The following is a 57671-nucleotide window of genomic DNA, read 5'->3' as shown; positions in this document are numbered from 1 at the left end:
TCCAACATTATTTCCACTAAAAAATAAATACGGAAATAGTGAAACTAACATTAAACAAACTGTAATAACCCTAGTTAGCCAATATTCCAAATACGAGTACGTTTCTTTCAAATCAGTCGCCTGATAATTTCTAACTTGAAAAATACCAATGACAACCCATAGGTTTCCAATTGCATAAGCCAAACTAAAATTATCAGCATCACTTGCAGAAGTATAACGAGAGACAATAATCAAATACAATATTGAGACTGCAGCTGCTGCTATATTTCCTGCAAAATTCCAAAAATAAATACTCCTATTTACTTTATTGTTCATTTTCATTCTCACTTCTTAATAAAGCAATCGTTTGTGACAATTTCTTAATCTGTACTGATTGTTTTGATACAGTACGAGTTAATGAAAAAATTAAAAATATTAATAAAAATGTACTTAATAAAAAAATAAAGTTACTTAGCGTTTGAATACCAAGAAATAAAGATATTGCTCCAATCAAATTAGGAAACCAAATGACTGGCAACGATAGCAAACAAAGAATGAGCCAAGAAATGACATTTCTCAGTTCAACGACTTTCTTTGCAACTAGGCGTAGAATATAAACGATAAAAATAATTACAATAAGGGTTAACCAAATATTTAACATGTTATTTCTTATATCCTCCACCAATTCTAGCCAATAGCATTGCCATTGTCACTTTGATCATATAGTAAACAGACTTACTGAATGTAATCGATGATTCTCCGTGTTCTCGCTCGTTCATCAAGACCGGTACTTCTGCAACGGAATAACCTGAGGTTAAGAGGGACACAATCGTCTCTGGTTCTGGATAATCACTTGGATATTGTTTAGCAAATTCTTCAATCACTTTTCGATCGGCCACCCGCAATCCTGATGTAGGATCTGTTACCTTTTGACCGGTTAAAATCTTAATTAATTTTTCAAAAAATGAAATTCCAATCCGTCGCGCGAAGGAGGATTGGAAACCTTGATTTTCAATGAAACGAGAGCCAATCACCATGTTCACATTCTTCTCTTGAAGGACTTGCAGCATCTTTCTGATAAATTCAGGATTATGCTGACCATCTCCATCCACTTGAACAGCATATTGATAGCCATTTTTAACTGCATATTGATAACCAGTCTGAACAGCACCACCAATTCCTAAATTAATCGGTAAATCGATAACGTTAAAGTTGTTATTGCGACAAATTTCAAGTGTATGATCTGTAGAACAATCATTGATAATGACATAATCAAATTCAGGTGTATGTTCTTCAATCATCTTGATTGTTTTTTCAATATTTCCACTCTCATTATAAGCAGGAATAATGATCAGTAATTCTGAATTTCTCAATCCTATGTTTTCCCTTCTAAGCATATCACTTCATTATACAATAATCAGTGCATATTTTCTACTTTATACTGTCCCCTCCCCCTTTTCATGGTATAATAGAGTGAATCGATGACGGAAGGACACCTTATGTTAAAGCTGGGAATTATTGGTACGAGTTGGATTTCACATGAATTTATTACAGCTGCTCATCAGACGGGCCACTATCACTTGCAGGCTGTGTATTCGAGAAAGATGAAGACGGCTCAAGAGTTTTGTGAGCCTTATGGGGCGATCTCTTGCTACACGGATTTCATCGACTTCTTAGACAGTGAGCTGGATGTGGTCTACATTGCTAGCCCCAATTCCCTTCATTTCGCTCAGGCCAAGCTTGCTATTCTAGCCAAGAAGCATGTCATCATTGAAAAACCGGCTGTGACCAAACCTTCTGAATGGAAGGAACTGGTCAAGCTCGCTAATGAGCACCAGGTCTATCTCTTTGAAGCTGCCAGAAATTATCAAGAAGCAGCCTTTCAAGTAGTTAAAAACTTCCTCTCTAACCAGGAAATACTGGGCGCCAACTTCACCTTTGCCAAATATTCTTCTAAATTGCCGGCCCTTCTTGCAGGTGAGATGCCCAATATTTTCTCAGATGTCTATGCAGGTGGAGCCTTGATGGATCTGGGAGTCTACTGCCTCTACTTGGCGATCGGCTTCTTTGGAGCTCCAATCTCCAGCCACTACACCGCTCAGCAATTACCCAATTCGGTTGATCTCTATGGTCAAGGTGTCTTGATTTATCCAGATTTTCAGGTTGCCATTCAGGCGGGGAAAAATATCACCAGCCATCTACCTGCTGAAATCTACACCAAGACTGGAACACTAACTCTCAATGCTGTGGCAGCCATTAACCAGGCCCAATTTGTCAGCCATTCTGGTGAAGTCATCGACCTTCCGATCCAGTCCTGCCCACACCAAATGCAAGAAGAGGCGGAAGCCTTTGCCCTTGCCATCGCTCATCAAAAGCCAGCTGCTTATCTTGAATGGTTACAAACAGCTGCGCAGGTCCATGAAACCCTCTACCAGATGCGTCAAAGCGCTGGAATACAATTTAAGGATGAAAAAGAATGAAAGAACAATTTCCACAAAGCTGGAAAGACCAGTTAGAAACACTTGGATTTGATACCTTCACTGACATTCAGGAGCAAATCTTCGCCCCTATCTATGAAGGAGGAAATGTCCTCGGCATCAGTCCCACTGGTACGGGAAAGACCCTGGCCTATCTCTTTCCGAGCTTACTCAAAGTCAAACCGAAGAAGGCCCAACAGCTCTTGATCTTGGCCCCAAATACAGAATTGGCTGGACAAATTTTTGATGTCACCAAACAATGGGCAGAGCCTCTCTGTCTCCAGACACAACTCTTCCTTTCAGGATCCAGTCAAAAACGGCAAATCGAACGCCTCAAAAAAGGACCCGAAATCCTGGTTGGGACGCCTGGTCGGATCTTTGAACTGATCAAGCTGAAAAAGATCAAAATGATGAATGTGGAAACCATCATTTTAGATGAATTCGACCAATTACTGAGCGATTCTCAGTACCACTTCGTCGACAAGATCAGCCACTATGCTCCCCGTGACCACCAATATATCTACATGAGCGCCACAGCCAAGGTCGATCCAGACCAGCTAGAAGAAAATACTCTTCGCATTTCGGTTGATGGAGTTTCTTTGGACAATATCCAACATTTTTATATGCAAGTGGATAAGCGGGATAAGGTCGAATTGCTCCGCAAACTCGCCTACGTCGAAGATTTTCGTGGTCTGGCTTTTTTCAACAGCCTATCTGATCTGGGTAGTGCTGAAGAAAAACTACAATACCGGGGTGTCGAAGCCGTATCGCTCGCCAGTGATGTCAATGTCAAATACCGCAAGGTCATTCTGGAACGCTTCAAAGACCATCAGCTGACCCTCTTGCTTGCCACCGATTTGGTCGCTCGTGGAATCGACATTGAACATCTTGAGTGTGTGATTAACTACGATATTCCTCGTGATGTAGAGACCTATACCCACCGTGCCGGTCGTACAGGACGAATGGGGCGTGATGGCTATGTGATTACCTTTATCACCCACCCAGAAGAACTCAAATCCATAAAAAAATACGCTTCTGTCCGTGAACTGGTTTTAAAAAATTCCGAACTCTTTTTAAATGAATAAGAAAATCCTCTGCTAGTGAATGAACTGCAGAGGATTTTTATGTTAATTTCCATTGTAATAAATGCGATGACTTTCAAGTTGATAATCCAACAATTCATCCACCGTTACAAAGGTATAGCCTTGTGATTTGAGGTAGTCAAGGACGGTCGGTAGAGCGTCAATCGTGGTTTGATGGATATCATGCATGAGGATAATCGAACCCGGTTTGACTTCTTTTTTCACTTCATTGAGAATAGCCGTCGTATTATGTGTCTTCCAATCTAGGCTATCTACATCCCACATGATGAAGGATTGGTCGACACCGTATTGGATAGCGTTATTGATGGCCCCATACGGAGGACGGGTAATCTTGGTCTGCACACCTGTCGCTTTTTGAATAGCTTCTTGGGTATCCAAGATCTCTTTTTTGGCATTATCCAAGCTCAATTTTGGCAATTGAGGGTGATCCCAGGTATGGTTCCCGATTTGATGACCTTCTTTGCGGACTTGCTTAGCAATATCCGGATTCGCACTGACATTTTTTCCGACCATAAAGAAGGTAGCTTTGGCATTGTATTTCTTTAAGATGGCCAGCGCCTGAGGAGTCGTGGTTGGATCTGGTCCATCATCAAAGGTCAGGGCAATCATCTTACGGTGGCGTTCTTCAATATAGGATTCATAAGAAGCTAGATCATCAGGAAGCAAGCGCTCTGTATCAATCACGTCGTAGAATTTAGACAAGGGAACAGTGAAGGTATCGTCTCCTTTAACCTTGGTTGGAAATGGAATGGTGAAATTTCCTTTTTCATATTGGAATTCCCATTGGCTCAAATCCAACTCTGAGAAGTGGGCAACCATTTGATCAATGCTTTCCTCGTCCAGCTGACGAAAGGCTAGATTCCCCCGTAATTCCTCCAAAAAGATCTGTTTGGCTCCATCTGGATCCGCAAAAACCTGGCTGAGGGTCAAAGGGTTACTATCATCATCCAAGTAAAAGAGGGGCAACTTCACCGTCTCATCTTTGATGAATTTCCCTTTTTTGTACTGGTATTCAGCCCGTTTGATTTGGATAGGGTGATAACCAACAAAAGGCGCTTCTGCTTCTTCACTATGGTAGAAGGTCAAATGCATTGGCTCCTTGGTTTTCTCATCCGATCCTAGACGCTGAAGGTCTTCTTGGATCTTCTCTTTCACAATCTCAACAGGCTGTCCATCTTTGGTAGGATAATAAGCCGTCACATAAGAAGTTCCTAAAATCCCTTCCTGAACTTGAACATCTTTCCCTTTGTCAGAGCTTTTCTCTAATTGGGTGACCTTGGCAAACTGATCCTGATAGGCTTTTTGTTCACGAAGCCTTTGAATCTTTTGATACCCGATATACAAAAGACTCAGAAAAAGGAGATTTATAATGATTAATAAAATAGTTTTCGTGTGTTTGAATCTCATAACTTTATTATAGCAAATTTCTCTCGAAAAAACATTCCTTTTTTGAAAATGGTTTCATAAAAAAGAGAGAGTGGGACAGAAATCGGTAATTCGTTAGAATTCGATTTCGTCGTCCCACCTCCGCACAGTTGAGTAGGGCTGTAAAAGCTGATGAAATCAGCGTAGTAGAGCCCGCTCAACCACTGCGTCTTGCTCGACAATCCAAAAATAATTGAGAGGCTAGGACTTTTGTCCCAGCCCCCTAATTTTTAATCCCTCTTATTTTTCGCGAATGACTTCTACTTTATACCCATCCGGATCTACAACGAAATAGTAATTCGGTTGCGTTCCTGGAAGACCTTTTGGTTCCGTCACTTCATAGCCTTTAGCCTTGTGTTCAGCATTCAAACCTTCTAGATCAGGAGTACTCAAGGCAACGTGAGCATAGCCATCTCCGATGACATATGGACCATGATCATAATTGTAAGTCAATTCCAGCTCATAGTCATCTCCAGGCAAGGCCAAATAAACAATCGTGAACTTGTAGTCTGGGAAATCTTTCCGACGTTTTTCTTCAAAACCAAAAGCATCTTGGTAAAAAGCGATTGATTTTTCTAAGTTTTCCACACGAAGGCAAGTGTGCAACATTTTTGAACTCATAGGTTTTCCTCTTTTCTATCTTTTAAAGATTATGAACGATTTTTTTTACGACTTTCCGTCTTAATGGATAATTTCACTTCAAAGATAGTCCCTTTTGGTTTATTATCTTTGACTTGAATAGTCCCTTTAAAGGCTTCTACGATCTGCTTAGCGAGGGATAATCCCAAGCCAAATCCACCTTTTTGACGAGTTCTGGCCTTGTCGACCCGGTAAAAACGATCAAAGATCCGTTTCTTATCCTCATCTCGAATCCCTGGACCATTATCCAGCACTCTCAAAAGAAGATTTTTATCCTTCAATTGAACTTCAAACTGGATCTCACCATCTTCATCGGTATACTTCAAGGCATTGTCATAGAGAATGGTCATCAATTGCTTGAGGAGCGTTCGATCAGAACAAATGACTTTGTCCACCTGATTGTCTCCTCGGAAGATTTTGCCATTTTCTTCTGCAATGATCTCAAAATTCGAGAAGGTCTGATCGAAAAAGCTTGGTTCGATATCTTCCATCTCTGGCTTCAAGCCGTCATCTCTTCGGGCAATATTGAGAAGGTTGGTAGTCAAAAGCTTCATATTTCGAACTTCATCCAAGCTGGATGCAATATTCTCACTCGATTCCATAATGGTCGCTTCAGGCTTTCTAAAAAGCGTTTCGAGGCGATTTTGCAGAACTGCTAAAGGCGTCCGCAACTCATGGGAAGCATTTTCCACGAAAGCCTTTTGCTTTTGCATACTCTCAAGAAGGGGCTTGACGCTGAGACGTGCTAAGAAGAGGCTAGCGAATAAGGAGATTCCCCAGAAGCAGATCATGATGAGGGCGATTTGACTTTCGTGCTCTTCACTGGTCTGCTCTAGCTGACTGATATTGGTCATGACAACCGCATACTTGATATCACTATCACTTTCATCATCAGATAAACTCAACTCTGCCATATAGGCCCGGTAACTTTCTTTTTTCCCATAGCTATTTGTAATTTGAAGCTGGGAAACCTTGTTGAGGAGCTTTCGACCAAACGTCACCGTTTTGAAGTTTAAAAACCCATTACCGGTTGTCAAGTTTTCATATTTTTTATTGAGCAAAACAACAGTGGTATTGGATGTGACATCCCCTTTAGGTTCTGATTTATCATGATCTGGGATCATCATCTCATGATCATTATCATCTCCTTTGGTATTTGACTGTCGCTGGTCTCGATAAGCAATCGCTACAAGCGAGTAGGGATCCTGACTGAGAGTCTTGAGGTTCTCATCAACAGTTGTATAAAGACTCGAGCGCATGACCTGAATGATAATCAAGGTCATGGCCGAGAATATCAAGGTAAAGAGCCCAAAATATCGGATGAAGTAGGAAAAATCATCTTCTCCGACGGTTTTCTTAATTCTGGTTAGCATCTTTTAAGATATACCCCACACTGCGCAATGTTTGCAAGCTCTCAACGAAATCGGTACCTTTTAATTTTTTACGGATTTTTGAAACATAGACCTCAACAACAGAGATGGTCGTATCACTGTCAAAGCCCCAAAGGCGATCGAAAATCTGTGTTTTTGGAAGGATGACATTTTGGTTTTGAAGGAAGTAGACCAGAAGATCAAATTCCTTCCCAAGAAGTTCCACTTCTTTCCCATCCACATAAGTCGAATTGGTAGATAAATTGACCTTCAAATTGCCATAATTAAGGGTGTTTTCATTGACCTTTCCTGAGCGCTTCAAGAGAGCTTGAATCCGCATCTTAAGCTCTTCTAGGTAGAAAGGCTTGGTGAGGTAATCGTCTGCTCCCAGCTCAAAGCCGTGCCCCTTGTCATCCAGACTTTCTTTAGCTGTCATGATCAAAACAGGGGTTGTCACGCCTTTTTCACGCAATTCTTTCAAGACATGGAAACCGTCCTTTTCAGGAAGCATGAGGTCCAGTAAAATCAAATCATAGATCCCGCTTTCTGCTTCATAAAGACCTTCTTCTCCGTCAAAGACCTGCATGACGTCCGCAAAATCATCTAAAAAATCAAATACTGAATTTGATAAACCAAGGTCATCTTCGACCAATAGAATTTTAATCATTGTCGTATCCTCTTCTCTTTCGTGAGCGAGTCTTTCTAATCTATTCTTAACCATTATAACACGACTTGCCTTCATTTCCTATACTTTAGAACCTGGTTTTATGATCAAATTCAGCCTGCCTGAGGAAGGCTTATTCTATGAATTTGTCGTGTTTTCTTTGTTACTTTGACTATCACTCGTCTTGTTTTTATTTTTTGAATTCTTCTTGTTGGACTTTTTAGAGGAACCCTGGTTCCCTTCTTGTCCGCCAGATTGGTTCATGCCGTTATCTGGACCATTCCCTTGTGGGCCACCATTGCCTTCCTGTGGCATCTGACCAGGTCCGCCACCTTGTGGGCCGCCTTGTCCTTGGCCACCATTTTGCTGGTTTCCTTGTGAAGCATGGCCATTTTGGCTATTTTGTTGCTGATTAGATCCTTGGTTCTGACCCGTTTGGACTGGTTGAGAAAATTGTTGGTTATTGGAGGATTGAGAGGCGATGACACCGACACCAAAGCCGCTTCCAGCACCAACTAACAATCCACCAACTGCTGCCATGCCAATCCACCACTTAGGACTTCGTTTTAGGACAACCATTTTTTCTTTGGATTCTTGCGTTTCGACTACTTGTTTTGTTTCTTTTTGATTCATCTTTTTACCTTTTATCTTTTTGTACAAGCACTTGTCTTTTAAAAATTTAAAGGGAGCTCGATCCTTTAGTAAAGCGATTATACTTCAGGAGTCTTAAGCCTGCCTAAATTTTTACTTAAAAAATCCTAAAACAAGTGTGGGCTATTGACAGGTTGAGCCCCTTATTGTAGAATAGTTACCATAAAATAAATACGAGGTTAACTGTTATGAAGAAAATCTTTCCCTTAGTTCTCATCTCCATTGGAGTGGCCATGATCTCCGTCCTATCTCAATTCACCATTCCCTTTGGTCCAATTCCTTTGACCCTGCAGACACTCATGATCGGGATCATCGGGACCATCTATAAACCCAGCCATGCCTTTGTCACAGTCTGTCTCTACCTACTTTTAGGCTTCTTAGGTTTTCCAGTATTTGCCGGCGGTGCTGGTGGCGCTTCGCATTTCCTTGGTCCTACTGCTGGTTTCCTCCTCTTCTTCCCATTCCGAGCATGGATCACGTCTCTGTTCACGAGTGCTAAATCCAGCCTTGTCACTATCTTTTTGGCCAATCTCCTCAGTAGTGCTCTCCTCTTTGTGTCAGGAGCTATCGGCTTTATGCTGGTCACGCATACCGATCTCCAAAAAGCATTTACTTTGGTCGTTGCTCCCTTTATCCTTGCTGACCTCATCAAACTGGTCATCATCACGATCACCAGCAAGGCAATTTTTGCCAGCCTCAAACACCACTGGTATTTCAAATAAGATACAAAGTCCACTAAAAAATCGATACAGAAATTTCTGTATCGATTTTTTTAAATCTATTTTGTCGCAAGGATAGCGGCTTCTACTGCTGCTTTCTCCCGCTCGATAAGATCAATACGAGCTGCAATTTCTTTAATTCCCATGCTGATGTTTCGGCTGATAGCCATATCAGACAATTGTGGTTCAAAGAAGGCTTTGAATTCTGCTAAGCGCTCTGCTGTTTTGAAGGTATTGGCTGGGTAGATGACAAACTTGTCAAAGCTCATGTCTCCGCCAAGGGCTGCTTTGACCCATTCCCAATTTTCACGCGCCCAAGTCCAGGCAGATTCTTGAGTGAACTCATGATGTAAGAAGGTGAAATACCAACTCATTGCTAAGTCTTGTGGTTTCACAACATCCTTGTTCTTCCACTCTGTCAAAATCTTTTCAACTGTGTCTGCATCGGTTGTATAAGCCAGAGCTGTAGACAATTGACGCTTGAAGTTACCATCTGTCGCTTGAGCATAAGTGTTCAAGTACAAATCAGTCAATTCTTTGCTTTCATGGTGTTTGATTTGGTTAATCAAGATTTGCAAACGAATAGCGGCTGGAAGCTTGCTGATATCCTCTGCATGGGCTGCATAGATTTCACTTGCTTTAGCGCTTGCTTTGGCATCGTCTCCCTTGATCATATTTGAAATAACCAATTGACGGACCATTTCATCTTCATCGGCTTCTCCGGCTTTTGGTTCAAAACCAAGGCGTTCAAAGTTGAATTGGTTGAAGGTTACGAGCAATTTCTTATAAGCTGCTTCTACTTCAGTTCCTTCATCCACAAAGAGGCTGAGACCTTGAAGGATTGATGAAACTGCTGATACAACCAAATAAGAACTTTCTTGGGTCAATTTCTCGATAACTGGTAAGAGGCTTGCATAAGAGATGACACCACTTTCTGCCAAGAGACGGCGTTCTTGAAGGATTTGTTGCTTGCTCAAGTTATCCAAGGAAGCCATGTTGTCTACAATCGCATCCAAGAGTTCTCCTTGGTAATCGGTAATGTAGTGGGCTGTATTTTCCGTATTGAAACGAAGCGGTTCACTATTTGCAGCAGCAAGGGCAGCATAACCTGGAATTTCAAGCGTTTCTGTTTCAAGTGTATCTGGAATACCAGACCAGTTGCTGTTCAATGGCACAACCCATTGACGGCCTTGGTCTTCATGTTCCCCAATGAAGAATTGTTTTTGAGTGATCTTCAAGGTATCATTTTCCACCACTGCTGTAAGGACTGGATAACCAGGTTGTTCCAACCAAGAATCCATGAAGGCTGCTACATCACGGCCAGATGCATCACCTAGAGCATTCCAAAGGTCACGACCGATGGTATTGCCGTATTGGTGCTTTTCAAAGTAAGCTTTGAGTCCTTTACGGAAAGCATCATCCCCTAACCAGCGGCGAAGCATATGCATGAGACGGCTACCTTTAGCGTAGACGATGGCTGGGTCAAAAAGAGTATTGATTTCATCAGGGTGTTTGACTTCCACATGGACAGATTGAACCCCATCAGTTGCATCGCGTTTCAAGGCCAATGGAACACCTGTTGTTTGGAAGTCTTCAAAGATATTCCAGCTTGGTTCGATGGCATTGACAGATACATATTCCATCATGTTGGCAAAACTTTCGTTCAACCAGAGGTCATCCCACCACTTCATGGTTACCAGGTTACCAAACCATTGGTGAGCCAATTCGTGAGCAACTACAAGAGCAACTTGTTGACGGCTAACTGCAGTTGAGTTTTCATCTACGAGGAGATAGACTTCACGGTAAGTCACCAAGCCCCAGTTTTCCATGGCTCCAGCTGAGAAGTCAGGAAGCGCTACATGAAGGGATTGAGGAATTGGATACTTCACGCCATAATAGTCTTCATAAAATTCGATGACTCGTACAGCGACATCAAGAGAAAATTCTAAGTTTTTCAACGGATGGGCCTTGGTTGAATAGATACCTACGAGAGTGCCATTTTTTGTGTTGGCCGTGATCCCTTGAAGATCTCCAGCAGCAAAGGCAAGGAGGTAAGAAGACATCCGTGGAGTCGTAGCAAATTTCCAAATGCCTGTTTCTTTGCGGTTCTCCACATCGATTTCAGGCATATTTGAAAGGGCAATTTCACCTTCTTCTTGGTCAAATTTCAAAGAAAGATCAAACGTTGCTTTGGCTTCAGGCTCGTCCACACTTGGAAAGGCTTCACGCGCAAAATGGCTCTCAAACTGAGTTGAGAGGACTTCCTTCTTCACACCATCAATACTGTAGTAAGATGGGTAAATCCCTGTCATATTGTCTGTGATCTTACCAGAATAGGTCAGGGTAACTGTCACTTGACCTGTGCTTTCCAATTCAACATAAACTGCTTCATTGGCATCATCAACCGTAAATGGACGAGCTTGACCTGCTACCTCTACTGTTTCAATGGTCAAATCCTTTTGGTGAAGCGAGATCTTGTCCGCCTTGGCTTGACCTGTGATCACCACACGACCGCTAAAGGTCTTAGTTTTACGACTTAAATCCAAAAACACTTCATAATGTTCTGGAACGAATGTTTCTACAAAATGTGCAACTGCTTGCATAATTTCCTCCTTTAAATGTTTCACGCTTTTCCAATCAAAAGCCCTAATAAAACTATTTTATCACAAAGTTAAGATAAAAGAAAAGACAAGCATTAGAATGCCCGTCTGATATCGAAAAGACTCCATGATCTTACATTTCGATAATTTTACCTGTTTCGAAGTAAACCACCCATTCACAGATGTTTTTTGCATAATCTCCGATGCGTTCCAAGAAGTTGATCACTTGGAAATAATCCCGTCCGGTCACGATGGACTCTGGATTTTTCCGAATTTCTTCTGTTGCTAATTCTTGGATGCTATCGAAGTAATGGTTGATGACTTCGTCTCGTGAAGCAACTTCATAGGCCAAATCCACATCGCCTTTGAGGTAAACATCTAGTGTCGCTTCGACAAAATCTTTGACTTCACGGCCCATCTTGCTGATCTCTTCCTCAACAGATTGAATACGGACTTCCCCTTTCATGCGAATGGTTGCCTTGGCAATTGATACTGCGTGGTCACCCATCCGCTCTAAGTCAGAGACCGCTTTTAAGACAGTCATCACGACACGAAGGTCTTGTGAAACGGGCTGTTGAAGGGCAATAATCTCAAAGGATTTACGCTCTAATTTCACTTCGTAGTCGTTGATCTCCGCATCATCTTCGATGACCTGGCGGGCCAATTCACGGTCATGGGTCACGAAAGCACGGACCGTACGGTTGATCTGACTCAACACTTCATTTCCCATTGCATAAAACTGGTTATGCAACTTCTCTAAATCTTCTTCAAATTGAACTCGTAACATTTTATTTTCTTCCTATCCAAATTTACCAGAGACATAGTCTTCTGTTTCTTTCTTAGCTGGGTTCAAGAACATTTCATTGGTGTCATTGTACTCAATCAAATCCCCATCCAAGAAAAAGGCTGTTTTATCGGAAATCCGACTTGCTTGTTGCATGGAACGTGTCACCAAGAGCATGGTGTAGCGGTCTTTTAGTCCATACAAGGTTTCTTCAATCTTGCCAGCTGAAATTGGATCCAGCGCTGAAGTTGGCTCATCCAAAAGAATAATCTTTGGACTGGTCGCAAGGACCCGCGCCACACAGACCCGCTGTTGCTGACCACCAGAAAGTCCGATAGCTGAATCATGCAAGCGATCCTTGACTTCATCCCAGATGGATGCGCGTTTCAAAGAGGTTTCAACTGCTTCGTCCAAGACAGCCTTGTCCTTGACACCATTAATCATCAAGCCATAGGTCACATTATCATAAATGGACATTGGGAAAGGATTGGGCTGTTGGAAGACCATTCCGATTTCCTTACGCAATTCGACCGTATCGGTCCGTGGTCCGTAGATATTATGTCCATTGTAGAGGATGGTTCCTGTAGTGGTGACCTCATGGTTGAGGTCGCCCATGCGGTTAATGGCTTTTAAAAGGGTAGATTTCCCTGATCCTGAAGGACCAATCAAGGCTGTGATCTCCTTTGGAGCAAAGTCCAAGGAGACGCTATTTAGCGCCTTCTTTTTATTGTAATAAACCGACAAGTCCTTGACTTGCAAAATTGGTTCTGTCATTCTATTTTCCTTTTTGTTGTCATTTTACTTTATCCAAAGTGACCCGATACATAATCGTTGGTCGATTGCAATTTCGCATTTTGGAAAATATTCGAAGTCTTATCGTACTCGATGAGGTTTCCTAGGTAGAAGAAACCGGTATAATCGCTAGCACGGGCTGCTTGTTGCATGCTGTGGGTCACGATGACAATGGTATAATTCTTCTTCAACTCAAGCATGGTTTCTTCTAATTGCGCTGTTGCGATCGGATCAAGCGCTGAAGCTGGCTCATCCATGAGTAAGATATCTGGCTTCACAGAGATGGCCCGCGCGATACAGAGCCGTTGCTGTTGGCCACCTGAAAGTGTCAAGGCTGATTTATGAAGATCATCCTTGACCTGATCCCATAGAGCTGCCTGTTTCAAAGAAGTTTCGACCAATTCGTCCAAGATCTTCTTGTCTTTCACCCCAGCGCGTTCATGCGGGAAGGTGATGTTTTTATAAATCGATTTGGCAAAAGGATTGGGCCGTTGGAAAACCATCCCAATGTGCTTGCGCATTTCATAAACATTGATATCTGGACGATTAACATCGATTCCTTCATACCAAATTTCACCCGTTACACGCGCAATATCGATGGTATCATTCATCCGGTTCAAACTACGGAGGTAGGTTGATTTCCCAGATCCTGAAGGACCGATCAAGGCTGTAATCTTATTCTTTTCAAACTGCATGTCGACGCCTTTAATGGACTCGTTCGTTCCATAATAGACATGCAAATCTTTGGTCGATAGAACCACCTTTTCTTCAGGAAAAGTAATGATGTGTCTCTCATCCCAATTGTATTTTGACATTTCTTCTCCTTTAAGCAGATGTTAGTTTTTTATGGAGGTAACTTCCGAGTTTGCGAGCTCCAAAGTTAAAGATCAAGATAAAGATCAAAAGAACTGCGGCAGAACCAGCTGAGACTTCGATCGAGTCTGGAATAGTCCCTTCACTGTTGACCTTCCAGATATGGACAGCCAAGGTTTCAGCCTGACGGAAGATCGAAATCGGGCTGGTCACACTAAAGATATTCCAGTTTGACCAATCAAGGGCTGGAGCCGATTGACCTGCAGTATAGATCAAGGCAGCAGCTTCCCCAAAGATCCGTCCTGAGGCCAAGACGACCCCGGTGATAATACTTGGAAGAGCTTCTGGTACCACAACATGAATCACAGTTTCCCAGCGAGACAAGCCCAGTGCTAGACCTGCTTCGCGCTGCGTATGGTGAACGTGCTGCAAGCTATCTTCGATATTGCGGGTCATCTGTGGCAGGTTAAAGACGGTCAAGGCCAAGGCCCCTGAAATGATCGAAAATCCGTATTTGAACTGGACAACGAAGACCAGGTAACCAAAGAGACCTACAACGACAGATGGCAAAGAAGACAAGATCTCAATACAGGTACGAACCAAATTGGTCAAGCGACCTTTTTTAGCGTACTCAGAGAGGTAAATCCCAGCTCCAAGAGAAAGTGGGAAGGAAATCACCAAGGTAATGACCAAGAGGAAGAAGGAATTATACAATTGAATTCCGATCCCTCCTCCTGCTTGGTAAGAAGAAGATTTCCCAGTCAAGAAGTGCCAAGATACATGGGGCAAGCCACGGACCAAGATATAAAGGATCAATGAGGCAAGAATCGCAACGATGATCCCGGAAATAGCATACAGCACTCCTGTCGCAATTTTATCCATTCGTTTAGCGTGCATAGTTCTTCTTACCTCTTTCTTTCGTAATCAGTTTAATCACACTGTTAAAGGCAAGACTCATGAGGAGCAATACCAAGGCGAGTGACCAAAGAACATTGTTATTGACCGTACCCATGACGGTATTTCCGATTCCCATGGTCAAAATAGAGGTGAGGGTGGAAGCTGGTGTAGTGAGCGAGGTTGGTACCACTGCCGAGTTTCCGACCACCATCTGGATAGCCAAGGCTTCCCCGAAGGCACGCGCCATACCAAAGACAACCGCTGTAAAGATTCCTGAGCGGGCTGCCTTGAGCGTGACATGCCAAATGGTTTGCCAGCGTGTCGCACCCATAGCCATACTAGCTTCCCGGTAATGACGGGGCACAGCTCGGAGGCTATCGGTCGTCATAAAGGTAACAGTTGGCAGGATCATAACAAAGAGGACAAAGACCCCTGAGAGGATCCCAAAACCAGTCCCTCCAAAGAGACTACGCGTAAATGGGACGACCACTTGAAGGCCAATGAATCCGTAAACAACTGAAGGAATCCCCACTAAGAGCTCAATGGCTGGTTGCAAGAAACGAGCTCCTTTGGGGGAGACTTCTGTCATGAAAACTGCTGCACCAATGGCAAACGGCGTTGCCAAGAGGGCAGAAAGCAAGGTTACAATAAAGGAACCTAGAATCATTGGTAGGGCTCCGAATTCCTTTGCAGCAGGATTCCAAGTACTCCCAAATAGAAAACTAAAGATATTGACTTTATTGACAAAGAAAGTCGATAAACCTTTTTGGGCCACGAAAATCAAAATCATGGCAACGACGACAACAATCAAACTCATACATAAAAAAGTAATGGTTTTCCCAAATTTTTCTAGGCGGGAGTTTTTTGATTTCGTCAGCATTTTTTTTGCTACTTCGTTCATTTTTTACCTAATTCTTTTATTTTTTTGACACATTCCCTTTTAAATCACGGGTGACTTTCATGTCATTGATCGGGATATAACCCATCTTACCAACAACCTTTTGCTGAACCTCATCGGTCATCATGTAGTCAATGAATTTTTTAGACAACTCATTGGGTTTTCCTTTGGTATACATGTGTTCGTAGGACCAGATTGGCCAGTTATTGTTGACAACATTGGCTTTGGTTGGTTGATAGCCATTAAGCTTCATGGTTTTGACACTGCTATCCAAATAGGTAAAGGCTAGATAAGAGATGGCTCCTGGCGTTTGAGAAACGATGTTTTTCACCATTCCATTAGAGTCTTGCTCTTGAGCCTGCTTGGGTTGTTTGCCATCCATGATAATGGCATCAAAGACAGCTCGGCTACCAGAACCAACCGCCCGGTTCACAATCGTGATTTCAAGATCTGGACCTCCCAATTGCTTCCAGTTGGTATATTCACCCGTAAAGATCTTTCGCAATTGCTCCGTTGTCAAATTGTCGATTGAGATATTTTTATTGGCAATGATGGCTGTTCCTGCTACGGCTACCTGATGGTCGACCAGACTAGAGGCATCGATCCCAGATTTTTCCTCTGCAAAGAGGTCACTATTTCCGATGTCCACAGCGCCTGATTGAACTTGTGAAAGTCCTGTACCAGAACCTCCTCCTTGTACATTTACAATCTTACCAGGATGTTCTTCAATGTAGCGATCTACTACTCCTTCAACCAAGGGTTGTAAGGCAGTCGATCCGACAGCAGTGATGGATTCTCCGCGATTGATCCAAGAAGCACAAGCAGATAAACTTCCTGCTAATGCGATCGTCGCTAGTCCTAGGATCAGCTTTTTAGACTTTTTCAAATCATGTCTCCTTGATATTTCACTATTTCACTTATGATTTTGACAAGTTTTTTCAAAAAAACCTGTACTCCCACTATATCATAGAACGAGTTCTTTGCCCAGCATTTTACCTAAAACGAAGCCCCTTTGGATAGAAATTTTTCAGGGTCTGTCCGGTCACTTTGGCAAAGCCCAAACCATTGCCTTCGACAAGGACCTGGTACCATCCATTTGGATGCGTTTCCTTCAATTGAACCGTCTCTCCCGCCACATAATGAACAAAGTCTTCAGGCGTGATCGAAACGGTCTCTTTTACCTCACTCGGTTTCAGAGCAAGGCCCAAGGCAAAACTAGGTTCAAATCGATTTTTCTTGAAGGTCCCTAGGTGCAAACCATTTCGGGCGATTTTTACTTTTCGCAAATCTGGTAAATCAAGCGGAACCAAGTAGAGTTCGTCACCAAAGGTTTCGAGGACACCTTCTAGAGTGATCTTCAAGTGTTTCTTAGAAAACTCCTGCCACCATTTCTTTTGCTCCGCAGATAATTGGTCCTTTTTGGAAGGGATTTTGGCAGGACGATTCTCTCCTAGATAACGGAACTTAGCAACAAATTGTCCCTCCCCTTTAAAGAGATGAGGATACATGCGCGCCGTTTCTGGATGGTCAATGCCTTCTGCCATACCATTGATCTTCTCGATCGTTTCCAATTCTAGATCAAAATTATCTAAGAGCCAGGATACGATCTCTTCATTTTCCTCAGGAGCCCAGGTACAGGTTGAATAAACCAAGGAACCACCTGGAACCAACATCTTGAGAGCATCCTCTAGAATTTCTCTTTGAAGAAGACTACACTCTCGAGGATAATCGATGGACCAATAGTCCATGGCATCTGGTTGCTTACGGAACATCCCCTCACCTGAACACGGGGCGTCTAGTACAATCAGATCAAAAAAGCCTGAGAAAACTTTGGCCAGACGATCGGCAGACTCATTGGTCACCAATACATTTCGGGCACCGAAACGTTCGACATTCTCTACGAGAATTTTCGAGCGTCCCTTGTGGATTTCATTGGAGACCAAGAGTCCTTGATTGTCCAAATAAGACAAGAGTTGCGTCGTCTTACCACCAGGTGCTGCGGCCAAGTCTAGGACCTTCATCCCTGGCTTCGGCTGGGCGACTTGGGCCACTATCTGAGCTGCTGGTTCTTGTGAATAGACCAAGCCCGTTGCGTGTTCGATGGATTTCCCTGAGACCTTTCCATAATGACCCCAAGGAGTATTGGGAATCGGATCATCAAATACTTTTTGTGCTTCTTTCAAAGGATTGGTGCGAAAGGCTGCTACTGCTTCTTGATCAAAGGTCGCAAAAAAAGCAGCAGCATCCTCACCTAGAAGATGCTGGTATTTTTCTTTAAAACCATGGGGAAAATTCATTTAACTTCTCCCTTTCTTAAGATAGGTTTGAATCTCTGTTAACTTCACCTTTGGAACCATCATAATGGGTTCGACTGTCTGGTAATTAGGTTTATCCCCATTTAGATTTAGGACGGTATAGCCTAACCGTTCGCCCATGATCGCTGCGGCTGCATAGTCCCATGGCCAGATATAGCTAAAGTAAGCTAAAATCCCACCTGAGAGAATTTTTGAAAAACTAATACCGGCACTGCCATAGACCCGGATTCCTAGTGAATCCATGCCAAGATCGGCCATTCCCCAGTCATTTTTCTCAAGCATACCGACATTTGACGCAATCAAAAGGTTTTCCAGAGGCTGATCTACAAAGGGCGTCAATTCAACCTCATTGCGATAAACTGGGAATTCTCCACCCCCGAAAAAAAGGTGATCCCGCATCACATCGTAGATCAGGCCAAACCGACCGATTCCGTCTTCGAAATAGGCCACCATGACCGCAAAATCTTCCTTTTGGGTCACAAAATTATTGGTCCCATCAATGGGATCAATCACCCAAACGGATCCTTCTGAAATCGGTGAACGAAGGCCATCTTCCTCCGCAAAAATCCGATCTTCTGGGTAGCGATTTGTGATTTTTTCAACCAAATCCTTTTGAACCTGTTGGTCCATCTGGGTCACCAAATCTGTCGGCCCAGTCTTTTTTGAGATCATCAAGTCATCATGGAGATGAAGACGCAAGTAGTCTCCAGCCTCTAAAACGATTTGTTTGGCAAACTCTAATTTATTCTTCAAGAGAAAACCATCCTTCCTCTTTTTGCTTTGCAGCCTGGGTCGCACGATAGAGAGAATAACCGCTCACTTCTTCGAACTCCCGTCCGAGACGTTTTTCTTCTCCGATACTAGGCACGACCTTCTTAAAAGCGCGGTAGGCTTCCATGTATTCTTTGGCCTCTACCTTACTTTCATAGGCTTCTTCAACTTTATTGAAAAAAGAAAGCACTGAAGCAAGCTCTTCAGTGCTCCACGATAAGTCCAGTGGGTAACTATAATTTTTTTGCATTCGACATACTTCTTAGTTTATTTCTGCTCTTAGAGTGGCAGAGCGTAACTCTTGTTTTCGATAACTCCGCGGCAAGAAGGCCCGAATTTCGTCTTCGTTAAAGCCGATTTGCATGCGCTTGTTATCTAAAATAATCGGTCTCCGTAAGAGACTTGGATTTTCCTCAATCAGATGAATCAAGGCTGAGATCGATAAATCTTCAACATCAACATCCAATTTTTGAAAAATTTTTGAACGAGTTGAAATAATGTCGTCTGTTCCGTTTTCGGTCAAGGCCAATATACTTGTCAACTCCTGTTTGCTCAAAGGACTTGTCATTATATTGTGTTCTTTAAATGGAACATCGTGCTTTTTTAACCAAGCCCGAGCTTTTCGACATGATGTACAACTCGGTGATAAAAATAATGTAATCATGTGGTTCACTTCTTTTTTTATATATAACTATCTAACTCTATTATACAAAAAAATTAGGTGCTTGAAAAGCGCTTTTTTGATTTCTCGACGATTTTTCTGAATTTCAGTAGAAAAAAAGAAACCACTTTCATTATTCCCCAAAAGACAGCAGAAAAAAGGACTAGGTAGCTTCCTAATCCTCGGTCCAGTTTCGTGAAACTGCTTCATCTTCTTCTAGTTGAGCCACTAGTTGATCTATCCCATCAAATTTGACCATTTCTCGAATCTTATCTAACCAGTGAATGGTCAGGGTATGACCGTAGATGTCTCCTGAAAAGTCAAAAAGATTGACTTCAAACCGAAGCTCCTTCCCATCAAAGGTAATATTCTTCCCGACAGAAGCCATGCCCCGATAGGTATGCCCTTTAAAATCGACATCAACTACATAGACTCCATCTGATGGTAGATAGGTCCGATCGATTGGCGCTAGATTGGCTGTAGGGTAACCAATAGTCCGACCACGCGCATCTCCATGGACAACAATTCCCCGACTGGACAAGGGATGACCAAGCAACCGTGCAGCTTCTTTGACCCGTCCTTCTATGACAGCTTGACGGATGCGGGTCGAACTGATCTTTTCCCCCTGATCCAATACAGGAGAAATGACTTCCACCTGACCATCAAAATAAGCAGCTAAGTCAGAGGCAGTTTTCTTATCAGAGCCAAAACTATAATCAAATCCAGCAATTAAAACTCGGGCTCTCAAGGCTTTGACAAATTGATCAACAAATTCTTTAGCTGTTTTAGAAGCAAAATCAGTCGTAAAATCAATGAGAAAGAGCTCATCCACTCCTAGTTCGTTTAATTTTTGGAACCGATCCTCAGGGCTTTGCAAATGGAGCAACAATTCTGGTTGGTAGCGAACAAAGGCCAACTTAGGAGATTCAGGGAAGGTTAACAAAGCAACCTTCAAGCCTTTTTCATCCGCGATCTGACGCGCCTTTTTAAAGAGTTCTTGATGCCCCAGATGCAGGCCATCAAAGTAGCCCAGAACCAAAACTGTCTCATTCTCTAAGTGGATCTGGTTAGTAGTTGTTATCGTACGAATATTCATGAATTTATTGTAACACACTTTCTGTTAGAAAAACTTTTCGAGGTTTGTAAAGTTCTTCTCTTTTTTCTAAAATGGCTACCAATTTCCCTTGGTAAAAAGCAGCTAACTCTCTGGCTTCGCTCTCGACTGGAATAAAGCGTCCTACTTGGACTTCGCCAACCTCTTCTGCTGTCAGCTCTACTTTTTCTAGATCTCCTGTCCCAATTTCAAGAGGATGAAGGAAGCTCAAATCTCCTTGGGCTACTTTTTCAGCCACTTCTTCCAAGGTCAGGGCATCAGCCAGTAACAAACCGGCAGCACTGGTCCGTGTCAGATGAGACATATGGGCAGCATAGCCCAGTTTCTGACCAAGGTCCACAGACAAGGTCCGGATATAGGTGCCCTTGCTGCATTTGACCCGGAAACGAAAACGGGCTAGACCTTCCTCGTAGCCAATCTCACTGGTGCGTGTGAATTCATAAATGGTTACCTGCCGGACAGGGCGTTCCACTTCTTCTCCTGCCCGCGCATATTCATAGAGCTTACGTCCATTGACCTTGACCGCGGAATACATAGGTGGTACTTGCTCGATTTCTCCCACCATTTGGGCAATCATGCGATCGACCTCTGCTGCATCTAAAGGGGATTCCACTGGGGTCCGCTCTACGACTTCCCTACTGGCATCCTCCGTCGTGGTAGAAAATCCCAAAGTGATTTCTCCTTCATAGACCTTGCCTTCATCTTGCATAAATTCGACCATCCGGGTCGCCTTGCCAACTGCAATCGGAAGCACTCCCACCACATCTGGATCCAGCGTTCCCCCATGTCCGATCTTCTTAGTTCCTAAGATTTTTCTCAGTTTAAAAACCACATCATGTGAGGTCATGCCTGCTTCTTTTTTTATATTGATAATTCCGTCCATCTGATTTGCTCTTTCTAACTCTTGTGTGACCATCCGGGTCACCGACCCTTTATTATACCACGAACAAGACTTCTTGTCCCTCTTTCCCCCTTCCCATGACCTCCTAAAAATCCCGTAGCAGATTTCAGACTTTTTAAAACGGGTTTGATACAATAGAAATCGAAAGAAGGTGTAACATATGTTAATGTATGATGTTATTGTGATTGGATTTGGTAAAGCTGGTAAAACACTCGCAGCGAAATTATCAAGCCAAGGAAAAAAAGTTGCTCTGATTGAAAAGAGCAAGTCTATGTATGGTGGTACTTGTATCAATATCGCTTGTATTCCAACCAAGACCTTGATTGTTGCAGCAGAAAAAGGCTTGGATTTTGAGCAAGCTATGAATGAGAAAAATGCAGTCACTACTCGTCTCAACGGCAAGAACTATGCAACTATTGCTGGAACTGGTGTAGATATTATCGACGCGACAGCTCGTTTCGTTTCTAACAAGGTCATCGAAATTCAAGCTGGAGATGAAAAGGAAGAATTGACAGCTGAAACCATTATTATTAATACTGGTGCTGTGCCAAATGTCCTTCCGATTCCAGGATTGGCTGAAAGTAAATTTGCTGTGGATTCAACCGGTATTCAACGTTTGGAAAACCTACCTAAACGCCTGGGCGTCCTTGGTGGTGGACCAATTGGATTGGAATTTGCTCATCTCTACAATACCTTGGGCAGCCAAGTAACAGTATTGGATGCTGCGGACACATTCTTGCCACGGATCGAACCAAGTATTGCAGCTCTTGCAAAAAGCTACCTTGAAGAAGACGGTATTCAATTCTTGCAAGGTGTTCATACCCAAGAAATCAAAGATGGCCAAAACAGCTTAACGGTTGTCACAGATAAGGGAGACTTTGAGTTCGATATCCTTCTCTACGCAACAGGACGTAAGCCAAACACAACTGGACTTGGTCTTGAAAACACAGACATCCAAGTCACTGATCGTGGAGCGATCCAAGTCAACCGTCATTTAGAAACCAGCGTCCCTGGTGTCTTTGCAGTTGGCGATGTCAATGGTGGCCCTCAATTCACCTACATGTCACTCGATGACTTCCGCATTGTCTTCAACTATCTTACAGGCGATGGTAGCTACAATCTTGAAACTCGTAGAAATTATGCGACAACACTCTTTATTGCTCCTCCACTTGCCCAAGTCGGCTTGACCGAGCAAGAAGCACGTGACAAAGGACTTCCAGTTGCTGTTAAAGAATTGCCAGTTGCTGCCATGCCTCGTGGACATGTCAATGCAGACCTTCGAGGTGCCTTCAAAGCCGTGGTCAACCCAGAAACTAAAGAAATTCTTGGAGTGACACTCTTTGGAGAAGCTGCAGGCGAAATCATCAACCAGATCACCATGGCCATGGACAACAAGATCCCTTATACTTACATTGCAAAACAAATCTTTACCCACCCAACCATGGCAGAAAACCTAAACGATCTCTTTGCGATTTAACTAACATAAAAAAGCTGGAAAATATTCCAGCTTTTTTTAATTTAAGAATTCACAGACAGCCTCTTGAAATGCTTTATTTTCTTCATAAAGAGCATGCCCAGAATGCTTTAGAATAAGGAGCTGACAACCCGAAATTGCTTTTGCCAGTTCCTTGGATCCGTCCACACCAATCACATCATCTTCAAGCGCACCAAGGACCAAGGTTGGACACTGAATTTCTTTTAAGACCTCAAGGCTATTATGTTCCAGGCAAGACTGAGACTGAATGGCTATTCTATTTTCATCTTTGATTCGCCCCAAGCGACCCATAATATTATAAAGCAACCGCCACTTTTGATAACTCTTTTGCGTGTAAGAATGCTTTGCAATATCCAGAATGAGGTCTCTAAAAGTTCCAGATTGACTAAGCTTTTGCCAATGCTCAATTCGCTCTCTAGCAAGTTGACTAGGTTTTGCAGTAGTCACGGCTAAGATGAGCTTTTGAACCTTTTCAGGGAAATCCACCATCAACCATTGGGCAATCATTCCACCTTGCGAAATCCCCATAACATAAGATGTATCTAAGTTCAGCGCCTCCATTGCTTCTGCTACATCTGCTGCCATATCCCGCGTTGTATAGCCCTGTCTCAGCTCATTGATTCGAGAAAAAACATAAATTTTGTAACGTTTGGCAAGTATACGGTATGTGATTGAAAAAGGCATAGCCATACCTTTAACCGTCTGTAGTCCATCACCCAAGCCTGGTATGATTACTAATGGCTGTTTACCTTTACCAAATGTTACATAGTCCATGGTTTTCCCATTCATGGACAAGGTAGCGTTCTTAGCTGAATACAAAGATTATTCTCCTTTCAGAGCATCAAACTTAACTTTCATGGTTGGATTTTTCCGTGTCAATTTTTTAACGGAAACATCATCCAACTTGTTGTTAGCGAGGCGGAGTTGGTTTTCTGATGTGGTCAAGAATTTCTTGACTTCTTCCATCCGTTTGATGGCTTTGTCGATTTCATCAATGGCCTTGCCAAAGTTGACAGAAGCAGAATTGTAGTTCTTAGCAAAGGCTACTTTAAAGGCATCTAGGTCCTCTTCAAAGTGGGTAATATCAATATTTTGTTCACGGACAAGCGCCAATTCCTGCTTGTACTTCAGGGAATTGAGGGCCGCATTGCGCAAGAGTCCAATGATCTGGATAAAGAACTGAGGACGGACCACATACATCTTCTCATACTCATGACTGACATCGACAATTCCTGTGTTGAAGTAGTCGTTATCTGCCTCAAGCATGGTCACCAAAACGGCATATTCACAGTTCTTTTCTCGACGATCCTTGTCCAACTCCTTGTAGAAATCCGCATTCTTATGCTTCTTCTCTGTCCCGTCAGCTTCATTCTTCATCTCAAACATAATGGAGATAATCTCCACTCCATTTTCATCACATTCACGGAAGATAAAGTCGCCTTTAGACCCACGTGCAGAGACCTTGTTGTCCTTTTCAAAATAGGCATTTGGGAAGGCAAAACTGCGAACCTTGTTGAATTCACTTTCCGCATACTGCTCCAGACTTTCCCCGATGGCCTTGGTTGATTGTTGGGCCTTAAAATTCTTGTAGAACTCGACCTGTTCATTGGCCGCCTTTAGCTGAGCCTCATAGTTTTGCTTAACAGAAGTCAGAGAAAGCTCGTTTTCTTTTTCTTGTAATAGGAGCTGATTTTTGACCTGATCTCTTTCTTTCTCTAGATCAGACAGTGTTTTTTGCAGTTGATTCTCATGCTCCAAGCGCAAGGTGGCCAACTGATTTTCCAGTGCTTGCACTTCTTTTTCTTTCTCTAGCAGGCTTTGGCTAGCCGTTTGCTCCACCTCTTTTTTGGCCAATTCTTTTTCGGTATCAAACTGTTGAATCTGGTTCTGTAACTGGGCAATTTCTTGGTCCTTCTTTGCTAACTTCTCTTGCTGTTCATTAAGGGCCTTTTGCTCAGCTAAAGCCAACTCTTGCCGAATCCGCTCATGAATTTCCTTGTCAAACTCAGCTGTCCGTACCTGTGACAAGAGTTCGCTGTATTGACTTTCGTTGACTGTAAAGACTTCCCCACAGTTGGGGCACTTGATTTCGTTCATAGCATGCCTCTTTCTCTATTCTTAGTATATTATATCATGCCACCTGTAAAATCAAAACCAGCAAGCTAAGCTTACTGGTTTCAGTTTATTTCTTTTCAATCGGAGCAACACTGGCCAAGAGTTTTTTGAGCCCCACTTCTGGGAAGTTGATCTTGAGTTCTTGGGTACTACCACTACCAGATACTTCAAGCACGGTTCCTTCACCCCACTTCTTGTGAATGGCAATGTCGCCAATGGACCAAGCGACGCTCTCTTTGGCGCTAGAACGGTTGCTATTGCCAAAGGGGAGGCTTGATGACGTGAGAGTACTTGGAGCTGCTTGTCTCTTGCGCTCTTGAAGAGCTTGTGACAGGCTCATCCCTTTTCCAAAGGTCGTTCCGCCTCCATTGCTATAAGAAGCCTTAAAGCTAGTGTTGGCTGGACGAGCTAATCCTTGGTAGGACAATAAATCCGAGCTAATTTCATTGATGAAACGCGTTGGCCTGTTGTAGCTAGTCCGTCCAAAGAGCAAACGTGAGTTGGCATTGGTCAAGAAGAGAACCTTCTCTGCCCGTGTAATCCCTACATAAGCCAAGCGACGTTCTTCTTCCAACTCATCTGGATCCTCAGTCGCACGACTAAGAGGAAAGACATTTTCTTCCATTCCAATCAAGAAGACGACTGGGAACTCCAATCCTTTGGCTGCGTGAAGGGTCATCAAGGTGACTTCTGAAGTCTCTTGGGCTCCATCATCTGTATCGGCAATCAAGGCCAGATCGTTCAAGAAACGACTCAAGGTTTCCACACCTGATTCGTCTTCGACGGTCTCTCCATTTTCATCAAAATTCTTGGTAACAGACAAGAACTCTTGGATATTCTCGATGCGGGCCTGACTTTCCAAATTTCTCTGATTGGTTAGGGCCGTCATATAACCTGTCTTGTCAAGGACCTCTTCGACCAACTCTGTAATGGTCAGCTGATCCAATCTTTCTCTCAAATCAAGAATGAGATTGGCAAAGTCCCAAATGGCTTGAGCGGCCTTTCCTTTAATGCCTGAGAGCATGATATTGGCTGAAGCATCCAGGAGTGAAGACTCTTGCATTTGGGCAAAGTCACGAATCTTATCCACTGTACCTGGCCCGATTCCCCGCTTGGGTTCATTGATAATACGCTCAAAACTGATATTGTCACTGAGGTTGGCAATCAAGTTTAGATAAGCAATAACATCCCGAATTTCCTTCCGGCTGTAGAACTTGGTGCCCCCTACCATGGTGTAGGGAATGTTAGACTTGAGCAGGGCTTCTTCAATGGTCCGTGACTGGGCATTGGTCCGGTAGAGAACGGCAAAATCACGGTGTTTGTAGCCAGCTTCGCGACTAAGCTCTTCAATCGTTTTAGCAACAAAGACTGCTTCATCCTGCTCGTCATTAGCCCGGTAATAGACAATCTCTTCCCCGTCTTCATTTTGTGTCCAGAGATTCTTCGGACGGCGGTGGCGATTGTTTTTGATGACATCATTGGCTGCTTGCAAGATCGTCTTGGTCGAGCGATAATTCTCTTCTAGGAGGACGACCTTAGCTTCCTTATAATCCTTCTCAAAGTCCAGGATATTCTGCATATTTGCTCCCCGCCAGCCATAAATAGACTGGTCCGCATCCCCAACGACACAGATATTTTTAAAGCGTGAAGCCAAGAGTTTGACCAACTGGTATTGGGCATGGTTGGTATCTTGATACTCGTCTACGTGGATGTATTGGAACTTCTGCTGGTAATAGGTCAGCACATCTGGATGCTGATCAAAAAGACGCAAGGTCAGCATAATCAAATCATCAAAGTCTACTGCTTCTGACTGACGGAGTTCCTTTTGGTAAGCCTCATAGCACTTGGCGACAATCTGGGTATACATATCTCCAGCCTGGGCAACATAGGCCACTTCATCAATCAAGTCATTTTTGGCATTGGAAATGGTCCCCAAGATGGTCCGTTCATTCCATTTCTTAGGATCCAAGTTCAAGGACTTCAAAATCCGCTTCATCAAGGTCCGTTGCTCACCTGGGTCGACAATGGTAAAGTTGCGATTGTAGCCAATATGATCCGCATCTCGACGGAGGATACGCACACACATGGAGTGGAAGGTGGCAATCAAGCAATCTTGAGTCGCTGGGTTTAACTGATAGGCCCTCTCCTTCATCTCCCGAGCGGCTTTATTGGTAAAGGTAATGGCCAAAATATTCCAAGGATTGACCATTTTTTCATCGATCAAGTAAGCGATCCGGTGGGTCAGGACACGTGTCTTACCAGAACCAGCTCCCGCCATGATCAAAAGGGGACCTTCTGTCGTTTGGACCGCCTCTGCCTGGCGATCATTCATACCATTCAATAAAGGATTCATCTCATACTCCTCATTCATTCAATCGTTCTATTATACCACATTTTCGCCCTTTCTCCTTTTGGAAACAGTTGGCATCATTTGAATTTTGCACTCAAAAAGGCTATAATAAAGGCTTAAGAAGAACGAATATTTCCTCATTAACAACGATCCAAGTTTTTCGCTTAGGAGGAAATCTACAGAAGCCTGGAGGAGTTATCAGTGAATCAATCACAAAGTAATTTAAAACTAGCCGAACGTGGAGCCCTGATCAGTATTGTCGCCTACCTGATTCTTTCCGCAGCTAAATTAGCAACAGGACATCTCCTTCACTCCTCCAGTTTGGTCGCGGATGGTTTTAATAACTTATCCGATATTATCAGTAACGTCGCCCTTCTCATCGGCATTCGCATGGCCCGCCAGCCAGCTGACCGCGACCACCGATTTGGTCATTGGAAGATTGAAGATCTAGCTAGCCTGGTAACTTCCATCATCATGTTTTATGTGGGCTTCGATGTCCTACGAGATACCGTTCAGAAAATCCTCAGTAGGGAAACCACTGTCATTGATCCTTTAGGGGCCATTGTCGGAGTTGGATCAGCCCTTGTCATGTTTGCGGTCTATCTTTATAACCGGACTTTAGCTAAGAAAGCTCAATCCAAGGCCCTCAAGGCAGCTGCCAAAGACAACCTGTCTGACGTGGTCACTTCTTTAGGAACCTCTGTTGCGATTGGAGCTAGTGCTCTTAACTATCCGATTGTGGACCAATTAGTGGCCATCGTTATTACCTTCTTTATCCTAAAAACTGCCTACGACATTTTCATTGAATCCTCCTTCAGCCTCTCCGATGGTTTTGATGAAAGTCTCCTGGATAAATACAAGGCGGCTATTCTGGAATTGCCAAAGGTCAGCCGGGTCAAATCCCAACGGGGACGGACTTACGGAAGCAACATTTACCTAGATGTCGTCATCGAAATGAATCCAGACCTCTCTGTTTATGAGAGCCATGCTATTACCGAAGAGGTCGAGCGCCTTCTCAAGGAACAGTTTGGCGTCTTTGATATCGATGTCCATGTGGAGCCAAGTTCTATCCCTGAAGATGAGATTCTGGACAATGTCCTTCTCAAATTAAAGACCTATGAGGAACGCTTGCAGGCTCAGCAGGAATACCAAACCCTCCTAGCAGACAACTTCACCCTCATCAATGAGTATGGCCAAGAAAGCCACAAAGAGGACCTGGTCCGTTTGCAGGAAGAACATCAAATTCCCTTTAAGAATTTCGAAATTGAATCTATCAGTCAAAAGACCAAATTGATTCGCTATGAGTTAAATGACCAGATCCATACCAGTCTCTGGCGGCGTCATGAACACTGGCAAAAGGTCTTTCACCAAATTACCAGTAAACAGAAAAAATAGAACCCTCTACCTCAATCTAACCAGAATAAAAAGCTACTGCAATTCTTTTTTGCAGTAGTTTTTTTGTAAGAAAAAATAGCCTTTCGGCTATTCTTCCACTTTTATAAATCCAAATTTATTGAGGGGATAGAGACGCAGATTCACGACTCCTTCGATCTGATTTTTATGGATATAACCAAACTCACGGCTATCTTCTGTATCTCCACGGTTATCATTTAAGACTAGATAAGTATCGGATGGTACACGACCAGCCTTGGTCCCTTTTAACTCTGATAAGAAGAAATCATCCGTATAATACCCATTACTCGTTGGAGCCGCCAAGTGTTTATTCAGCATTTTATTTAGGTAAGGTTCTGGTGTTGCCTGTCCATTCAAATAGAGGACGTCATCTACGTAGCTGACTTCATCGTTTTCTTTGGCAATGACACGTCCAAGGTATTCTTTTCCACCGACCTTGTATAAGACCAAATCACTGCGATCTACCTGAGCATTTCTAGTCGCTACCACAAGATCTCCAGTTTTCACAGAAGCATTGGCCATTTTATCATTGATACTAAATGGATGAAATACAAAGATTCGAAGCAAAATCAGTGCCAAAACCAGTACACCGACAATGATGACATTTCTAATTAAATCTCTCCTTGGCATGTATGTCTCCCTTCCTTTTTATTTATTATACCATGTTTTTGATCTTTAAAAAAGAGAAAGTAAGCATTAGTGAGAATTCTTATCAACACACACCAGAAGAAAAAGAAAAACCTCGCGGTCAATCCTTTCGGACCAACCAGCAAGGCTTTTAGATATAATTGTCTATTAACGTACTGTACGGATACGCATTGTGTTTGTACGAACAGCTTCTCCAACTGGTACACCAGCAACGATAACGATATCATCACCAGATTTAACAAGACCAGCTTCAACTGCTTTACGTTCAGCAATTTCGAACATATCATCAGTTGATGAAGGAGCATCTGTCAACATTGGGATAACACCCCAGTTCAACATCAATCCACGTTCTGTCAATTCGTCAAATGTCAATGCCAAGATATCAGCATCTGGACGGTATTTAGAAATCAAACGTGCTGTGTGACCAGTCTTAGTAAGAGTTACAACCAATTTGATGTCCATTGAGTTTGTAGCATCTTTAACAGCTGAAGCCATAACTTCTGTCTTAGAGTTACGTTCAAATGAATCTGAGTTCAAACGTCCGTATTCTTTCAAAAGTGTTTGAGCGTTCTTGTCAATTGTAGCCATTGTTGTAACTGACTCAAGTGGGTATTTACCGTTTGCAGATTCACCTGAAAGCATTGTAGCATCAGTACCATCGATAACAGCGTTGAAAACGTCAGATACTTCAGAACGAGTTGCACGTGGTTTTTCAGTCATTGTTTCAAGCATGTTTGTTGCAGTGATAACAACTTTACCAGCAGCATTCACTTTAGTGATAATCATTTTTTGGTAAACTGGAACCATTTCAAATGGTACTTCGATACCCATGTCACCACGAGCAATCATAATACCGTCTGCAGCTTCAATGATTTCATCTAAATTATCGATACCTTGTTGGTTTTCGATCTTCGCAAACAATTGAACGTGACCGTTACCAGTTTCTTCACAAATTGCACGAACTTCATTTACGTCTTTTGCAGTACGTACGAATGAGATCGCGATGAAGTTGATACCTTGTTCCAAACCGAAGCGGATATCGTCGTTATCGCGTTCAGCAAGTGCTGGGAAAGGAATCTTAGTGTTAGGGATGTTCACACCTTTTTGTTTAGCAATGATACCGTCGTTTTCAACTTCAACAACAAATTCACGTTTTGCAGCATCTTTTTCTACAACGCGAAGACCCAATTTACCATCATCAACCAATACTTGGTGTCCAACTTCAACGTCATCAAAGATGTCAAGCGCACCAGCAACGTTCAATGCGATAACGTCACGAGTTGATTTGATGCCTTGTTTTGTAGCAACGCGAATACGTTCACCAGTTTTGTATGAGTACTCTTTAGCTTCGCCTTCGAACAATTCAGTACGGATTTCTGGACCTTTAGTATCAAGAAGGAAACCAACTTTTTTACCAGCGATTTCTTCTGCACGTTTAACAGTCGCCATACGTTCACCTTGTTCTTGGTGGTCACCGTGTGAGAAGTTGAAACGGAAAGTGTTAGCGCCAGCTTCGATCAATTTAGCAATGTTTTGTGCTGAAGCTTCAACGTCCAGTTTTTCAGCCCAGTATCCATCTTCACCAAATTTTTTACCACCACGGATTTCTACCGCAGGACCCAAAGTTGCAACGATTTTTACACGTTTGTTCATGATATATATGACTCCTTTTTAAATATATCTGTCTTTTTAAGACAAGGTTAACGAATTTATGAAATAAAATTAGATTGAAGACAAGCTACGGTTCAACTCGGCAAGACCAAGATCAGCTTTATGTGGATTGTTTACCACAATCTTACCATCTTCTGTCAAGCTAAAGAGGGCTCCTTCTTCTGCTTTACCAAGGATTGGGTTTTCAACCATTTTTTCATTACGGATACCAACTGCTACACCACCGATTCCTTGTTTCAACAATTTAACAGCGTGTGCTCCCATACGTGAAGCAAGAACACGGTCACGCGCAGTTGGTGAACCACCACGTTGGATATGCCCAAGCTCAGTCACACGAAGGTCACTTGTATCTCCAGCATCTTTCAAAGCTTGACCAAATTCATCTGCAGACATCACGCCTTCAGCCAAGATAATGATGTTGTGGGTACGACCTTTTGCGTAACCTTCTTTGATGCTCTCAACAACTTCTTCGATCTTGAATCCTTCTTCAGGGATGATGATTTCATCTGCACCAGATGCAATCCCTGCCCAAAGAGCGATATCTCCAGCATTACGTCCCATAACTTCAATTACGAAAGTACGGTGGTGACTAGATGAAGTATCACGGATCTTATCGATCGCGTCCATTGCAGTTGTGACTGCCGTATCAAAACCAATTGTAAAGTCAGTTCCGACGATATCGTTGTCGATCGTACCAGGAAGACCAACAGCTGGGAATCCAAGCTCAGTCAAGCGCATCGCACCATGGTAAGAACCATCTCCGCCAATAACGACAACACCTTCGATCCCGTGTTTCTTCAATTGCTCGATCCCTTTTAATTGACCTTCGCGTTGTGCGAATTCAGGGTAACGAGCTGAATGAAGGAAGGTACCACCACGGGAAATAATATCTCCAACAGATGAGGCGTCAAGGGGCTGAATTTTACCAGCAACCATTCCCGCATATCCATCATAGATACCGAAAACTTCCATTCCTTCTGAAATTGCTTGACGAACAACTGCACGGATGGCAGCGTTCATTCCAGGGGCATCTCCACCACTAGTTAAAACAGCAATACGTTTCATTTCGTTGTTTGCTCCTTTTTTTCTTTTACATTCTACGTAATTATAACACAAAGAAGACTAAAATTCTCGTATTTTTCGCAGTTTTTACCGATAAATCGTTTTCATAACGAGATTCTTTAGTTCATCTTCCAATTCTTTGTTTTTCTGGACTGTATAGCCCCTCAATTGAAGAGTTTTTTTCTCGTCTTCATAGCGTAATATCACAGGATATGGGCCCGGATATTTTTTCAAGATAGAAAGAATCGTTTTATCCTGACGATGATCGAGCAACTGGATCCAGAACTTTTCATTGGTTGCCAGTTGTGCCTCTGCTAGAATCATCTGCAAGCGCCCATCACGCTCTTGTATCTTCCCTGTCAAGTAATAAAAGCCACCTTCTTTTATCAAGGAGGAAAATCGATTGTAGGTTTCAGGGAAAAGGGTCACATCCAATTTTTTCTTGGTATCACTGACTTGTAAGAAAGCCATGAGATCACCCGACTTGGTTCGAATGGTCCGGATGGCTTGCACCTCTATGAGAATTCGCGCCTGCTCTCCTTGTATGAGTTGAGAAATTGGTTGGATCTCATAGGGACTCGTTTGCCCAATCGCAACCAATGGGTGGGTACTGAGACCGACGCCAATAATGGCCTCTTCCTTCTCATATTTTTCAGCCTGGCTAAAGTCTTCCGCTTCTGTCCAGGAATAGTTAGAATCTGCAAATAAACTACCTAACTCATCTGCAAAGACAAATAAATTCGGCAAATTGTGAAGCACCTTGCGTCTATTCTTCTCAAAGTTATCAAACAACCCTAGTTCTACTAAAGGCGTCAATAGAGGTAATTTATGATACTGATTAGGAAGGCGTAAAATAAAATCTTCGACACTTTCAAAGGGACGATTGTCAATGATCCAATACGCTAAATCTCTCGGAAGTCCCTTGATATTTTTCATTCCCAAGTAAATTTTTCGATCCTGAAACTTATCTCTGTAAGGGATGGTATTGATGGATAATGGCGCGACTTTAAAATCAAACTGGAGAGCATCTGTCAGATAATCACTGCTCGAATAATTGAGCATGACATCAAAGAAAACATCTGGATAATGGACCTTGAAATAGGCCATCTGAAAGGCCAAGGCAGAATAGGCATAGGCATGGGAACGGTTAAAACCATAGCCTGCGAATTTTTCCATAATCGCAAAGACCTCTTTGGCTTTTTCTTCCGTATGACCAAGTTTAAGAGCACCCGTGACAAAATCGTCTTCCATCTTGTGCATTTCAGTTGCATTTTTTTTGCCCATGGCCCGACGTAAGATATCGGCTTTCCCTAGGCTAAAGCCTGCAAAACGCTGGGCAACCTGCATGACCTGCTCTTGGTAAAGCATGATCCCATAAGTGGGCCGTAAGATTTCTTCAATAGCTGGATCCAGAATATCAACTTTTTCCTGGCCGTGCTTTCTTTTGACAAAATTATCAATGTAATCACTAGCGCCTGGACGATTGAGAGAAGTGGTCGCTACCACTTCTTCGAAATGATTGGGTCTCACACGTCTCAAAAGGCGGATAGCTCCTGCTTGTTCAAATTGGAAAATCCCCTTGGTATCCCCAGCAGCAAATAAGGCTAAGGTTTCTGGATCTTCTAAATCAATGGCTTCAATCACGATCTCTTCTTGGTACTTTTCATAGACGGCTTCCTTCATTTTTTGAACAAAGGTTAAGTTTCGCAGACCCAAAAAGTCCATCTTCAATAGACCATTGGCTTCAACCGCATGAGCATCGTACTGGGTGACAAACATGTCTTCTCCATACTTGAGAGGAATGTGATCCGTCAAATCCTGGTCACTCATCACAACACCCGCCGCATGGATCGAGGTCTGTCTAGGTTGGCCCTCAATTCTTTTGGCAATTTCAAAGCCACGTTCAAATTCTGCTCGACTATGAATCACTTGTCGAAAAGCTAGATTCTGTTCATACGCAGTTGTCAGTGTATCCCTAAAGCCAATACGCTTGGTAATGGAGGTTAATTCGTACTCTGGTACCCCAAAACGTTTAAAAACATCTCGAATGGCTTGTTTGGCCCCAAAGGTTGAAAAGGTCACGATCTGAGCCGCATGGTAACTCCCATAACGGTCTCTCACATAACGGATAAATTCTGGACGATAGATATCAGGAATATCAATATCAATATCCGGCATGGTATAGCGCTCCACATTTAAAAAGCGTTCAAAGAGGAGGTTCTTCTCCACTGGATCAATCCCTGTAATCTCCAGGGCATAAGCTACCAGTGAGCCGACAGCAGACCCACGTCCCATTCCCATATAATAGCCTTGACTCCGTCCGAAACGAAGAAGATCCCATACAATCAAGAAATAATCATCAAAGCCCATTTGGTGAATAATGTCTAATTCATGCTCCAAACGTTCTTGATAGACCGGACTAGTCAAGTTCTTTCGAAGAAGACCGGCTTGGGCTAATTCTCTCAATTCCGCAACAGCTGGTTTCTGAGGATTGAAGCGAGGCAATTTCAACTGAGTATCAATGTCGTATTGAATCCCTTGGACAAGTTTTTCAAGATTTGTGATGGCTTGCGGAAATCGCTCTGCAAAATCATTCTTTAAATCCTGAGGAGTTTTTAGAACTGTTGTAGGATCAATTGGCCCTGTTTCTGTCAAGCTTTGATTGTCCTTGATGGCTGCCAGCATCTGCATGGCTTCCACATCTTCCACCTCAAAGAAACGCACAGTATGAAGAGGGAGCACAGGGTGGCTAAACTCTTGGACCGGCGTATCCGCAAAAACTCCGATGAAGTAATCTAGACCAAGCGGCAAGTCTCCACTAACAAAAGGCGCTGGGACAATGACTGCTACTCCTTCTGTTAGGTGCTTCACATCCTCCCAATTGCCCTTCCCCATCATTTTGACGGTCGACATCTTCATCAGATTCTGGTAGCCCTTCGTTGACAGAGCGATCATCCGAAACGGAATTGTTTCATTGTCTACCTCTAGTCCAATTTCTAAACCGACCAAGGGGCTGAGCTTGTGGGCCTGACAGGCTTCGATAAATTCATAGGCACCATACAAATTATCTATATCCATGATTCCCAATGCGCCATACCCCATGCTTTTAGCCACGTGAACATAGTCTTTTATGGTCACAAGGCTTTCCATAAAGGTATAGACTGATTTGGTATCTAGCTGTGCAATCACTTTTTCTCCTCCCTCACTGGTCTATTTTTGGGACTCTTTTTTGTACAAAAAAACACCACTGCTACACAATGATGTCTCAACAACGGAAGACATGGGATTCGAACCCACGCACGCTTTTACACGCCTACCGCGTTTCCAACACGGCCTCTTAAGCCTCTTGAGTAATCTTCCATGAATAAAAATATGGAGCCGGTGGGAGTTTCTAAAACTCAATTATATAGCTGTTTTTAGGTTTTAGGGTCTGTTTTAGGTACTGACTTCTAAAACTTTCACAACTTCATTGCTCACATTGTTAGTTTAGCATAGCTTCCAAGAAAGTTCAAGTTTTATTTTTCATCTTAGATACAAAAGGAAGTCATTTAATAGGAAAAGATTTTTTGATAGTTGTTTGAGGTTATAACGGACAATCTTTGAAATGTCTGTTATAACAGAAAAACCCCTCCAATATGGAGGGTGAAAAACTATGCTTTATTTTCTAGCGCTTGAACTCGTGAAACGATGGCTTCAAGCTCTTGTTTTGAAGCAAAAATGTTTTCTGCTTGATGGCCAGTGATGAATGAATCACCGCCATTTTTTAATTTCTCATCTATCAGGGCATCAATTCCAAGTTCCAGATGCTTCTCTTTGATGTTGGTTGTCATCTGAGATTGAAGGACATTATAGGTCACAAATGTTTGATACGATTGATCTGATGTCAAATAATTAGTTAGGTCAACCGTCCCTGAATGTGTTTGTGGTCTGTTTTCTAGTGCTTCAATTCTCTTGATGATTTGGCTGTCGTTGGTTGGTTGAATTTGATGTGTGGCCATGTAAGTGGCTATTTCTTCCTGTATGTTGACTTTATCAATTTCAACAATGTTGCTTATTTGATAATTTTCAATTGATTGAATTATATCAATTTTAGCACTCTTGTCACTTGGAAAAATGAACCTATCACATTCAACCTCAACTTGATAGATGCCAGCAGGTAGAATTTTTTCAAGTTTGAACTGAATTTTAGAATTTTCTACAACAGCTTCAATTGTCTTCTTTCCTTTGGCATTTGCTATTTTGATATTAGCGTTTTTACCATCAAGAGAGCTGCATTTGTTGCCATCATAGTCTAATAATTCATATTCAAAGATAGATGAGGAGTCACCTTGTTTGATGACTTCCCCACCTTTTGTTTGTTTCAGATTAGTTGAATTTTTTCCGCTCATCTAAATCCTCTTATTCTACAAATCACAGAGATCTATTTAAAAGATCCAAAGTCTGTGATGCGTTGCCCATTTTCGGATTGTCCTACAGCTACATATCTACGATTTCCAGAACCGCCAATGTAAGAGATCCAAATGTAGCCATCATTGTCAATCCATCCATCATAGTTGATTTCTTGACCTACACTATACACAGCTACAATCTCAGCCCCAATGCCGGCTTCAGCTCGTACATTTAGAGCAGATACTTCAACAGTGAATGTCCCTGTTTCTGGATGGAATTCATTTGATTCAATTGTCAGTGGTTCTGATGGTTCTGGCTGTTCAAATGCCACAGATGTGTCATCAGTTGGGAAATAGAACCATCCAACAATTCCATCAAAGTTGCGTGTGTTGTATCTTGCAGGCCCTCCCACATACAGAGAATCAGCATTTCCATCAATGTTCTGTTCAATGGTTCTCATAGTGACTCCATCGCTGTCCTCAATTACAATTCCTGTGTGACCATAAGGATGGCCATATAGGTAAGTTGTATCCATGACAAAGATGGCTCCTGCTCGTGGGTTGACTCCTACTGCATCATATACTACTTCATACCCTAACCCAGCGGCTGAATTAAGTAGGTCAATAGCATTGCCCCAGAGAGCTTTCCCAAAGAAGTTGATAGAAATTGAATTTGGTAGGTCCACACATTGGGTTCCGTATGCACCATCTGCATCAGCTCCCACACCTTGATTTGCCAAAGATTCTGCATAATTTAGAATGTCATTTAGTGTTGCCATTTTAGAACCTCATTTCTTCCATTGTTCATTTGCTTTTTTCACAGCCGCTTCAATGAATGTGTTTAGTTGGTCATTGGTTAAATTGATGTTATATGCTTCTAGTCCTTCAATCAAGCTAGTTTTAGCATGCTCCATTTTATCCTTACCGTGGATGTCCAATGCTCCTGCTACTTGTTCAGTAGCATTCACAGCGTTGTTTGCAAGGATTTCAGCAACTTCAAGAGCTTTCTTTCCTCCACGAGTCAAGAGATATTTTTTGACTGCCTGAACAACAATTCCAACCAAAATTACAAGAATACTCATTGCGCTAGTTGTTACGATATCAGTGATTTGATTCATTTTTTCTTTTCTCCTTTTTTGATTAGTTTACTAGGCTCTTCCAAGCCATCTTTTAATTGAAATTTCTCATGATCAATATTTTGTTTCACAAGGCGATCTAGGCCAGGAATTTCAACTCCCAGAGCTGAAAGGCTGGCAAGGATGCTGGAACCGTAGGCTGCTATCATTGCGACAATGAAGGCATCAACTACGGGTCCAAGATTCATGTATAGAGCGAATGGATAGCCAATGGCTGTGATTAAAATCATAGCTGTGTGACTTACTAGCCCTTTTCTCCATTTTCTACTTGAGAACTCATGATAGGCCCATGCTCTAGCCACCCCTAAAACGATATCTAGAGCCACAATGGCCATCAAGAGAAATACAATCATGTGTTCATCAATTCCGTGATCATAGAAGTCACGTACTACTTCAATAATTCCAAAAATTCCATCTGGTTCTTGATACATCAATCACACTCCCTTCAATTAGGATTCAGGATGTGCTACTGGTTGAGTTTCAAGATCTCCTGATGGCTTATTTTGCTTCTCTTCTTTGGGAACTTCCCAATTGTAGATTGCCAGTTTCCCATTTTGGAGAAGTGGGCCTTTCAAATCTTTGATGGATTCGCCATTGTAGGTGAAATCATAGTTGACTTGAACAAGAACACGTTTCCCTTCACTGAATTTTTCAGTGTGGTCTGGATCAATCAAGGTGAAGATGTCATGTTGCTTGTAGGTCTTGCCTACTTGAGCAACTTCCACAAGCTCAAGTGCTCGCTTGTAGAGAGTTGGATCAAGTGGATTATCTTGATTGGTCACAGCTACAAGGACAGACCAGTCAGCAAGAGCTTTGTTATTTCGGATTAGAACATCTTTCTTTTCGTTCTCTTGAGTGAGTTCTTGAATTTTCTGGATAGCGTTCTTATTGGCATCAACGGACTTGTCAAGCTCTTTCTTGAGCGCCACGATAGCGCCAGATGGATCCAATTCCATTCGGACAAGATTTAGAACAGCATCCACAAGGGCTGTCTCTTCATCTCCCATGCGGTTATTTGGAAGGGATTCTTCAAATACCCGGTAAGGGTAATCTTGCTTGATGGAAACCTTTGTGGCATTAGCTACTGGATCATAGGATTTGAACTGTACTTTATAATTCATTAAGCATTTACCTCATTTTTATTCTTAACTTCTTCAAATAGGTCCTTCAAATCTTTGTCAGATTCTAGGACAGAGCGATAGATTTCTAGCTCTTGTGTGAGCTGATCTAGTTTTTCTTGTAGGTAAGTACATCGAGCCTTAAACTCAATCTCTCCGAGTGTTTTGTCGCCTAATTGCTTGTTTAATTCAGCAATCATAGCTAGTAGAATATTTTCATTCATGTTAATTTCCTTTCTATTTAAAGCCATATTTATTGATGAGATTTGATTTTATATGATTTTGAACAGCTCCATTTTTTAGATCCCAACCATAACGAGCGAGAATACCAAAACAAGTCAAGATATCCCATAGATAGCCTCCTACATTTTGTGATCCTTTCCCAATAAATAGATCATCTATATAAGCTTTGCTAAAATGTTTATCGCCACGCCCTAAATTATGTTTAACGCCTTTTTCATTCATTGGAATCAAATAGCTATTTCCATCTTTAGTATTATTGTGAATAATCCAAGGACTTCTATACTGACCATTTGCATAGAATATGATTCGATCACCAACAAGTTCGTACAAAGATTCTTTTACATCATTCTTCGCTCCTGACCACAAGCGCATCCCAGCAAATGTTCCATTTTCTGTATTTTCAGTTTTGTCTTGATTTGTTCCTATGACGATTCTGGCAGCCTTATTGTCTCTTAGATACTCACCAATAAGACCAACTTGGTTAAATTTGATAAATTGTGAGGAGCTTGTATCATCGATTCTTCGAATTGTGCCAGTATTTGAAAATAGATTGATAGTCCCGTTATCTAAGTCAAATACTGTAGCCCCGTTGTTGGCACTCAATCGTCCACCTTGAATTCTTTCAGCAGCAATCTTGATGGAATTCAACTCAGTAATAAAAGCCTGTTGTGAAATCAGTTCTCTAATAAAAGCTTGATTTGATACAAATTTGTTGATCATGGCTGAATCTACTAACAACTTATCTGCTGTGACTGCATTGCTGGCCAGAATTTGAGTGGTTACTGATCCAGATTCCATGTGACCAGTTCGGACGCTCTGAGAAGCCAGATGCCTGCTTGTGATGGATCCATCAACTACCATGTCACCTTTAACCTTGATCAATTGAGCGATCAAGGCAATGGCTTCTGGTTCTTGCACAAGCAAGGAACTGATGGTCCTTCCATTGATACTCTTACCTGTGCCAAATGAGATCTGACCTGGTGTGATCTGGATATCCGTTTTTCTCAGCATGTCACCCATTTGATTGGTGATTGTCGTAAATTGTCCGTCTACTGTCTGCTTGTACTCAGCAAGCTTGGCTTCAATCACAGATGAACCGTTATCTGTTGGCGGTTGGTAAGCTCTCTTGATAGATCCTTCATACACATCAATGTCACCAAAATATAGACTTGCTGACTGTCCATTTGATGATCCATTGTTGTCAAATCTCAAAAATGCTTCATCGTAGTCTTCAGTGTTGACTGTGAAATAGTAGCGTGTGGTTCTATCTTGTGGCACAGTGATCTTGTCAGCAAGTGTGACCACTTTTGTAAAAGTCCCCGTCTCACCTTTTTTTCGTGCTAGGAAGTAGAATGTGGCATTCTTAAGATTATCTGATCCAATTGCATCAAATGAAATCGTGTAAGTTGTATTTCTTTTGATGTTGAAGCGTTGGGATGCTGCTACCTTGACATTATCAGTTGAATTATCAAGTTTGAAGAGTTTTCTTGATTCATTGTAGTAGATTGGATTAGTTGAGACCGTTACTGCTGGACTCAATCCGGGATCATAATACCCCCATCCCTCCACATTTTGAGGATTACCGCTGTTTTTAAGCAGGTTCTCCCCTGCTTGCACGATTTCATCAAATCTTCTTGTGATTCCAGCCACATCTTCCGTATATTGAGATTTAGCAACATACCCTTGTTCTAGAATCTGTCTGGTTGCTTTTAAAGCGTCCACAGCAGCTTTCTCAGAGTATGTCAGCATGCGTTGCTCAAGTTCACCGCTTGGACCAGTCTTGGTCTCTAATTTAGTTAATTGAGTGGATAGGCCTTCCACTGTCTTCTCAAAAGTGGCCTGTGCTTGCTCTACTAGATAATTTTGATCTTCTGGGGCTGGTTGCCACAAACGGTCATTTGTACCCTCGTAGAAGTCAAGTTCTGTTAAAAATAGGCCGCCCCATTTATTTGGATTGTTGCGTTCATATTCAAATTGAAGATAACCATCATCAAAATTTCCAACATTAAATTGGAATGATTTCTTGATTGCTCTGTCTCCATCTAAAACAGGTCCATCTGTCAATCTTGGTTTGCCATCATAGATTAGCTGTTTTTCTTCAAAGTCAGAGATTGAACCTTTTCTGCGTTTGCAGAAATACACTTTGAACATTTTTGAATTGTTGTCAAATCCTAAAAAATTTAATGTATAGTCTGCATTTTGTTTGACAATGAAACGTGGACTTTTAACGACTGCACCGGGGCGCAATTCAAATATTCTCTTCTGGCCATTAAAATAGAATTTATGCGCTGTGAATGCTAATCTGTTATTTGCTTCGATCCAATATTTCAGGCCTTCATCTGCTCTGGAATTTCGGAGCATGTTAGGTCCACCACCAACACCAATTGAAGTTAATTCTTCTCTGATGCCATTCACTGTCTGTTCAACAAATGACCTATCAGCCTTGCCATTGGCCACATTAGTGAGGTCAGAGATGGCTTTTTCAGTAGTCTGCTCAAAGCGTGATTGTGCGCCTTGTACACCGACAAATTGACTTTGTGTCTGAGCCTTAAAGTCATTGATCAGTTTTTGAATATCAGCATCACTGGCCTTTAATTGGTCAGTAGTAGCCTTAAAGCCTTCCATTTTGACTTCAATGCCATTGTATTGAGCCTTGAACTCTTCTACAATTTCATTTTTGTTTTTCTGATTGGCAGCGTCGATCTTCTCAGTTACCTGCGCTGAGATTTCTTCCTTGACTACTTCAGCTTGTGCTTTTGCTTGCTCAAGCCCATCAGTGATCTCTTTTTCCAAGGCTCCTGCCTTGTCTTCAAAAGCCCTGTTGGCATTGTCAACCAATACTTTCAATTTCTTGTAGTATTCATCATCCTCTTGAGTCTTTTGGACTGTATCAAGGATTTCAGATGCTACATCAGAAATTCCATTAGAGCCTGACATGCCTCCACCGTGGCCAGCCTTGTCATCGAATGTAAGAGAGATATACTCTTCTGACAGAGCATCAAAGACATAGCCCACAGCTTTCTTCTTCAGCATGACATCATGCTTCAAGCTCATGATGGTCACTGTGTCACCAAGATGCACAGTCTGACCATCTAGCTCATAAGCTTCAACCTTGATCTGATCAGTGGACTTGTCAATGTCACCATTCTTGAATTTGGCTTCACCCCATTTTCTCAATTCTTCCTCTGTAGTAAGATCATTGTTCTCATACTCAGCTTCATTGATATAAGGGTAGCTTCCAATGAGGGGGCTGTCCACAGTGACTTTCAGAACCGTGTCTTCTTCTGCTCCCTCTGGCTTGAAGGTTGATTTCAGATGAAGTCTTGTGATGATGCTGGAACTGCTCTTATTCCGTTCATATTGCTTCAAGTTTTGATGTGTGGTGATAACCACTCCACGATCAATGCCCCGACTCTTTGGAATGTCAATCAGGAAGTTGTCACGAATCATCTCACCTTCCCAAGCACCCACGATGGAATGTTTTCCATCCATCAGGATCTTATAAAGCGTTTCATCTTCTGTAGTGTTGAAGGTTCTATTGTCCATGATGTTACTTGTGAAAGAGAACTTCCCAAGTGGTGTCTTGACTGCTGAAATCATAGCATTCAAGGCGATCTGACAAGTTGAATTTGAAACCTTTATAGGACGAACAGAGCGCTTGAAGATGTCTTCTGTGATGTGCTGGCAAGTCAGATTCACTGTGTCATCTTGCTCGCTGATTTCCTTAATCCGGAACAGTTGCCGGCCAGTGATAGGAGTTGGGGCGATGATGAGCATGTCTTCCTGAAATTTCTTATAAATTTCAGTGTCTGTGATTGGGTAGTCAACTTTGAGCGTGTAGCTCACATTGGTCACTTCTTCAACTTCTGCTTTGGTTGCTTCATGGAGTGGTTGCCCGTTCCATTTCACTGTTTGAACATTTCTGTCTAATAGATATAGAATTATAACCACCCCCAATTGGTTTCAAAAATAAGTGATTGAATACCTGGCCCCAAAACCACACCGACAGTCTTCTGAGCTTGGTTAGCATCAATTGTGATGAAGTCTCCTGACCACTTCACCAGATTTCCTTTCTTGTCCAAGAAGCTTGGATTCTGTGGATCATTCACCATCACAGCGCTCTCAGATAGCTGTTCAAGCTTGATGGTTTGCTTCCCAATCGTGAAGCTAGTCTCAGATGAGCTATTGCCTTTAATTGTGATTTTAGGAAACGCTAGTGAGCTGCCTTGTAGTCTGAGAACACCATTTGAGGTGAGAGTTTGAACATCGTTGTTCTTCATGTATTTTGTGGGGTGACAAACAAATGTCACTTCCACAGAATACATTTTAGTTTTATCTCTCTGAGTGTCAGACACCTTTGTCTGATAACAGAACCATCTTGTGAGCTTGTTCTGTTGATTCTCAAGCCAGAAATTCCTTTTGGAAAGGAATTGGACGAATTCAAGGACTTGCAATTCTGTTGGGTTGATGAGTTGAAGAGTGTATTTCTTTTCAATCGCTTCTCTGTGAGGGTTTGACTGAACGATGTATCCACTAACTCCATCATGGCTCAATAGCTTGTCCTTTGATAGACCTACTTGAATTGTAGGGCCTTCAAGCACAATCACATCAAATGGAAATGATGAAGTCCCAATTCCATCAATAATCAATTCGTTGTACTTTACAATGCAGGCGCTCCTCTCAATTCTTTCTGTCTTCTCAATTCAGCAGCTATCTTCTGAGATACTTTATTAGCGATCTTCTCAATATCAGCTTCTTCTCTGATGATGTTGTCAGAGATGTTGATGTTGATCACGGTTCCTTGTGGATCCATTGTTTGGGCAATACCCCGACCAATGGCGCTCAAGTTACGTTCATTCAGTGGTAGGACTGCTTCTTTTCCGGCTTCACCACCAACCATGAGGCTATTTCCATTCATGCCAAATGCTGTGGGCTTGGTTAAGATCCCACCTTTGGCATACCAGTCAATTCCGATACTTGGAATCCCTTTACCTTTCAGCCAGTCCATTGGATTCAGTGATCCACTGGCCTTGAAGTGAGGTAGTGGGATGTGTGGCCATTTGAATTGGAAATTGAAGAAACCTTTAATTCCGTCAATGGCTCTTCCTACGAGATCTTTTGCTCCATTGATAGCTGTGTCAATTGTGTCTTTGATCCCATTCCAAATGCTTGAAGCGGTTGAGCTGATATCATTCCAAACTCCTGAAATTGTGCTAGAAATCCCATTGAATACAGTTGAAACTGTTCCTGTGATTCCATCCCAAATCCCAGATAGAGTTGAGCTGATCCCGTTCCAAACAGTTGAAGCCGTACCGGAAATTGTGTCCCAAATTCCAGACAAGATTTGAGCCATTGCATTGAATACAGATTCACAGATACTTTTGATCCCGTTCCAGATATTTTCACCAATACCCTTGATGGTCTCCCAAGCCCCAGACCAATCCCCGTTGATGATCTGCATCACAGTCTTAATGATGCCTAATACCACGTTGATGGCTGTTTCTACTACGGTTTTGATGGTGTCCCAGACCGTGGAAATTATGGTTGAAATGTTATTCCATGCAGTTTCAATGAATGGACCAAGAACATTCATGACTGTTGTCACTACCGCTGAGATGGCATTCCAGACAGTCTCTGCTGTCTGTCTGATCAGTTGTTGATTATCATTCCACCATGTTGTCAATGTCCCCCAGATTTGCATTACAAAGTCAGAGATGGCCTTGACAACAGTATTGATGACTGACATGATAGCATTCCAGACGGTTTCAACAGCGGTCCTGAAACCCTCATTGGTTTCCCATAAGTTTTTGATGACTAAACCAATGCCAACAATAGCCGCTACTACTGCGGCAATAACCCCTATTATTGGCAAGGCGGCCGCTATGGTTGCTCCTATTCCTCCTGCTAATGCCATGAATCCCACAATTAAAGGAGCGATCACACCAGCGACTGCTGTGATAGATCCCATTATTACAATGAATTGTTTAACCGGGCCAGGTAGCTGTTTGATCCATTCTGCTACGTTTTTGAAAAGTCCTACAAGAACATCTAACGCTGGGGCGAATGTTTCAGCAATTGCTCCACCAACTTCAGCCATAACGATTTTCAAACCGTTTTGTGCTGTGGTGAATTTGTCAATAGGGTCCAGAGTGTTTTCATAAGTTTGAGAAACCAGACCGGCTGACACTTGCGAAGTGTAGCCTAAATCTTCCATGTTGAATTTCCCACGTTTGATTGCGTCAATCATCTGAGGGGCTTTCTTAGCACCAAAGATCTCCATAGCAATTCCCATTGCTTCAGTCTCTGACTTGCTGTTCTTGATGGCTTCAATGGTTTCATTCAGACCTTGCTTCATGGTCTTTCCTTGCTTGGTATATACACCAGCGGCTTTTGTCAGTCCAGAGAGCGCTGAGGATGAATCCACCCCGTTTTTCTCGAATTGACCAATAAGGGTAACCGCTTCACCAAATTCAAGACCAAGCATCTTGATTTGAGGCGCTCCATCAGTTGCTTTTTTCATCAACTCATCGACAGAAACCCCGGTATCTTGAGAAACGTAGGTTACATTATCCAGAATCTCTGTTAGGTCATCAATGGATAGGCCATAAGCTTCCATTGCTTGCTTCGATTGGATTGTAGCATTTGTGACATCCGTCCCGTTGATCTCAGAGAACTTGATCATGTCTTCTGAAGTCACTTTCAAAGCGTCTCCAGTTAATTTGAATTGAGTATTGACCTCACCAACAGCATTCCCGATGGTACTGAAATCCGTAGGTACCTCAGTGGCTATGCCATTAGCAATTCCTTGCATTTCTTCAAGAGCTTTCCCACCGGCACCAGTCTTGGTGACAATAGTGTCCATTCCTTCATCAATTTCCCGGAACGCATCTAGAGCGCTCTTCCCAAAATCAACCAACTTTTGACTGATTTCAGATAGCTTTTCGGAAAATTGATTCAGTAACTCAGCTTTTAGAAGCTTATTTGTCTCTTCTAGACCGCTACTGGCTTTCTTCCCTGACTCACCAAGATTCTCCATTTCATTGGCAAGCCCGTTGAAAGCAGCCTTGGACTCATTCAGTTGAGTTTCTAGCTTATTGACTTCTGTTGAGTTCTCGCCATACTCTTGTTTTGCAAGAGCAAGCTGTTTCTCAAGATTCTCAACCTGTTGGGCAACAATCTCGCTTTGCTTCCCTATTTTCTGTTCAGCAAGTGCCAGCTTATCTGCTTCACTGGCATTGGAACCCATCTGGCTTTCTTGTAGCTTGAATGAGCTGACAACTTTATCACCTTCACTTGCAAGGCGCTGTTGCTCATTTTGAAGCTCTTTCAGTTGTTCACGGTTGGACTTGGTAGCATTCCCATTTCCATCTAATGCCTTATTGACATTCTCAAGTTTGTTCTCATAGCCCTTCAGAATGTTCTCTGTCTGGACCACTTCCCGTTGAAATGCACGGTACTGATCAGCACCAATGTCACCGCTCTTGAATTGAGCTTCAACTTGTGCTTGCGCCTGTCTCAGTGTTTCCAGCTTTTCCTTGGTTGTTGAGACTTGCTTTTGAAGCACTTCTTGTTTCTGAGCCAACAGGGTCACATTCCCTGTGTCAAATTTCAGAGCCTTGTCAATACTCTTCAATTCTTTTGCTGCCTCCATTGAGGCAGAATTTACTTTTTTCAGGGCGTTTTGAAGGGGTTGTGTGTCACCGCCAATTTCAATTTTTATCCCTTTAATATTACCGGCCATGTTTCCTCCTTTCACATAAAAATATAAAGAGCGCCTAAAGGATTCTTGTGATCAATCGTCCATTCATTCGATGAACTTGACCTCAGATTCTTCCTCTCAGCACTCTATTTCAGACTAGAATGAGTCAAAATCTGACTGTGTGGCCTTGCGTGTTTCTGATTTGTTTTCAGTACGCAAATTCACATAATCTGTTTGATAATCCAGAGCCATTCCAATTGAAATGTGCTTTAGATCATCAATTGTGAGACCAGTTTCTTTACAGCAAGAAAGATATGATTCTACTGTAAAGATTTCATCACTGGCTGATTCTGACTCATCTGGTTTTTTTTTGATGTCATTGTGTCGTTGATCATTTCCATTAGAATTGGAGCGATGTCCTGCAAAGGAAATTCCTCCATTTCCATAAAAAATTGTTCATAAGGCTTGATGTGTGGATTTCCTGATTTTGTGAAAACCCAAAACAAGCGATTGAAGAAGGTCATGTCAAAATTGGCCAACATGTTGATGTCAACTTCATTGTTGCCATTCTCAGCCATTTGCATGATATTCTGGTTTGAGATCATTCCAAAAAGATCTTGGAAGAAATCTTTCCCAAACTCACTCTTATAAGCGATAGGAGTGTAAGCATTGGTTACAAGCTCATACTCCTTTTCACTAATGGTCACACTCTTACGCATTTAAGGCCTCCTTAATTACAAAGCTTGATTAGGTTCATAGACCTTTTCAAACCATTTCTTATAAACTTCTTGATCATCCGCTGATGTAATGGAACGTTTCACAACTTGGTCACCGGGACGAGGGCTGGCATTGAAGCTCAATTCACGTTCATTCACGTTGGTTCCGTTCTTGGTAGCTGATCCGCTCGATGGGCGACTTGCTGAACAGTAATACATGACATGGCGTGTCTTGTTAGCATCGCCAGCAAATTCAAACATAAGTGCGAAATTGGTTGTCTTCGCATCTGCTTTTTCTGTAACCACTCCTGTTGTAGAGTCTTTGATGTCGCCCAAAATTTTTGTTGCGAATGCTTCAATGATGTGTGGGACTTTGAATTTACCTTCGTAACCTTCGTTTGAGTTGACGAAGTAATAATCAATGTTATCAGCTTTCACTGATCCTGAATCCCCTTTAGGGTCCAGCGTCAATTCCATCGCTCCAGGGAAGCGGAATACTGGACCATAAGTGATCACTCCTGCTTCACTGATTGATTGGATTGGTGCCACATGGACATTTTCAAGTCCAAATGTAACTTTGTTTTCAGTCATTTCTTTCCTCCTCAATATAGATAGACTTCATAAGACTTCACAAACAGTCTTTCTGATTCAATAAAATTTTCTTCCTGAACATCATAAAAGAGCTTGTGGTCATTCCACAGCTCTTCCAATCGTTCTTCTAGCTCCTCATCTTTTCGTTCAAATGCCAATTCTACAGTGACAGCACGGATCATGTATGATGCTTGATTGTCTGTTCCTGTGATAGATGGCAAGCTTTCAAAATAGACAAGGTAAGGCAGCGTGGGGACATTTCCTTCCCTGAATGCCTTGTAAGTGACAGGCAGGCCAGCCTGTTCCAAAATTTCTGCAAACTCTGACAGCTTCATCTTCCAAGCTCCTTCAATTTCTTTTCAAAATTCTCAATAGCGTGATCTTCTGCCGGCTTGATGTGTACTATTCCGGAAACCCGTCCCCCGTTCCTCTTTAAGTGGCCAAATTCAAGCAAATGTGGGAGACGGTAATTTGTGTTGTGAACCACAAAATTACCTTTCCCCATTTTTGTTTTTTTCCACGATTTGGCATACTTACCACCTTTTGCCCTTGGACTTTTTGGACTTGTGGTTTTTAATTCTTGGACGGCCTCTTCTGCTGTTTCTTCCGCTATCTTGTCCACTTCTTCTTCAACTTCTGTGGAATACTCTGCTAATGCTTTAGCAATTTGACTGGCTAGATCTTGGCTCATGTCATTTTCTCCACCAGAGTCAATTCAAGGATATTGAGGTTGATTGGATATGTCTTCAAAATCCGGTACTCTTTACCGCCAAATTCAGCAAATTCCTGATTGTCATATTCAAAGCTGTGAATATCAACAATCAGATTTGGACGAATGCCAGCCTGATTAGCTTGGTAAAATTCTGACCGTGTGATAGATTTCTTTTTACAGAAAATTGTAGTCTTTACCTTCTCAGCTAGATCTTGCTTGAGCTTGTCCTTGCCTGTAATTTTAAAACCTATCAATGTGATTTCATCATTCCACATCTCACACCTCTTTCTTGGAAGAGATTTGCAGATTGTGCAAGCGCCATTGAAGGTGACGTGGTAGATCAACACCACCTTCATAGCGATAAGCAGCAAAGTCAACAATGAACATTTCATGGTCAGCACGATCTGGAACCAATTCAACACCCAGATTGTTTGTTAATTCGCTGATGACGCTTGAGACAATCTTCTCTAGTGTTTTATCTCGCAAATTTGAAGCAATTCCTAATTTGATTTTAAGTAATTCCACTAACTGACCAGTGTCCATGCTATTCTTCCTCTTTCTTAGTTGCTTTCTTGCGCTTTGGTTTCTCTTCAGTGGCTTCTTCTACTTCCTCAGTAGTTGTTTCCACCTCTTCAGAGGTTTCTTCTACTTCCTCAGTAGTTGTTTCCACCTCTTCATCAGCCTCTTCTGCTTTCTTAGTAGCTTTCTTAACCACTTCATCAGTGATAAAGATTGAACCTGCTGAATTAAAGCCTGTCAAGAGTCCTTTAACAAACTCTTGATCAGGTTCATAGCCTTTGCGTGGAAATACATCATCAATTTTATATTCATGTTGCTCTTTATCACGCATGTCCTTGAATGGACGGATTACTGTATAGGGCATGTGATACCTCCTTACGCTACAACATCAGTGTATGTGCCAAAGAAACCAGCAGATTCATCTACTTGCTTGACATCAAGACGTAGGAAGAGTCCAAGCAATTGACCATAGATGTCATTGTTAATCCATTTAACTGATACTTGAAGACGGTCAAACAATTTAACGAATTCAGCAACATCTCCAATGAAGAACTTCATATCACCTTCATTGCCAAACAGAGTGTCATCCACTGGATAAATCTTTTTGCCACCAAATGAATATCCTGTAGGTGATGTAACATCTGGTTGAAGCATATATTTCCCATTTTTATCCTTGACCTTGTCAAGCGCTGCAAACATTGATTGAGTTACAACAATACTTGCTTTGTAGATTGGTTTTAATTTCTTGTTGTAGATGTCTTTGATGCCATCTAATCCAGCAGCATCTGCTTGAGTAGCTGTTTTTAGTACAGCAGTAATCAATGAAAGCTCAGTATTTTCACCTTGATTGACTACTTCATCTTCTACAATAGACATGATGTCGTAGTCTGCATCATCAATCATTTCTTGAGACACAGGAATGTATCCACGGTAAGTCTTGATTGAGTAATCAATTTCACTGATCTTTGGTTTTCCAAGTTCAGGATTTGCTTTCAATTCATCAGTAGAAGCCATTTTCCCATCTGTCTTCTTGATAACTGGATATTTACCAGAACCACTATTTACTTGAACACGTTGGACAAGATCCAAGAGTGGATTGCGTGTCTTTTCAAGGAAGTGAGGTTTTAACACTTCAGTTGGGATCAAAGCAGCGCTTCCAGAGTCTGTTGTTTTAAGACCTACGATGTCACGAGTTTGACCAGTACGAATGAATTTAGCAATTGCGTCACGTTGTTCCAATTTCTTTCCTCCACGTTGTTCCCCGTCTGGATAAGTTGGGGCTTTCCGATTTTGTTCATCAACTTGTTTTTGAAGTTCTTCAATTTCTTCTTCAAGTTTTGCTTTTTCTGCTTGCTTTTCTTCCAATTCTTTTTGGATGTCTTCAAGGCTCTTTTCAACCGTTGAAACTTCTTCTTCAGTTTCAGCACGGTCCAATTTTTCTGCTTCGATTGCAGAACGTTCATTCAATTCTGTGATTGCTTCTTCCAATTCAACAACCTTGCTTGCTTTTGCACGCATGCGTGCGCCATAAATCAATGCTTTATTCATAGATTGTATTTCTCCTTAATTTTCATTTTTCGTTCATTTAACGCTTTACTGTTAGCACGTTTCAGACATTCAAAGTCTTTCTTGCGTGCAGCAATTTCAGTCTGTGGATAAGCCGGGAATGTGCAAGGGCTGACCTCAAAGATTTCAAGCTCTAGCACGGTATCAAGATAAGAACCATCTTCACGCTCAATGGTATCTACTTTGATAGGCATAAATCCAAAACTGCATCCAACAATATCCCCACGCTGTACACGGGCATAAGCTCCCATAGCGTCTGGATCATTTCTGTTGATGATAATGTCACCGTATAGGCCTTTGTCATCAACTTTGAGACTCACTGTGCTGTTTCCTGTGCGCCCTAAAACTAGGTTATGGTCATGATTGAATAATGCACGGATGTCAGCATTCTTGATGGCTTCTTCCACTCCTGCACGTTTGATCACTTCAAAATAGCCTGGCCACAGCTCAGTTTCTTCATCGAACCGGATGAAGTAGCCACTCAGGATCAAGTCACCAGATTCTTGTTCTTCTCGTGTCTCGAATTGAGTAGCAATGTATGAATTACGTTTCTTCACTGGCATTTCCTCCTTCCTTGTTTAGTTTGCTCTGATTGCCTAACTCGCCTTGTGGCAGATAGTTTTCAAGAACAATGATTTCATCCATTTCAGGATCTGGAGTCATACCAACCCAATCTCTCCACTCATTTCTACGCATTGCGGCACTGTTGGTCATTTGTTGAGCAACAGTTGAAAGCTCTGTAATGTCGTAAGAATACAGTGAACGTGGATTGAATTTGAAGTAGCGTGTGGTTGAAGTCAGTAGGTCTCTTGTGAGCGTCTGAGTGATCGTTGTTGCGATGCTCATGATGGTGGTATTCACAAAGTTGTTGTATTCTTCTTTGTTAAAATCTCCCACACCTAACACAAAAGCCGGAACACCTAACATTCCAGCTACTGTCTTCTTATCAATTTCTACTGACTCATTCAAAGCTATGTCATTCAAACTTAATGGCTTCACTTGTTCCACTTCCATCAAAGCATCAGGGACAATCCAAGGTTCACCAGACTGGCTTGTGGTCAGATATTTCTTAGCAATTTTCTCACGACCTTCCACTGTTCCAAGTTCCTCACTTGATGAATCCACCTTGATGATAAGGCTTGGAACGTTCTTTCCGTTCATGAAGCCCTTCTTGGTCTGTGTGGCCATGTTCAAATTTCGGACAATGTCTTTCAAAGCCAATCTAAAACCGGTCCCAATGTAAGGCCGGTCTGGATCAGGATTGATGGCAAAGTGAACCACTTCATCTGGATTAAAATCAGTGTCTCTGAAATGGATCATGTATGTTAGATCATTACTCTTGAATGACACTTCCGACATTGGGAATGGTCTGAGATTGCTGATATAGTCAGTCATTGGATCATATTCCACATGTAGGACAGAATTTCCATCACCAAACAAAAGCAAGTCTCTGACAATCTTGAAGATCCATGATTTTCTTGTCATGTGATCACAAGGGTTGATGTCAATCTTACGGGCTAACCCGTCCTTGATGCGTACATCACCGGATTCTGTGTTTTCCATTAGCTGTATTGTCATGTTTGAAACCATGTCAGCAATTTTATTGACAGCCATGATCACATCTGGATTTCTTGCCAGTGGAATGTAGCCATCACCGTCATACATGATGCCCAGATCTGAATTCCCAAAGCTTGTGAACATCGTCTGAGACTTTCCACGCTTGAATAATTTGTCAAAGATTCCCATATTTCTCACCTCCTTTCTATCTAATCAAAGTAAGCCATCACATTCTTATTTTTACCAAGGTTAGCAAGTGCCTGAATACAAGCGAATACACTCGCATCAAACATGTCTATTCTTGCTGTACCGCCATCCCCGTCCAATTTCTCATACTGGACAGCATCATCTACTTTCTCAATAGCTCTGACATTGCTGACACAGTATTCATAAGCGCCCGAATGTACATAGTAAAATTCTTTATTTTTCACTTTTAATTCAATTCTTCTGAATCCCTCTGATTTCAAATAGAATAGCTGAGGCTGGTCAATCATTTTGAATTTAGCTTGCTTCATTTTGAGCATGAACTCTCTACCAAATTTCCTATCCATACCGACAGCGGCAATTTTGAAGCCTTTCTGTCGCATCTCTATGAACCATTTAACAATGTCGTCGTAGAGAACAGTTGGAGTGTTGCTCATGGTCAGCCAGCCATCCGATTGCCACCCAAATAGTGGGATGCCATCGTCATTGGCTTTCTTCTGAGCGTTGACACGAGGAAAGAAAGCGTGTGTGATACAAATATCAACATCTTTTTCACCGTCATTGTATACCCCATAAAGGGCAGCAGCAGTCAAGTCATGCAGTCTTGAAAGGTCAGCCCCTCCATACCAGCGAATAGGAAGCTTTGCAAGCTCCTCAATTGTCCAGTCATAGCAGTCATCACTAGCAATGAACTCATCTGGATTGAAATAAGCGTTCATTGAGTTAGTGAAGACATTCAATGTCTTATTGAAGAACTCATTTCTGGTCTGTGGATCATTCAAGGCCTGTTCTGCTTCTTCCTTGAGGGCCTTGAGTGAGACAGTCACACCCCATGAGGGATTAGCCATCTTCAGCACATTCTCATCCAAGTAGTCTCCCACATCGCCATCTGTTGCCTGATTGGCCTTACAGATGAAGATGAAGAATGAATCATCTTTGACCAGCTCTTTCAACACCTTTTGACAATATTTCAGACGGTTAGCAAGGAATCCTGTTGGAATGTCCCCGGCTGTGGAGATAACAAAAAGCATACTGTTCCGGTATGCTGACATTGTTTTCTTCATAAGACCGTATTTCTTGGAATTTCTCATGGTGTGTGCTTCATCTAGGATGATGACATTTCCATTGAGAGAGTCAAGCCTGCTTTCATCATTGGCCAGTGCTTGGATAAAGAATGAACCCTCCTCGCCAAAATTGGCAGTGATGGAGTGTTCTTGGTTGTTGTCCTTAATGCGAATGTTCTTGTCATTCCATCGCTCAACATTGAACCTCAAAAATCCAAAGGCTTCCAAGGCTTGCTTGACAGAATTGGCTACAATATAGCATTTTGAACCGCTATCTGTATCAAGAATCTGATAAGCCAGAGCGATTGCAGCAGTGAAGGAAGTCTTGCCATTCTTTCTGGCAAGCATGATCAAGGCTTCCTTGAAGCGTCTCTCATTCGTTCCTTTGATGTAGAAGCCAAAGAGATTCACGACAACAAAATGTTGCCAGGGTTGCAAAAGTAATGGCTTATTACGGATAGAGACCGCAAACATATCATCACCCTGTTGATGGACAATTGTGTGTTCAATGAAATGAACGACAAAATCAACCATCTCTTCATCCATCTCAAATTCTGGATTATCCAAATCTCTCAGGAAGCGTGATGCTGCCAAAATGTTCTCTTCACAATGCTCTTCCTGATGGTATAGAACGTGTTGAGCGTATTTTTTAGCTTTCTCCACGTTACCCATCAGACTTCACCCGTTTCTTCTTGATCTCATCCTTGAATTTCAGAACCTCTGTGAGAACTGATCCATTGTCTTGCTCTACCACTTCACCTAATGACTTAGGATTCATCATCAGTTGATTGGAATAGCTGAGTATATCTTTTCTTAGAATTTCCATCGCTGTGAGAATAGGGACCTTGCGCTCATTTTCAGCTCCTGCCTTATTCACATAGACATCTGTGACAGGATAGCCCATATCAGCATAGTCCTGAGCAAGTTTCTGATACTGAAATAGCATTCCTGAAAAGATGTCAATGATCATGTCAAATTCTTTGCGATAAGTCCCAAGCTCTTTCATCTGTTTGATGACTTTTGACTTGATTGATTTAGCTGTGACTGGTTTTGCCAAAAACTAGGCCTCCTTCCTGAAATCCCTTTAGTTTTTATCCCCTTTTTGTCTGAGCGGTCCCGACTTGGAAAAAGTTCCCTTCACCGGTTCCCAGAAGCTCGAAAAAATTTTTTTTTCGATGGGGGGGATAATCGAAAAAATCAAAAATTGAAAAATTGAAAAATTCGATTTTTACAAAATTTCATTTTTTCGATTTTTGTAAAAATTCAAAAATTCCCTTTTTCGTTTCTTTTGCCAAAAAATTCCTTGACCAATAACTTTATCATTGGTTCTATCATGAAAAGTGTTGTGTCGCTTGTTAGTGAGAGGTAAACAATTCCATTCTTGGAATTCTAGTTCAGGATATTCGGACACTGGAAAAATATGATGAACCATTTCAGCCGGTTCTGATATTCCGTATCTCAAACTTTCCTGACAAAGATAATTATGTTTTCTTAGAATCTTATCCCGGAACTTCTCCCACTTCTTTGTCTTCAAAGAAGGTCTGACAATTTTGTTATACATCTAATCCTCCTCACACAAAAAGGACAGACCAAACTGATTGGCTGTCCCTCTCGTACTTGAAAGCTATGCTATCATAATATTTTATTTTATGTGAGAAAACAAGAGTTTATTTTCTCATCTTTCAATCCATCTTAAAATTATCCCCGATCTTAAAATGTTCAAAATCTTTTTTATTCACCTTGAAATCCTCCTCGATGGTTTTGTTTCCTGATTTGCCTTTAACGGTCACAACATATTTTCTTTCAGTTTTCTTTGGAACTAATATTGTTGTCTTGCCAGTTGAAATTGGTATCAATATCATTGTTGGTTCCTCTATATGTTTATCAGTAATGATTCCGCTTGAAAGCTTATGACATGATGTTAGTAATATTCCAAAAACTAAAATACATAAAATTTTAAAATACCGCATCACTCTACTTCCTTGTCTTCTTCGATGATGAATGCTACTAATTCTCTAGGGTTAATGTAGAGCTTACCAATACGCATTAGATGCCCATTATTAAATTGACTGACTAACCGTTCAATCTCTGATTGTTCCGCACCACAAGACTCAGCAGTCTTATCATTCGTTAAATGAAAGATGATTTTATTTTGAGTCATCATTCTACCTCCTCAATTTCAATTCCTTCACAATCAAAGACCCAATCCAATCCAAGTCCTTCAAGTTGTTTGCGTGTAAATCGAGTAGCTAAATCTCCTAAAGAAAAGAATATTTTCTCGTACATATTATTATAAAATAGCGGTTGTTTTGTTGCACTCATCTTCACTATATACTGTTTTTCTTTCTCAACTGTGTAGCCATTGATCCAAGCGGCAGCAAGCATTTCTTGATTACGTTCGTGATAAACCCATCTCAGAAGTTCTTCATCTTCTTCGTCTTCTATACGCTTAAATAAATCTTGAAAATCCCAATCATTCTCTATGGCATATTTAATATAATCAGCCACAAACTGCGGTACTGTTACTTTCTGCGGTTCGTCTAGCAACTTAATCAATTCCAACGCTGTTAATTTATCAATCATAGGTCTTGGTCTGCTACAATCTGAAGGTAAATGAGAAATACTCTCAATCAACTCTTGTTTATTCATTCTTCCATCTCCTTTGGTGGTTTTGGATAACTCATCCAAAATACTGTATCTTCATAAGTGTTTTCAAATCCAACACCGTTCCCGAAATCAATCCAGATATCAGTGGTTATCTCTTGGGTCTTTGGATTATATACAAGAACTTCCTCGTCTATTTCTGGAGTCTTGCCTTCCCAAACATAATCAAATCCATCCCCAAATATTTCTTTGTCGTCTTCGTAGATATCTCTGGTTGTCAATTTATTCCATTCATAAAGTGCCACAGTTATATCTACAGTTATATCTGATATTCTTTTTGCAGTAGCCATTTTTTACCCTCACTTTCACATATCTTATATTTTGTTAAGCTCGCCTTGTTTCCGAAATCCTTTTAGAATATGGCTTTCATTCGCTTCTCTTTTTCTAGCTTATGCTTAACTCATTATGTTAATGTCAAAAATATAAAAATTAAATAACAAAGTTTCTCAAGGCATCATCTAGTTCAGCTTGTTCAATTCCAATATATCTCAGCGTTATGGCTGGAGACGAATGGTTGAACATCTTCTGTAGTGTGCCTACATCCTTTGTTTTATTGTAATATTTGTATCCAAATGTTTTGCGCATCGTGTGCGTTCCCACGTTGTCAATGCCTAATTCTTCAGCGGCCTCATGAATGATCTGATAGGCTCGTTCACGAGTGATGGCCTTGTTACCTCCTTGCCTGCTCTTGAATAAGAAATGATGGAATGGCTTCCCTTCAACATACTTCCTCATTTCTCGTTTCAGCTCTTTCGTCATTCTACGGGAAATCTGCTTGCCAGTCTTTCTTTCTCGTAGTTTGATGTGCCATCCCTGAACATCTTTGACTTTGAGTGTGAGGATATCACCAACACGCAAGCCTGTATTGAGACCAGTGATAAATAGCATGTAATACATTTCATTCCATTCTCTCAGATAGTCTTTCATCGCTTGGATGTCATCTGTGTCTTTAATGGGTGAGACCTCTTCCATACGGTTCCCCCTTTCTATATTAAAATTGATTTTTATAAGGAATTGGGAGTGCAGGAATCAAACCTGCAACCAATTGATTAAAAGTCAATCGCTCTACCATTTGAGCTAACTCCCTAACCACTATTAGGAGACCCTCTCATCCATGATGTGATTATCATGAACAAGATTATAGTATTTTTTTTTGTGTGAGAATAC

General features: G+C 41.9%; 60 protein-coding genes and 2 tRNA genes (1 of these 62 only partly in view). 5 read left to right on the top strand and 57 right to left on the bottom strand.

Translation table 11 applies throughout. From position 1 onward, the window contains the following. The 3 genes in view from I2E70_RS01150 to I2E70_RS01140 are tightly spaced (at most 1 nt apart) and all read right to left on the bottom strand, a layout consistent with a single transcriptional unit that may run on beyond the window. Window positions 1-315: the beginning of a lipopolysaccharide biosynthesis protein gene (locus tag I2E70_RS01150; RefSeq protein WP_065426856.1), read on the bottom strand. 963 nt of this gene lie to the left of the window's left edge; 315 of the gene's 1278 nt are visible here — the first part of the coding sequence; its start codon is at window positions 313-315; its stop codon lies beyond the left edge, outside the window. Next, the gene (locus I2E70_RS01145; RefSeq protein WP_049472006.1) at window positions 305-640 is read right to left on the bottom strand and encodes a DUF2304 domain-containing protein; all 336 of its coding nucleotides are present in this window, start codon (window positions 638-640) and stop codon (window positions 305-307) included. The genes I2E70_RS01150 and I2E70_RS01145 overlap by 11 nt, the downstream gene beginning before the upstream one ends. 1 nt (window position 641) lies before the next feature. Then, a complete protein-coding gene (locus I2E70_RS01140) occupies window positions 642-1376 on the bottom strand; it encodes a glycosyltransferase family 2 protein (RefSeq protein WP_049522879.1) in 735 nt (244 codons plus the stop codon). Between the two features lie 102 nt (window positions 1377-1478). On the opposite strand from I2E70_RS01140, the gene I2E70_RS01135 reads away from it, so the two are divergent. Then, window positions 1479-2459 (top strand): Gfo/Idh/MocA family protein, encoded by a 981-nt coding sequence (locus tag I2E70_RS01135; RefSeq protein WP_195423031.1) that lies wholly within the window; start codon window positions 1479-1481, stop codon window positions 2457-2459. Further along, window positions 2456-3541 carry a DEAD/DEAH box helicase gene (locus I2E70_RS01130; protein ID WP_195423029.1) on the top strand — a complete coding sequence of 362 codons (1086 nt, stop codon included), beginning with the start codon at window positions 2456-2458 and terminating at the stop codon, window positions 3539-3541. The genes I2E70_RS01135 and I2E70_RS01130 overlap by 4 nt, the downstream gene beginning before the upstream one ends. A 42-nt stretch (window positions 3542-3583) precedes the next feature. Here the strand turns inward: I2E70_RS01130 and I2E70_RS01125 are convergent, their stop codons facing one another. From I2E70_RS01125 to I2E70_RS01105, 5 genes are all read right to left on the bottom strand, one after another. Next, the gene (locus tag I2E70_RS01125; RefSeq protein WP_195423027.1) at window positions 3584-4966 is read right to left on the bottom strand and encodes a polysaccharide deacetylase family protein; all 1383 of its coding nucleotides are present in this window, start codon (window positions 4964-4966) and stop codon (window positions 3584-3586) included. Between the two features lie 258 nt (window positions 4967-5224). Continuing rightward, window positions 5225-5605 carry a VOC family protein gene (locus I2E70_RS01120; RefSeq protein WP_003006623.1) on the bottom strand — a complete coding sequence of 127 codons (381 nt, stop codon included), beginning with the start codon at window positions 5603-5605 and terminating at the stop codon, window positions 5225-5227. Window positions 5606-5634: 29 nt separating this feature from the next. Then, complete coding sequence (locus I2E70_RS01115; protein ID WP_049490912.1) at window positions 5635-6996, bottom strand: sensor histidine kinase; 1362 nt, start codon at window positions 6994-6996, stop codon at window positions 5635-5637. Continuing rightward, entirely contained in the window at window positions 6980-7660 is a 681-nt protein-coding gene (locus I2E70_RS01110; RefSeq protein WP_037607818.1) for a response regulator transcription factor, read from the bottom strand. The genes I2E70_RS01115 and I2E70_RS01110 overlap by 17 nt, the downstream gene beginning before the upstream one ends. Before the next feature lie 135 nt (window positions 7661-7795). Continuing rightward, window positions 7796-8290: a hypothetical protein gene (locus I2E70_RS01105; protein WP_070465659.1), complete on the bottom strand. Its 495-nt coding sequence runs from the start codon at window positions 8288-8290 to the stop codon at window positions 7796-7798. A gap of 206 nt (window positions 8291-8496) precedes the next feature. Between I2E70_RS01105 and I2E70_RS01100 the strand changes: the two genes are divergently transcribed. Beyond that, window positions 8497-9030, top strand: coding sequence for a biotin transporter BioY (locus I2E70_RS01100; protein WP_003006609.1), 534 nt, complete (start codon window positions 8497-8499; stop codon window positions 9028-9030). Between the two features lie 56 nt (window positions 9031-9086). Here I2E70_RS01100 and I2E70_RS01095 read toward each other — a convergent pair whose 3' ends face one another. The 13 genes from I2E70_RS01095 to truB form a co-directional block, all read right to left on the bottom strand. Then, window positions 9087-11630, bottom strand: coding sequence for a M1 family metallopeptidase (locus I2E70_RS01095; protein ID WP_070465656.1), 2544 nt, complete (start codon window positions 11628-11630; stop codon window positions 9087-9089). Window positions 11631-11760: 130 nt separating this feature from the next. Next, window positions 11761-12414, bottom strand: coding sequence for a phosphate signaling complex protein PhoU (gene phoU, locus I2E70_RS01090; RefSeq protein WP_031577047.1), 654 nt, complete (start codon window positions 12412-12414; stop codon window positions 11761-11763). 12 nt (window positions 12415-12426) lie between these two features. Further along, a complete protein-coding gene (pstB, locus tag I2E70_RS01085) occupies window positions 12427-13185 on the bottom strand; it encodes a phosphate ABC transporter ATP-binding protein PstB (protein WP_003003393.1) in 759 nt (252 codons plus the stop codon). Between the two features lie 29 nt (window positions 13186-13214). Beyond that, window positions 13215-14018, bottom strand: coding sequence for a phosphate ABC transporter ATP-binding protein PstB (gene pstB / locus I2E70_RS01080; protein ID WP_003011874.1), 804 nt, complete (start codon window positions 14016-14018; stop codon window positions 13215-13217). Window positions 14019-14028: 10 nt separating this feature from the next. Next, complete coding sequence (gene pstA / locus I2E70_RS01075; RefSeq protein ID WP_003006597.1) at window positions 14029-14913, bottom strand: phosphate ABC transporter permease PstA; 885 nt, start codon at window positions 14911-14913, stop codon at window positions 14029-14031. After that, window positions 14903-15814 (bottom strand): phosphate ABC transporter permease subunit PstC, encoded by a 912-nt coding sequence (gene pstC / locus I2E70_RS01070; RefSeq protein ID WP_003003307.1) that lies wholly within the window; start codon window positions 15812-15814, stop codon window positions 14903-14905. The genes pstA and pstC overlap by 11 nt, the downstream gene beginning before the upstream one ends. A 16-nt stretch (window positions 15815-15830) precedes the next feature. Then, entirely contained in the window at window positions 15831-16697 is an 867-nt protein-coding gene (locus I2E70_RS01065; RefSeq protein WP_049474794.1) for a phosphate ABC transporter substrate-binding protein PstS family protein, read from the bottom strand. 106 nt (window positions 16698-16803) lie between these two features. Beyond that, window positions 16804-18108 carry an RsmF rRNA methyltransferase first C-terminal domain-containing protein gene (locus tag I2E70_RS01060; RefSeq protein ID WP_049474795.1) on the bottom strand — a complete coding sequence of 435 codons (1305 nt, stop codon included), beginning with the start codon at window positions 18106-18108 and terminating at the stop codon, window positions 16804-16806. Beyond that, complete coding sequence (locus I2E70_RS01055) at window positions 18109-18879, bottom strand: inositol monophosphatase family protein (RefSeq protein WP_049474796.1); 771 nt, start codon at window positions 18877-18879, stop codon at window positions 18109-18111. After that, window positions 18869-19147 carry a UPF0223 family protein gene (locus I2E70_RS01050; protein WP_003003480.1) on the bottom strand — a complete coding sequence of 93 codons (279 nt, stop codon included), beginning with the start codon at window positions 19145-19147 and terminating at the stop codon, window positions 18869-18871. The genes I2E70_RS01055 and I2E70_RS01050 overlap by 11 nt, the downstream gene beginning before the upstream one ends. Before the next feature lie 12 nt (window positions 19148-19159). Further along, window positions 19160-19561, bottom strand: coding sequence for a Spx/MgsR family RNA polymerase-binding regulatory protein (locus I2E70_RS01045; RefSeq protein ID WP_009732658.1), 402 nt, complete (start codon window positions 19559-19561; stop codon window positions 19160-19162). A gap of 172 nt (window positions 19562-19733) precedes the next feature. Then, window positions 19734-20654 carry a bifunctional riboflavin kinase/FAD synthetase gene (locus I2E70_RS01040; protein ID WP_195423026.1) on the bottom strand — a complete coding sequence of 307 codons (921 nt, stop codon included), beginning with the start codon at window positions 20652-20654 and terminating at the stop codon, window positions 19734-19736. Window positions 20655-20658: 4 nt separating this feature from the next. Continuing rightward, complete coding sequence (gene truB / locus I2E70_RS01035; RefSeq protein ID WP_195423024.1) at window positions 20659-21555, bottom strand: tRNA pseudouridine(55) synthase TruB; 897 nt, start codon at window positions 21553-21555, stop codon at window positions 20659-20661. A 178-nt stretch (window positions 21556-21733) separates the two neighbouring features. On the opposite strand from truB, the gene I2E70_RS01030 reads away from it, so the two are divergent. Continuing rightward, window positions 21734-23050: an FAD-containing oxidoreductase gene (locus I2E70_RS01030; RefSeq protein WP_195423022.1), complete on the top strand. Its 1317-nt coding sequence runs from the start codon at window positions 21734-21736 to the stop codon at window positions 23048-23050. Window positions 23051-23086: 36 nt separating this feature from the next. Here the strand turns inward: I2E70_RS01030 and I2E70_RS01025 are convergent, their stop codons facing one another. The 3 genes from I2E70_RS01025 to pcrA form a co-directional block, all read right to left on the bottom strand. After that, window positions 23087-23887, bottom strand: coding sequence for an alpha/beta fold hydrolase (locus I2E70_RS01025; protein ID WP_414375096.1), 801 nt, complete (start codon window positions 23885-23887; stop codon window positions 23087-23089). A gap of 3 nt (window positions 23888-23890) precedes the next feature. Beyond that, window positions 23891-25165 carry a DUF2130 domain-containing protein gene (locus I2E70_RS01020; protein ID WP_195423020.1) on the bottom strand — a complete coding sequence of 425 codons (1275 nt, stop codon included), beginning with the start codon at window positions 25163-25165 and terminating at the stop codon, window positions 23891-23893. Window positions 25166-25250: 85 nt separating this feature from the next. Next, complete coding sequence (pcrA, locus tag I2E70_RS01015) at window positions 25251-27536, bottom strand: DNA helicase PcrA (protein WP_195423018.1); 2286 nt, start codon at window positions 27534-27536, stop codon at window positions 25251-25253. A gap of 198 nt (window positions 27537-27734) precedes the next feature. Here pcrA and I2E70_RS01010 point away from each other — a divergent pair, with 198 nt between their 5' ends. Next, window positions 27735-28928: a cation diffusion facilitator family transporter gene (locus tag I2E70_RS01010; protein WP_031576616.1), complete on the top strand. Its 1194-nt coding sequence runs from the start codon at window positions 27735-27737 to the stop codon at window positions 28926-28928. 87 nt (window positions 28929-29015) lie between these two features. Here I2E70_RS01010 and lepB read toward each other — a convergent pair whose 3' ends face one another. The 33 genes from lepB to I2E70_RS00845 form a co-directional block, all read right to left on the bottom strand. Beyond that, a complete protein-coding gene (gene lepB, locus I2E70_RS01005; protein WP_003006560.1) occupies window positions 29016-29576 on the bottom strand; it encodes a signal peptidase I in 561 nt (186 codons plus the stop codon). Window positions 29577-29741: 165 nt separating this feature from the next. Then, window positions 29742-31247 carry a pyruvate kinase gene (gene pyk, locus I2E70_RS01000; RefSeq protein WP_195423016.1) on the bottom strand — a complete coding sequence of 502 codons (1506 nt, stop codon included), beginning with the start codon at window positions 31245-31247 and terminating at the stop codon, window positions 29742-29744. Window positions 31248-31316: 69 nt separating this feature from the next. After that, complete coding sequence (gene pfkA, locus I2E70_RS00995; RefSeq protein WP_070673889.1) at window positions 31317-32330, bottom strand: 6-phosphofructokinase; 1014 nt, start codon at window positions 32328-32330, stop codon at window positions 31317-31319. An 84-nt stretch (window positions 32331-32414) separates the two neighbouring features. After that, complete coding sequence (locus tag I2E70_RS00990; protein ID WP_195423014.1) at window positions 32415-35516, bottom strand: DNA polymerase III subunit alpha; 3102 nt, start codon at window positions 35514-35516, stop codon at window positions 32415-32417. Window positions 35517-35599: 83 nt separating this feature from the next. Next, window positions 35600-35687 (bottom strand) — tRNA-Ser (locus I2E70_RS00985). Between the two features lie 290 nt (window positions 35688-35977). Beyond that, window positions 35978-36715: a hypothetical protein gene (locus I2E70_RS00980; protein ID WP_195423011.1), complete on the bottom strand. Its 738-nt coding sequence runs from the start codon at window positions 36713-36715 to the stop codon at window positions 35978-35980. A 32-nt stretch (window positions 36716-36747) separates the two neighbouring features. Continuing rightward, the gene (locus tag I2E70_RS00975; protein ID WP_195423009.1) at window positions 36748-37494 is read right to left on the bottom strand and encodes a CHAP domain-containing protein; all 747 of its coding nucleotides are present in this window, start codon (window positions 37492-37494) and stop codon (window positions 36748-36750) included. Between the two features lie 9 nt (window positions 37495-37503). After that, entirely contained in the window at window positions 37504-37833 is a 330-nt protein-coding gene (locus I2E70_RS00970) for a phage holin (RefSeq protein WP_195423007.1), read from the bottom strand. Continuing rightward, a complete protein-coding gene (locus I2E70_RS00965; protein WP_195423005.1) occupies window positions 37830-38282 on the bottom strand; it encodes a phage holin family protein in 453 nt (150 codons plus the stop codon). The genes I2E70_RS00970 and I2E70_RS00965 overlap by 4 nt, the downstream gene beginning before the upstream one ends. An 18-nt stretch (window positions 38283-38300) precedes the next feature. Beyond that, window positions 38301-38972 (bottom strand): hypothetical protein, encoded by a 672-nt coding sequence (locus tag I2E70_RS00960; RefSeq protein WP_195423003.1) that lies wholly within the window; start codon window positions 38970-38972, stop codon window positions 38301-38303. Further along, the gene (locus I2E70_RS00955; protein WP_070666157.1) at window positions 38972-39193 is read right to left on the bottom strand and encodes a hypothetical protein; all 222 of its coding nucleotides are present in this window, start codon (window positions 39191-39193) and stop codon (window positions 38972-38974) included. The genes I2E70_RS00960 and I2E70_RS00955 overlap by 1 nt, the downstream gene beginning before the upstream one ends. A 13-nt stretch (window positions 39194-39206) precedes the next feature. After that, window positions 39207-43121: a phage tail spike protein gene (locus I2E70_RS00950; protein WP_272161181.1), complete on the bottom strand. Its 3915-nt coding sequence runs from the start codon at window positions 43119-43121 to the stop codon at window positions 39207-39209. A 32-nt stretch (window positions 43122-43153) separates the two neighbouring features. Beyond that, a complete protein-coding gene (locus I2E70_RS00945) occupies window positions 43154-43879 on the bottom strand; it encodes a phage tail protein (protein ID WP_195423388.1) in 726 nt (241 codons plus the stop codon). Then, window positions 43873-46953 (bottom strand): phage tail tape measure protein, encoded by a 3081-nt coding sequence (locus I2E70_RS00940; protein WP_195422999.1) that lies wholly within the window; start codon window positions 46951-46953, stop codon window positions 43873-43875. The genes I2E70_RS00945 and I2E70_RS00940 overlap by 7 nt, the downstream gene beginning before the upstream one ends. A gap of 278 nt (window positions 46954-47231) precedes the next feature. After that, window positions 47232-47630: a hypothetical protein gene (locus tag I2E70_RS00935; protein ID WP_195422997.1), complete on the bottom strand. Its 399-nt coding sequence runs from the start codon at window positions 47628-47630 to the stop codon at window positions 47232-47234. A 15-nt stretch (window positions 47631-47645) separates the two neighbouring features. Next, entirely contained in the window at window positions 47646-48218 is a 573-nt protein-coding gene (locus I2E70_RS00930) for a major tail protein (RefSeq protein WP_195422995.1), read from the bottom strand. A gap of 11 nt (window positions 48219-48229) precedes the next feature. Next, window positions 48230-48553 (bottom strand): hypothetical protein, encoded by a 324-nt coding sequence (locus I2E70_RS00925; protein ID WP_118095682.1) that lies wholly within the window; start codon window positions 48551-48553, stop codon window positions 48230-48232. Next, window positions 48550-48909: an HK97 gp10 family phage protein gene (locus I2E70_RS00920; RefSeq protein WP_049483851.1), complete on the bottom strand. Its 360-nt coding sequence runs from the start codon at window positions 48907-48909 to the stop codon at window positions 48550-48552. Before I2E70_RS00920 ends, I2E70_RS00925 begins: the two co-directional genes overlap by 4 nt. Then, entirely contained in the window at window positions 48906-49205 is a 300-nt protein-coding gene (locus tag I2E70_RS00915) for a phage head closure protein (protein ID WP_195422993.1), read from the bottom strand. The genes I2E70_RS00920 and I2E70_RS00915 overlap by 4 nt, the downstream gene beginning before the upstream one ends. A 1-nt stretch (window position 49206) precedes the next feature. Then, a complete protein-coding gene (locus I2E70_RS00910; RefSeq protein WP_049522677.1) occupies window positions 49207-49473 on the bottom strand; it encodes a hypothetical protein in 267 nt (88 codons plus the stop codon). Between the two features lies 1 nt (window position 49474). After that, entirely contained in the window at window positions 49475-49813 is a 339-nt protein-coding gene (locus I2E70_RS00905; RefSeq protein WP_195422991.1) for a hypothetical protein, read from the bottom strand. Between the two features lie 11 nt (window positions 49814-49824). Beyond that, complete coding sequence (locus I2E70_RS00900; protein WP_195422989.1) at window positions 49825-50997, bottom strand: phage major capsid protein; 1173 nt, start codon at window positions 50995-50997, stop codon at window positions 49825-49827. Next, window positions 50994-51572, bottom strand: a complete 579-nt coding sequence (locus tag I2E70_RS00895; RefSeq protein ID WP_195422987.1) for an HK97 family phage prohead protease — start codon at window positions 51570-51572, stop codon at window positions 50994-50996. Before I2E70_RS00895 ends, I2E70_RS00900 begins: the two co-directional genes overlap by 4 nt. After that, complete coding sequence (locus tag I2E70_RS00890; protein WP_195422985.1) at window positions 51559-52761, bottom strand: phage portal protein; 1203 nt, start codon at window positions 52759-52761, stop codon at window positions 51559-51561. Before I2E70_RS00890 ends, I2E70_RS00895 begins: the two co-directional genes overlap by 14 nt. A 20-nt stretch (window positions 52762-52781) precedes the next feature. Continuing rightward, window positions 52782-54512 carry a terminase large subunit gene (locus I2E70_RS00885; RefSeq protein ID WP_195422983.1) on the bottom strand — a complete coding sequence of 577 codons (1731 nt, stop codon included), beginning with the start codon at window positions 54510-54512 and terminating at the stop codon, window positions 52782-52784. Further along, complete coding sequence (locus I2E70_RS00880; protein WP_195422981.1) at window positions 54505-54897, bottom strand: P27 family phage terminase small subunit; 393 nt, start codon at window positions 54895-54897, stop codon at window positions 54505-54507. The genes I2E70_RS00885 and I2E70_RS00880 overlap by 8 nt, the downstream gene beginning before the upstream one ends. Window positions 54898-55068: 171 nt before the next feature. Beyond that, on the bottom strand, window positions 55069-55401 hold the full coding sequence (locus I2E70_RS00875; RefSeq protein ID WP_195422979.1) for an HNH endonuclease: 333 nt from the start codon (window positions 55399-55401) through the stop codon (window positions 55069-55071). 121 nt (window positions 55402-55522) lie between these two features. Next, window positions 55523-55810 (bottom strand): 3-dehydroquinate synthase, encoded by a 288-nt coding sequence (locus tag I2E70_RS00870; protein WP_195422977.1) that lies wholly within the window; start codon window positions 55808-55810, stop codon window positions 55523-55525. Next, window positions 55810-56004, bottom strand: coding sequence for a hypothetical protein (locus I2E70_RS00865; protein WP_049522668.1), 195 nt, complete (start codon window positions 56002-56004; stop codon window positions 55810-55812). The genes I2E70_RS00870 and I2E70_RS00865 overlap by 1 nt, the downstream gene beginning before the upstream one ends. Next, complete coding sequence (locus tag I2E70_RS00860; RefSeq protein WP_195422975.1) at window positions 56001-56489, bottom strand: DUF1642 domain-containing protein; 489 nt, start codon at window positions 56487-56489, stop codon at window positions 56001-56003. Before I2E70_RS00860 ends, I2E70_RS00865 begins: the two co-directional genes overlap by 4 nt. Next, complete coding sequence (locus I2E70_RS00855) at window positions 56486-56794, bottom strand: hypothetical protein (protein ID WP_195422973.1); 309 nt, start codon at window positions 56792-56794, stop codon at window positions 56486-56488. Before I2E70_RS00855 ends, I2E70_RS00860 begins: the two co-directional genes overlap by 4 nt. 139 nt (window positions 56795-56933) lie before the next feature. Then, window positions 56934-57476 (bottom strand): site-specific integrase, encoded by a 543-nt coding sequence (locus I2E70_RS00850; RefSeq protein ID WP_049483908.1) that lies wholly within the window; start codon window positions 57474-57476, stop codon window positions 56934-56936. Window positions 57477-57518: 42 nt separating this feature from the next. Then, window positions 57519-57591 (bottom strand) — tRNA-Lys (locus I2E70_RS00845). Between the last annotated feature and the right edge of the window lie 80 nt (window positions 57592-57671).

Origin of the sequence: Streptococcus parasanguinis, assembly GCF_015556095.1 — a bacterium.
GTDB lineage: Bacteria > Bacillota > Bacilli > Lactobacillales > Streptococcaceae > Streptococcus > Streptococcus parasanguinis_Q.
This window is presented reverse-complemented; position numbering and strand designations above follow the sequence as displayed.

Bases quoted from the DNA above. Each gene is read 5' to 3' on its own strand.
- I2E70_RS00915 (WP_195422993.1), bottom strand. From the start codon at position 49,205: ATGTGGAATGATGAAATCACATTGATAGGTTTTAAAATTACAGGCAAG.
- I2E70_RS00875 (WP_195422979.1), bottom strand. From the start codon at position 55,401: ATGTATAACAAAATTGTCAGACCTTCTTTGAAGACAAAGAAGTGGGAG.
- truB (WP_195423024.1), bottom strand. From the start codon at position 21,555: ATGGACGGAATTATCAATATAAAAAAAGAAGCAGGCATGACCTCACAT.
- I2E70_RS00960 (WP_195423003.1), bottom strand. From the start codon at position 38,972: ATGAATTATAAAGTACAGTTCAAATCCTATGATCCAGTAGCTAATGCC.
- I2E70_RS01020 (WP_195423020.1), bottom strand. From the start codon at position 25,165: ATGAACGAAATCAAGTGCCCCAACTGTGGGGAAGTCTTTACAGTCAAC.
- pcrA (WP_195423018.1), bottom strand. From the start codon at position 27,536: ATGAATCCTTTATTGAATGGTATGAATGATCGCCAGGCAGAGGCGGTC.
- I2E70_RS00900 (WP_195422989.1), bottom strand. From the start codon at position 50,997: ATGAATAAAGCATTGATTTATGGCGCACGCATGCGTGCAAAAGCAAGC.
- I2E70_RS00925 (WP_118095682.1), bottom strand. From the start codon at position 48,553: ATGAAGCTGTCAGAGTTTGCAGAAATTTTGGAACAGGCTGGCCTGCCT.
- I2E70_RS00930 (WP_195422995.1), bottom strand. From the start codon at position 48,218: ATGACTGAAAACAAAGTTACATTTGGACTTGAAAATGTCCATGTGGCA.
- pfkA (WP_070673889.1), bottom strand. From the start codon at position 32,330: ATGAAACGTATTGCTGTTTTAACTAGTGGTGGAGATGCCCCTGGAATG.
- I2E70_RS00970 (WP_195423007.1), bottom strand. From the start codon at position 37,833: ATGAATCAAATCACTGATATCGTAACAACTAGCGCAATGAGTATTCTT.
- I2E70_RS01120 (WP_003006623.1), bottom strand. From the start codon at position 5,605: ATGAGTTCAAAAATGTTGCACACTTGCCTTCGTGTGGAAAACTTAGAA.
- pstB (WP_003003393.1), bottom strand. From the start codon at position 13,185: ATGACAGAACCAATTTTGCAAGTCAAGGACTTGTCGGTTTATTACAAT.
- I2E70_RS00855 (WP_195422973.1), bottom strand. From the start codon at position 56,794: ATGGCTACTGCAAAAAGAATATCAGATATAACTGTAGATATAACTGTG.
- I2E70_RS00940 (WP_195422999.1), bottom strand. From the start codon at position 46,953: ATGGCCGGTAATATTAAAGGGATAAAAATTGAAATTGGCGGTGACACA.
- I2E70_RS01130 (WP_195423029.1), top strand. From the start codon at position 2,456: ATGAAAGAACAATTTCCACAAAGCTGGAAAGACCAGTTAGAAACACTT.
- I2E70_RS00850 (WP_049483908.1), bottom strand. From the start codon at position 57,476: ATGGAAGAGGTCTCACCCATTAAAGACACAGATGACATCCAAGCGATG.
- I2E70_RS01030 (WP_195423022.1), top strand. From the start codon at position 21,734: ATGTTAATGTATGATGTTATTGTGATTGGATTTGGTAAAGCTGGTAAA.
- I2E70_RS00980 (WP_195423011.1), bottom strand. From the start codon at position 36,715: ATGAGCGGAAAAAATTCAACTAATCTGAAACAAACAAAAGGTGGGGAA.
- pyk (WP_195423016.1), bottom strand. From the start codon at position 31,247: ATGAACAAACGTGTAAAAATCGTTGCAACTTTGGGTCCTGCGGTAGAA.
- I2E70_RS00965 (WP_195423005.1), bottom strand. From the start codon at position 38,282: ATGTATCAAGAACCAGATGGAATTTTTGGAATTATTGAAGTAGTACGT.
- I2E70_RS00955 (WP_070666157.1), bottom strand. From the start codon at position 39,193: ATGAATGAAAATATTCTACTAGCTATGATTGCTGAATTAAACAAGCAA.
- phoU (WP_031577047.1), bottom strand. From the start codon at position 12,414: ATGTTACGAGTTCAATTTGAAGAAGATTTAGAGAAGTTGCATAACCAG.
- I2E70_RS00975 (WP_195423009.1), bottom strand. From the start codon at position 37,494: ATGGCAACACTAAATGACATTCTAAATTATGCAGAATCTTTGGCAAAT.
- I2E70_RS00890 (WP_195422985.1), bottom strand. From the start codon at position 52,761: ATGGGAATCTTTGACAAATTATTCAAGCGTGGAAAGTCTCAGACGATG.
- I2E70_RS01105 (WP_070465659.1), bottom strand. From the start codon at position 8,290: ATGAATCAAAAAGAAACAAAACAAGTAGTCGAAACGCAAGAATCCAAA.
- I2E70_RS01135 (WP_195423031.1), top strand. From the start codon at position 1,479: ATGTTAAAGCTGGGAATTATTGGTACGAGTTGGATTTCACATGAATTT.
- I2E70_RS01095 (WP_070465656.1), bottom strand. From the start codon at position 11,630: ATGCAAGCAGTTGCACATTTTGTAGAAACATTCGTTCCAGAACATTAT.
- lepB (WP_003006560.1), bottom strand. From the start codon at position 29,576: ATGCCAAGGAGAGATTTAATTAGAAATGTCATCATTGTCGGTGTACTG.
- I2E70_RS01140 (WP_049522879.1), bottom strand. From the start codon at position 1,376: ATGCTTAGAAGGGAAAACATAGGATTGAGAAATTCAGAATTACTGATC.
- I2E70_RS01145 (WP_049472006.1), bottom strand. From the start codon at position 640: ATGTTAAATATTTGGTTAACCCTTATTGTAATTATTTTTATCGTTTAT.
- I2E70_RS00935 (WP_195422997.1), bottom strand. From the start codon at position 47,630: ATGCGTAAGAGTGTGACCATTAGTGAAAAGGAGTATGAGCTTGTAACC.
- I2E70_RS01125 (WP_195423027.1), bottom strand. From the start codon at position 4,966: ATGAGATTCAAACACACGAAAACTATTTTATTAATCATTATAAATCTC.
- I2E70_RS00860 (WP_195422975.1), bottom strand. From the start codon at position 56,489: ATGAATAAACAAGAGTTGATTGAGAGTATTTCTCATTTACCTTCAGAT.
- pstA (WP_003006597.1), bottom strand. From the start codon at position 14,913: ATGCACGCTAAACGAATGGATAAAATTGCGACAGGAGTGCTGTATGCT.
- I2E70_RS00920 (WP_049483851.1), bottom strand. From the start codon at position 48,909: ATGAGCCAAGATCTAGCCAGTCAAATTGCTAAAGCATTAGCAGAGTAT.
- I2E70_RS00905 (WP_195422991.1), bottom strand. From the start codon at position 49,813: ATGCCCTATACAGTAATCCGTCCATTCAAGGACATGCGTGATAAAGAG.
- I2E70_RS00885 (WP_195422983.1), bottom strand. From the start codon at position 54,512: ATGGGTAACGTGGAGAAAGCTAAAAAATACGCTCAACACGTTCTATAC.
- I2E70_RS01045 (WP_009732658.1), bottom strand. From the start codon at position 19,561: ATGATTACATTATTTTTATCACCGAGTTGTACATCATGTCGAAAAGCT.
- pstC (WP_003003307.1), bottom strand. From the start codon at position 15,814: ATGAACGAAGTAGCAAAAAAAATGCTGACGAAATCAAAAAACTCCCGC.
- I2E70_RS01040 (WP_195423026.1), bottom strand. From the start codon at position 20,654: ATGAATATTCGTACGATAACAACTACTAACCAGATCCACTTAGAGAAT.
- pstB (WP_003011874.1), bottom strand. From the start codon at position 14,018: ATGTCAAAATACAATTGGGATGAGAGACACATCATTACTTTTCCTGAA.
- I2E70_RS01050 (WP_003003480.1), bottom strand. From the start codon at position 19,147: ATGCAAAAAAATTATAGTTACCCACTGGACTTATCGTGGAGCACTGAA.
- I2E70_RS01115 (WP_049490912.1), bottom strand. From the start codon at position 6,996: ATGCTAACCAGAATTAAGAAAACCGTCGGAGAAGATGATTTTTCCTAC.
- I2E70_RS01100 (WP_003006609.1), top strand. From the start codon at position 8,497: ATGAAGAAAATCTTTCCCTTAGTTCTCATCTCCATTGGAGTGGCCATG.
- I2E70_RS01060 (WP_049474795.1), bottom strand. From the start codon at position 18,108: ATGAATTTTCCCCATGGTTTTAAAGAAAAATACCAGCATCTTCTAGGT.
- I2E70_RS00865 (WP_049522668.1), bottom strand. From the start codon at position 56,004: ATGATGACTCAAAATAAAATCATCTTTCATTTAACGAATGATAAGACT.
- I2E70_RS01110 (WP_037607818.1), bottom strand. From the start codon at position 7,660: ATGATTAAAATTCTATTGGTCGAAGATGACCTTGGTTTATCAAATTCA.
- I2E70_RS00910 (WP_049522677.1), bottom strand. From the start codon at position 49,473: ATGGACACTGGTCAGTTAGTGGAATTACTTAAAATCAAATTAGGAATT.
- I2E70_RS00870 (WP_195422977.1), bottom strand. From the start codon at position 55,810: ATGCGGTATTTTAAAATTTTATGTATTTTAGTTTTTGGAATATTACTA.